We start from the raw sequence: 54745 nt of genomic DNA on the forward strand, positions 1-54745 counted from the left end.
CCTCCGACCCCAACCCGCCCTCGGCCAGAAACGGGTACGCGCCGGCCAATGTCGCCGACGTGTCCTGATGTCGCGGCAGCCGGAGCCGCCCCGGCGTCCGGAGCGCTGCTGACCCTGGCTCACCGGAGCGCGGTAGCACCGGCGTCGCCCGCTCCGCGCGCAGCGCATCAAGCCGAGCCTGCTCGGCGTCGCGGCGTGCCCGTGCTTCCTGGGCTGTCCGCGCCACGACGGCCTTACGCCGCGCCACTCGGACCCGCCGCGGCTGCCCGTCCGGATCGACGAGCACCGCCGCATGCACCCGACCGTCCTCGTCACGGCCGCTCGGCTGCCGGCTCACAGGTCGAGCCCGCCGTTGTCCGCCGGGCCAGGCCGAGACCGGGGGCCACGGGCCGGCCGCGCCGACGGCTGTTCCGATGGGGGAGGAGGAGGCGGCGGCGCCGGCAATTGCCACGCCGTCCTCCCCGCCGGCGGCGCAGCGGTGTAGTCGGTGTGGCCATCCAGGTCCCACGCCTCGGTCACCTCCGCCGCGACGTGCCGAGCGTGCCGCGCAGCCTTACGAAGCCGGTTGGCGATCTTGCGCGACTCGGCCGCTCCGGCGACCGCATCCCCGCCCACGAGCGTCGTTGTACCGACATAGCCCCGGTAGGCGTCGGAGAGCTGCTCGAGCGAGGTTTGCAGAGCCGAGGTCGCCCATTGCAGCGACTCAAGGACCTGGTAGGCAGCGATCCTGTCCGGTGCGTTCCGGGTCGCGTACGCCAGGCCCCGCAGCGCCTCGCGAGCCTCGAACGCGTCCGCAACCGGATCCTCGAAAGTCGGCATCTCCCAGCGCTCCTCGACGTCGCCCGCTATCTGTCGAGGACCAGGTGTGCCTATCTCTCCGGACGCCGCGCCTTTTAGATGGGCGGCTGTACTGCCGCAGACGAGCCCGAACGGGCAGAATGTCCGCGTGAAGCAGCCAATGCAACCAGAGCTCTGGGCCGTGACGCTACCGGCAGTACGTGCAGCGCGTGCTCGGGGACTCTTACACATTGAATCCGACAAGTACACGCCGCGGAGAAACGTCACCAAGTTCGAGTCGAACGCTGTGGGCTGGTCGACGACCACGAGGGCCGATTCCTTCTTCGCTGCGAGTGACGCGCCCGTGCAGTGGGACAATATGTTCAGCTCCAGTCTCGGCGGCGGGTCGGCTCCCATACCGATCTGCGAGGTTCCCGAGCTGGAATCTGCCGCGAAACGTGTGGTTGAGATCGCTATGGGGGATCAACGATTCGAGCAGAGCATCAGCCTGCTGTCACGCGGCGAGCCAGGATCGCAGCGCAGGCGCGATCAGATCGAGTTCGAGTACGTCCGTTTTATCGGCGACATCATCGCTCGGTCAGAGGCCGTCGGCGCAAGCAGTGATGACGACCTGCTGGCGATCTATCTGCTGCTGGAGAAGGCACGATTTGCAGAAGAGCTCAAAGGCGATCTCCTGGTTCCGATCGCTTTGACGGCACTCGACCTTGACCAGTCCCTCAAACTAGCCGACGGCTTGTGGATTGAGCCGTTAGACGAGGACATGCAGCGAGCTCGCGCTGCTTCGACTCTGTACAGCGAGCGGATCTCGGCGTTTGTGATCGCGGCAGCCACCCATGCCATCGTCCAAGAGGATTTCAAGATCCATAACAGGAATCTATTCAATCGCAGGTTTCGTACACCTGAGATTGATCTGACCCAGGTCGACAGGGTCATCCAATGCCTCCACATCGCCAGCCAGCGCGATACGGGATACGCGCAGGCAATCATGCGGCCGTTCGATTGGGCGGATGATTGGATGCATGATCTGCCGGCGGTCTGGGAAATTGGCCAGTATCACAGGTATCCGGATGACTTCGACAACGGTGGTTGGAATCGCGAGAAAGTTCTCGTGCCCAAGGCTGAGATCGAACTTGTGCCACGCCTGTTTGCAGGCTTGTCCGACGCTCCTCCAAACGTTGGACTTGCCGCGCGACGAATGATCCGTGCGGTCCTCAGAACCGACGATGAGGACAAGACCCTCGATGCAACGATCGGCATTGAAGCATTGATGCTTGGCAATAGGGATCGGGATGAGCTGACTCATCGAATGGCGCAACGCGCCGCGGCAGTCCTTTCTTCGGACGGCTACAAGCCCGCTGAGATCTACCGCCTAATCAAGAAGGTGTACGAGCATCGGTCTGCGATCGTGCACGGTCGAGCCAGCAAGCGATCGGAGATCCAGGTGGGTGAATACAGTCATCCGGCGCAAGACGTTGGAGCTATGCTCCTTCGCCTGCTGTTGGTAAACAGGCTGCTCACCGGCACGCCTTGGACTCCGGAATCCTTGGATGCGCAGATTCTGAATGCCCTCACGAGAGCTGACTGAATTCGGCGACCTGGCTTCGCCTACGAACAAGACCGTTCAACGGTTGTGGCCGTGGCGGCCGAGCGTTGGGCGCCGCGCTACAACTGCCGACACAGTGGAAGTGCCGCTGCGGCGAAGGCTTGGGCCTGCTGTCCGGACAGAAGCCGGGTTTCGCAGTTGGCTTGGACGGCGGCTTGCTCGATGTCGGCGATGGCGGTGTCGAGTTGGTCGGCGGTGGTGTTCGTGACGGCGATGAGCCCTGTGTAGCGAAGGATGCCGTGGCCGGCAGTGAGGTCGGCTTCTTGCTGGAGGATGTCCTGGTACTCAGCCGTGTGCACGGGGTCGTCGATCTGCCCGAGGCGGGCACGTTGAGCGGCGTCGGAGAGGTGTTCGGTGCGACGACGGCGCAGGTCGCGGGCAGCCTGGTCGATGCGCACGGGAGTGTAGAGCACGGACAGGGTGCGGCGCGTGCCGCTCGTGAGCAGGAGAGGTGCTAGGAAGCCGGGGTAGACCGCTGATCGTGGCCACTCACTGATCCAGAGCACCGCGTGGTGCCCGGTGTCGCTGCGGAGGCGATCCCAGGTCTCGGTGACCGCGACGGGTCCGGCGGTGGCCAGGTCTCGACCGAGCTCGCCGTGGCGGTCGAGCGCGGCGGCGACGGCGGGATCGTAGGCCGAGCGGAGGACGACGGCGATCTGGCCTGGGTCGAGCCATCCGGTGGGGGTGAGGTCGGCCGTACGCAGCGCCGCCGTGAGGGTGGTCATCTCCTGGCGCAGGACGGCGGCCGCGCCGCGCAGGCCGCCGCCGGCGGCGCGAACCTGACGAGCGGCGGCGGTGAGGTCCAGCGCGATGGAGATCGTGGTGGCATGGCGCTCGCCTGCAGGACCGGCGCGGGCGATGAGATCGCGGTACGTGGCTGCGGCCCAGGAGTCGTCGTCGGTGCCTCGCTGCCGCCACCAATCGGCCAGCCCGCTTCCGCTATCGGGCAGGGCCCGTTCGGAGACCTGCAGCACGGCCAGTCGCCCGGATCGGCAGCAGGTCGCAAGCACCCGTCCCCAGGCGTTCACCCGTCGTTGCTGCTCGGCAGAGTCGAGCAGCATGAACGAAGAGTGCTCGATCTGGCAAACGGCGGTCAGGGTGCGCGCATGCGGGTCGTGGATCATCGCCGTTCCCGTGGTGGGGTCGACGTACTCGCGCAGACTTGCCGCGTCGCCGGGCAAGGCGAGCGTCCCGGCCGGGCGGAGCGCGACGATGCGCCGCCGGTAGACCAGCTGCCCCGCACTGGCGCGCCAACACCAGCGCGCAGCGATGGGGATCCACTCGACGAGTGGACGCCCGCTCACCGGCACCCACGCCAGCACGACACCGCCCACCCAGCCGGGTGCCGCGAGGGCAAGCAGTGTGCCACCGCCCAGATAGAGCGCGGTCACCATCGTCGCCACACTCACCGCGACGGCGAGCAGCCGCGGCAGCGACAGGCCCAAAAGGACACCGCGGCGCGATAGCCGGGAGAACGCCACGGCCGCCGGTGCGTCGCCACTCTCAGGTGGCTGAACGGTCACCGCGAGTCCTCGCTCTCGACCGCTGAGTCGGGTAGCACTGGAGGCGCGGGGTCACGCCCTGCCGGTGGTCCCGGCGTGGGCACCTTCGGCCTCCTCGAGGCCCCCTCACGGCTCCCCGAAGTCGTTGTGGCCGCGCTGGGCGCTGCTGGCTCGGCCCCGGCTTTCGCCGCCGGGTGCCAGCCGGCCGGCCCCGGCGCCTTCCCAGGATCCCGGCCCGCGGGGTACCAGCCCGCAGGTCCCGGCGCCCGGCCAGGATCGTCCGTGGCATCTCCTGCGCCCGCACCATGCGGCTCGCCTGAGACGCCTGTGGTGCCTGCCGGCGAAGCGGCCGGACCGGGCCGTCGCCCGCCGCCGGCCTCCGATCCGGTGGCACGGTCGCTGCCCGCCTGCCCGACCTCATCCTTCGCTGGCGAGGCCTGGTCAGCACTCGCCGGCTCAGGTCCAGCGGCGATGATCCCCGGACGTGCGGCCGTAGAGGCTGGACCGCTTGCCGACGCCTGACCGCTCGGTTGCGCACCCGCCGCGGCAGCACGACCCGGCGTGCCGCCGGAGCCCAGGCGGCCTCCCAGGATGGCTGCAGTCGTACGGCCACCCAGCCCAGCCATCATCGCCGGGCGCGGGAGGATGGCCCCCTTCGCTTCCTGTTCGCTGGCGGTGGCCTGATGCGCGTCGACCCCGGCGAACGAGATCATCTTGTAGCTCAGGTAGGGCGCGAACGCTGCCAGCATCAGTAGCGCGACCCCGGTGATCGGGTCGGAGATCGACGCCAGGTCGCCGTCGATGGGTGAGTTCACCTGGGTCACGGCGACCAGGAAGATCACGACCAAGACGAGCTTGGACACGATCAGCGCGACCACGAACGTGGCCCAGCGGGCCAGCCATCCGCGGGTGGCGTCCCATGACGATCCGGCCAGCGCGACCGGCGCGAACACGATGGCGACCAGCAGCAGAGCCTTGCGGATGAGCAGGGAGAACCACACGGCGACGGCGGCGACGATGGCCAGCCCGGACAGCACGATCACGATGACCACGCTCATCCCAGCTGCGGTCGCATCGACGGTGGCCAGCGCGGCGGTCAGCAGCACGACCCGCTCGCCCAACTCGGCCATCGAGGTGCCTGCGGCCTGCACGATCCCGACGGCCAACTGATCGGTGATCTCGAGCAGCAGCCCGGTCAGCGTCACCGCGAGGAACCCGCCGAGCACGGCCTTCGCCACCCCGAGCGCGGCGCGGGACAACGCGGTCGGATCGCGCCGCATCAGGCCGGTGATGACCTGGAAGCAGAAGAACACCAGTGTCAGCAGCACCGCCAGTCCGAACAGCAGGTTGTAGACGGCCAGGTACCCCGGCGAGCGCACGTCGACGAGCGTGGTCGTGTCGATCACCGACCACACGGCTTCGACCAAGGTCCCGGCGGCCTGTCCCATCGCGGTGGCCAGCCACTCGAACGGCGCGGTCACCAGCGATGCCGCGCCCTCGCCGACGGTGTCGCACACCGTCGAGATCACCGGGACGTCGCACACCCCGGCCCGCGCATCGGGTCCGGTCTCGACCGGGGCTGGTGTTGGGGGCGAGGTCATACGGCCTGGCCTACGTCCCAGAAGAAGTTGATGAGGGTGACGCTGGCGCCGCAGATGATCGCCGCGCCGCACGCCACCACCACGCCGACCTTCCCGCGCCCGGCCAGATGGGGGTTCGCCGAGTTCGACCCGAACCCCCACACCACGGCCGACACGATCAGCGCCAGCACGGAAAGGATCAGCCCGATCGTCATTCCCGCGCCCACGATCGTGCGCAGCTGCTCGATCCCAGGCAGCCCCGTCGTGTTCGGATCGATGCTGATGTCCATCGGCATCCACACCGGCGCCGTCGTCAGGGTGATTCGTCCGTCGAGTGGGCGCAGTACGGGTGCCGCGAAGTCCAGAAGCAGTGGTTGGCTCACACCGATCTGGTGCGCCGCCGCTCCCGACACCGGGACCCGCGGGTCGGCGCGCTGAGCCTCTACGTGTTGCTGGTCAGGACGTGTTGACGTTGGTTGACTTGCGGGATGCTCGATGTTGGTCGGGAGTGTGTGGCTCGGTATCGGTCGCTGGTTCGTGGTCGCGTGGGCGGCAGCGGGGTGCCGGATGTGGCCACATCAGCCGAGGGCAAGGGCGCTTGCACCCGCGGCAGCCGGCGCTTCTCCGTGGCCGTCAGTCGCCGTTGGTCAGCGGAGTCACATTCGCACGAACAGGGACGAACGCGGTTCGGAGGACGTTCGAGTCGCCCCGGAACTCGCCCGCGGCGAGGGCCTGCTCGATGCTGATCGCTCCAGCGGCGAGAGCGACGACCACGTCGGGAGTGGCAGTGAACACTGAGGCCGGATCGCGTTCGGGCACGAATGCGCTCGGACCGTCTTCGTCGACCCTCAGGGCCATGAGGAAGCCGTCCGTCGCGATGCCGAGCTCGACGGGAGGAGAAGCGGTCGCGCCCCGGAGCAGAGCGGGCAGCGCCAGGGCCAGCCAGCGCGGCTGGAACGCGTCGTCGCCCTGGCCGGTCGCCAGCAGCGGCGCGCCCCACCGGCCGAGCGCCTCCATCGGCTCTCGCAGCCCCGCTCCCCACGGCGTGAGGGCGTAGACGACGCCCGCGTCCTCGAGACGACGCTCGACGATCCCGTTCGCCTCCATGGTCTTCAGCCGCTCGGACAGGAGGTTCGTCGCGATGCCCTGGAGCGAGGTCTTCAGCTCGGTGTAGCGCATCGGACCCGGCAGCAGCTCGCGCACGATGAGCAGCGTCCACCGGTCACCGACGACGTCCAGAGAGCGCGCGAGGGCGCAGAACTGCCCGTAGGAGCGCGGACCCTTGGCCTTCCGGTTGATATTCTCCATCACGCTTGATTATATCAAGTGTGATGGAGAGTGTCTCGAGCAGAGGAGGTTTCGTGGAGCTGAGCATCAGCTTGCTGGCCGTCGCGGCCGCGATCGTGATCGGAATGGCGATCGCCTGGGTCTGGTACAGCGACTGGGGCTGGTCGGCGGCGTCTGGCGGAGGCTGACCGGGGTGACCAAGGAGGACTCTGCGAGAGGCGGCAAGGGTCCGTTCGTGGTCCTGGTGGCGTCGATCGTCGTCACCGCACTGGCTCTCGCAGCCGCCAGCTCCATCGCGTCCGGCTTCTTCGGCACCGACTCCTTCTGGGTCGCCCTGGCGGTCGGACTCGTGGCGTGGCTCGGCTTCTCGCTGTCGACCCTGGCGCAGCACAACGGCTTCGAGCAGAAGCCCGGTCGGCTCACTGTGATCAACAGCGCCTATCAGCTCATGCTGTTCCTGGGCATGGCGGTCCCGATCGGGTTGCTGCAATAGCAGCGCGCACAGTCAAAACACTGGAGTCATGGGACATCGCAATGCTCCCCTGAGCCCCGAGGGACGACGCGCCTCATCGAGCGCTGCAGGACCCGCCCGACCGCGCACCTCGCTGCGGAAATGGTGAACCGAGCTGGCGCGCCTAGGCAGCGACGGTCAGCGGACTTCGCGTGGATCTGATTCAGAGACCGGAGCCGAGGTCAATCAACCACATGGTCCATGCCGCGGCGGCTCCGGCGAGCGCGGACGCGGCGAGGGCGACGAGGGCGCCGGTGCGAGCGCGAGCAGCAGCGTGGTGGTTGCCGTGCGCGATGGCGATGGCCCAGATGGTGGCGCTGATGACGAGCGTGAGCACCGAGGTGATGAGGGTGATGGTCAACAGGGCGCCGACGATCTGTTCGATGTCTTCGGTGGCGGCGACGCCGCCGAAATCGGGGACCACGTCGATTGAGCGGTGGCTCATCGCCCGGCCTTGCCCCCGGTCGAGGGCCGGTCGACGGTGAGCCGGCCCGTCGTGCTGCGCGGGTGGAGCGTCAGCGGGAGCCCCCCGCCAGGCGTGCAAGTGCCTCCGGCTATCTCGTCGGGGCTGTCGAGGTCGTCGGGGCGGTGCCCGGTGAGCCAGGGCACCGGGTCGACCGGCGGCTGATCCGGGCCATCGGGCCGCACCTCGAGATGAAGGTGCGGCCCGGTGGACTGGCCGGCCGAACCGACGTCGGCGATGTGCTGTCCAGCGGTCACGAGCTGGCCGGGGGAGACGTGGATGTCGTCGGGCCAGACGTGAGCGTAAGCGGTGGCCACGGGCCGGCCGTCGATGGTGTGCTCGATGACGATGAGCCCGCCGTAGACGGGCGTCGTGCCGGTCGACACAACGCGGCCGTCGGCGACGGCGAGGATCGGGGTGGCGGCGGGAGCGGCGTAGTCGGTGCCGGTGTGGAAGGAGACCTCGCCGGTGATGGGGTGGACACGTGGCCCGAAATCGCTGGTCTTGATCCAGGTCCCGGCGGGGAGGGGAAACACCACCCGCCCGCTCTCCGGCGCTGGGGGCTCGCTGGCGGCGAGCGTGGCGACGATGGTTTCGGCGACCGGCTGGTAGGCCCGGTATCGGTCGGGGTAGGCGGATACCTCGACGGCCTGGGCGGCCTCGCCGGGGTCCATTTCCTGCCAAGCAGGGATGTCCAGCAGACCGGGCGGGGAGGGGTAGTTGGGGCCGGTAGGCCCGCCGAAGAACGCTGCAGCCTGGTACTCGGAGCTCATGAGATCGGCGACAGTGCCCCACCCAGCGGTAGGCCGCATCTGGAACAGGCCCAGGCTGTCGTTGTCCGAGCCGTCGCCGTCATTGGGATAGTCGCCGGATTCGGGATAGGCGGTGGTGTTGGCGAGCATCCGTAGCCGAGACTCGGTCAGCGCTGCCATCAACGCGATCACGACACCGCCACGCCCGACGCCGTCGACGCGGGCGCCGACGGTCATGATGGTCGCCGCATGCGTGAGCTGGGTCCGGTCCAGGGTGACCTGGTGCCCGTCGCTGGTGGTGGCGGTCAGCGTGTCCGGGATAGCCCCGACTGTGAGCCCGCCGCTGGGCAGGCAGGCGCCGGTCGCCGTTGGATTCAGTACCGCGCTGCCCAGCAGCGCCATTGCTGGCCCGAATGCCAGCCCGGCCATCAGCATTCCGAGAGCGACCTTCCGCACCACGACGACCCGCCCTAATGCAGCGGGTTGTTCAGCTCGGACAGCCGCAACAGTCGGCAGTACTCGAAGGACGGCCGGCACGTGACGAACAGCGTGAACGAGACCGCCTGCTCGGCCTCGACTCGCTCACCGTCCCAGGTTCCGGCGCGATGGCGCGTCCCGGTCGCTGTGTAGGCCGTGGTGCCGGCGAGCAGCTGTCCCGGTGCTGCCTGTTCCTGCGCATCGGCCCACGCATCCGGTACCTCGAGCGTGTCGATGACCAACCACTGACGCGTCCGGTACCGGCTCAACTGGGCCCAGACGTCTGGCGCGGGCAGATAGGAACGAACATCCGATGCCAGCCCGGCGGTCTCCGTCCCGGTGGGGTCGCCTGCCTCGACCAGCACCTGCGCATAGTCGATAGGCGCCGCGCCGCTGGTGGTGTCCCACGTGAACAGCGCTCGCGCAACCTGCCGGGCGAACACTTCCGAGTCGGCGGTGTCCGCCAGTTGCTCGGGCTGCGGCCGCGGCGCCGTCGACCATGACGGCGATCCGGTCTCGGATGGGCTCGACTCGGTGCCGCCTCCCGGGCCACGCGCCAGCCCGAAGATGGCGACGCCGACCACCAGCACGACCACGACCGCCGCCGCCACGACAACACCGGCCAGCCGACGCCGGCCCCCTGATTCGGTGCCCATGCTTCGCCTCCCGTCTCCGTCAGCAACGGGAGACAGGTGCGCATGTTCAGCCAGCAACCTGGCAAGCCGGGATCAGTTGAGGGCTACCCGTTGGCGACGAGGTCGCCGTGGTCAAGGTGGGCGGGCGGATGTTCGCGCTGGTGGCGCTGGGCGCTTCGCCCGGAAGCGTGACCCTCAAGTGTGATCCCTACCTGGCCGCCGATCTGAGAACTCGCTATCCCGCGATCAGTGCGGGCTACCAACTCAACAGCAACACCCACCAGCGCCCGCCGGAGGGCTGGCGGATCATGGGCGGAGCGCCTCGCGTTTCAGGCCCAATCGGGCCGGGCCGCTGGGAATTCCTCGTGCAGCAGGGTGGTTGTCGACACTAACTCGTACTACGGAGTCCGAGTTAGGTGATGGGAGAGATCGCTCATGCGCACACCCTCCAGCGCCATGGAAGCGGAGCGTGCGAGCCGGGGGTTCGGTTCCCGCGTTGATGGCAGCGAGCACGACGGGAAGGTCACCGCAGGGATGCAGAACCAATCTGCGGAGGGCGACGCTGATCCGACACGCCATGTTGGGGCCGCACGCGCCACCGCGACCGGAGACGCTTCGCCGAATAAGGAAGTGCCCTCGAGGCGCCCCAAGCTGAGCACCTGGACGAGCACGCCGTGGCCCGAGCGGTATCGGCCTTGGCGGGGACGGGCCACGCGCACCGACGTTGTTTTGATGGCCGCGTTCGTCGCAGTACTGGTGTTCGGGCTTGCGGTGAGACCCATCAAGCCGTTCCTGCTGGCTTCCCATCCGGTGATGCTGGAGGTGCTCACAGGTGACCTACTCGCCATCGGCGCCGGCGCTGCCTTCGCCCGCATCGGCGAAGCCCCGCTCTGGCTCGTGGTCATCGCTGGCGCGGTCGGGATGGCGAAGTTCGACTGGCTGACCTGGTGGGCCGGTCGGCAGTGGGGAGAGGGCATCATCCAGATGTTCACCACCCGCGAGCGAGCGCGACGGTATGTGGAACGCAGCACCAAGCTGAACCCTTGGATCGTTCGTATCGCCGTGGTCGTCGCCGTCCTGCCCGGCGTTCCCACGCCGATCGTCTACGCCATCGCAGGGATGGCTGGGATGCGGCTGATCACGTTCTTGGCCCTCGACCTCGTCAGCGTCTTGGTAGTGACGGGCCTCGTTGCCGGGCTCGGCTACCAGCTTGGTCAGAACGCCATCGACGTGGTCCTGCTCGTCGATCGGTATGCATCCTTGGTGAGCCTCACTCTCATCGGGGCAACGTTCCTTCTCCCGCTGCTGCGGGCGCGCCTTCGACGCCGTCATCGGGTGATCTCATGACGTCTGGCCGCGACATTCAGCCGACTCCTCGGCATCCCTTTCCTGCTGGTGGGGCCACCGGTCGCGCCGTCGCCACGCAGGACCAGCTAGCCGAGCTCGTGCGCGGCAGTCAACCCATGCCGATAAACGTCGCCGCGGTCGGGAGTCAGGACGACGATGGGTCGCGGTGTTTGCGAGGGGGGAGAACGCGCCCACAGTTGCGGCCTCGGAGCCTGCGAGAATGCGTCGCGAGGGTCACCTGAGTCGCCGGCGGCAGGTCTTGCAGTCGGGCTGCAGGGTGCCCGGCTCGCGCTTCGCGGTCGCTCGCACCGGGCCGCCGAACACCGGCACGGCCACGATGCGGACGGTGTTGGAGTCCGAACACAGGGCGGGCCCTCTGCCGTCGAGCGACACGGGGCCCGGACGCATCGCGTGCCGTTCCCCGCCCTTGGCTTCAGCGATCAGCGGTCGGTCGATCGCGCGCACCAGCTCGTTGCCGGTGTGGTCACGACCGATGCGCAGAGTCACCAAGCGGTCGACCAGGGCGTTGCCGGTGAGGTAGTGGCCTTCCAAATGGTCGCAGATACGCGCGGCAGTCTCGACGGGGTCGAGGCGGCTGACGAGTCTGATGCCGGAGCAGCGATCCATTCCGCATTGGACGAGGAGCACATCATTCAGAGTAGAACAGATGTTCGAGCCTCGTCGAGGGGTGCGGCACCCAGCGGTCAGAGCGGATCGTTGAGCTCAGAGAAGCGCAGCAGGCGGCACCATTCCTCGACGCGCGGCGGACATGCGAGGAAGACCGTGAAGGTCACCTTCTCGCGAACGGTGGCCTGCTCGTCGTTGTGCACGCTGTCGCGGTAGCGGAACGCACGGATGGTGACGGCCGTGGTGCCGTCGGGGACCTGGCCGTGCGACTCCTCGACGACGCTGGACCAGCCTGACGCGACCCGCGCGCTGTAGACCTCGATACGCTGCTTGGTCTGGTACTGCCTCAGCTGCTCCCAAACGTCGTCGGCCGGCAGGTATCCGGCAACATCGGTCGCCAGATCCCGGGCCTCCTCGGCGTCCGGTGCAGCCTCGGCCAGCACGACCGCGGCGTAGTCGCGAGGATAGAGACCGGAGGTCGTGTCCCAGTTGAACAGTGCCTCGCTGATGGCGCGGGCGTAGGGGATGGCGTCGTTGGTCGCGCGAATCGACGGTAGACCGCCATCGGGCGGATCTTGCGCGTACGGATTGAGCGACGACGGGAGCTCGTCGGCTCGACTGGTGTCGGGCTCGTCGCCCAGGCGATAAAGCACGATGAGAACCGCGGTCACGAAGGCGACCACAGCGATCACGGCCATGAAGCGACGGCTACCCGCCGTTCGGGCGACGATCGGCACGGTGTGTCTCCTCGACGAGGGTGAGGGTTGGTTTCACCCCGAAGGTGCGCACAGCGTCCCAGGAACAGTTGGCCGTTGCCGGCCGCAATGCGGTCGGCCCGTCGGCCTTGAGCCCTGCGGGTGCAGGGTTACCGCAACGCGCACCGCGGGCCACCGCGCGAGCGCGTCGGGAGGACGCTCGATGGCCGACATGGGCACGTCGACCAGGGAGACGTCGCCCACGCATGGAGGAAGGTCGCTCTTCCCGTGGGCGTACTGTGGAGCATCGGACGGTGGTAACGGGTTTGTCGGGAGCCGGGACGCGCCGGCAGCCGGAAGGAGCCGCACGCGTGACGGCCTGGAACATGAACCTGATTTACGATGGCGACCATGTCGAGGAGGGGTTCCTCGACGCGCTCTGCGAGCAGTTGGCTCCGTACCAAGCCGTCGTGGGCACCCACGCTGGCGGTCTCCTGGTCTCCTTGAGTTTCGACGATGACGCCGCGCCGCAGCGCAGGCATCGTGTCGGTCAGCGACTGACCGCGATCGACGCGATGGCCGACGCCGATCACCTCGTCCGCATGCACGCGCGGCGACAGGAAACCGTCCTGGGCCGGCTCGTCGATGCCCGCGCAGTCACCCAGGATCGCGCCGAAACCGAGTTGGCCGAGGCGACCGGTCGCCAGCCTCGCTCCTAGCGCGGAGCGAAGCTGTGGCGCGCGGTGTCGGTCCGAAGAAGGCGCGTCAGCTCGTGGAGATGTGGGATTACGCCGGGTTGACCGAGGCTGCGTTCCTTGCCCCACCGAGAAGGCATTTCATTCCGCCCACCTGCTCACCTGGGATCAGTTCGATACATCCGAGCGCATGATCCGGGAGACGTGGCGTCGCCGCGGCCGCATGTCATCAGAGCTTGGCCAGTCCTGACACGTCGACCGCTCAGGTGTGCCCTCACTTGCGCTGGGGCGACGACTCAGCTGGCCGAGCTCGACGGGGTGTCATAGCCCTACCCTCGATCACTGTTGACTCGGGCGGCGCGTGCGGTGTCCGCGAAGTCGACGGTGGCGGTGACGGTGTGCTCGAACCGTTCCCATTGCTCGTCGGTGAGATCGAGGCCGATCTCGGTGGGGTCGTAATGGGTCCACCAGCCGTCGAGGTCGTTCCAGGTCAGGAGGAAGGCTCGAAGTCCATAGCGGGCCGGCGCCGGCTGGGCTCCCCGTTCGGCCGCGGGCCGTCGGGGCCGGCGCCTACTCGACTGCTGGTTGCGGACCCGGTCGAGAGCGTCCTCCGCCAGGCGACGTAGTTCGTCGGCGCGGTGGTCATCGGCGTGGTCCCGGATTCGGACGGCTTCGCGGGCGGCGTCCTGACGCACCGCGGCCGGCTGCTCGGGATCGCCAGCGAGGCCGTCGAGCCCGGACAGCGCGGCCAGGGACCGAACCCGTTCGTAAGCGGGGTTGACCGGAGCGCCGTCCTCGATCTGTTTGAGTTCGGCACGGGCAGCGTCACGGATGGCCGGCTCGGCGTCGAGGTCTTCGGCGAGCTCGCGCAGGGTGTTGATCTGTTCGAGCTTCGTGTACGAGCGGTGTCCGGTGACCATGCGAGCGGCTTGGGCCCGGCTGTCACCAGCCCCGGTGAGCGGTGCCGCCGATTCGGCGGCACCGTCTGAGCTGGCCTGTTGTCCACCGATGGTGAACCGCGTCGCGTGCTGGCGGCGCACGGCGTCTTCGGCGACAAGCTGTTTGAGCTCGCGGTAGAGCGACGCCGCCTCCATCGGTGAGAGTGGCTTGTGTTGGGTGTTCTCGTCTTGCTCAGCCATTAGCCGCGTCAGCTGATCGGAGATGCCACTGCGCACCCACACCGGGGTCGTGTGCCAGCCGAGCCGTTTCATCGCCGCTAGGCGGCGCCGCCCACACACCAGCACGCTGTCCGGCGTGACGGTAGGCGGCTGCACCAGCCCGATCCGCTCGATGGAGGCAGCGAGGGCGTCGATGTCACCGAGATCGGTCCGGTGCCGGTGCCCGATCACGATGGAGTCGATGGCCCGATCCAGCTCGATGTGCCCGCGGCTACCCACCGGCACCTCCTCGATGCTGACGCCCGGGCGCGCTCAAGCTCACCGCCAGCACCAGATCGTCGTCGGCCAGCAGCTCGGTCAGGGAGTGGCCGATCAGCAGCCGAACGAGGATCCCACGGCCGGCGGCTGTGAGGGCATGGTGCGGTTGCGGGGTGCCGAGGACGACCCGCAGCATCGCCGTCCACGAATCTTGCTCGATGTCCAGCAACGCGCGCGCCTGACTGTCGCGGCGCAGCGCCTCGTAGGCGGCAACGCGGGAGCCGGCGTCGGCCAGACGGGAGCAGATGTAGTCCACGCCGGTGCGGGCGACCGGCTCGGGCCAGCCGAGCAAGGTGAACAGCCGGACCGCGGCGTCGACGGCGGCCTTCACCTGCGACGCCGTGCTTGGCTCCGTGTCCTTCGCGACGATGTCCTCGGGCTGGACCTGGAAGGCGGGGTGCCAATCGAGGAGCGAGGTCTCCCGGTCGGACAGGCGCGTCGCCCGGTGGAACCCGGCATAGCGGCGACGCCGCGCCTGGTGCGGCGAGCACAGCATGCCCGCAGCCTTCTCCTCCGCGCCAAGCGTGATCTGCACGGCACGGGTGATGACCGCCCACGGGTCGTCGGCGTGGCGGGCTGCTCGAGTGCGCATCGCCTCGAATGCCGCGGCGGCAGCATCCCAGGGACCGAGGTCGTGCTTGCGCGCCAAGGCGGCGTAGCGCTGCGCAACGTGCTCCATCAAGGCGTCGGCCTCGCGGTCGCGCCGCCACGCGCCGGGTCCAGCGTCGTGCAGTCGCTGCAGCAGCGACCGCAGATGCTCGGAATCGTCGAAACGACTCCTGGGGTCGTGCGGCTCGCTGGCGTGGTTACGGGTCATTGGGATCGCACCTCCTGACATCGAGGTGCGCACGCGCCCCCAGCTCGTCCCCGTCATCGCTGCGCCTGTCCGTCGACGAGGCCGGTGATCGCCGGCCGTCCGTTGCTTGGTGCGTGGGATGGTTCCAGCTCGTTCACCGTGCCGGCCTGGGACAACCACCGGCCCACGGTGGACGGATGCACACCCAGCCGACCGGCGATGGACTTGTTCGACCATCCCTGCCGATGCAGGCGTGTCGCAGCGTCTCGGCCAGCGTGTGCCGCAGGTACGGGGGCGGCTCCGAGGTTCGGACGGTGTGTGCCGTCCGGGACCGGGCGGGCTAGCACCACGGTCAGGTGGGTGACCGCTACGAGCACCAGGGGTGGCACCGCGGCGACGGGTGCAGCCAGCGCGACCGGGACGTCGATGTCCGTCAGCCCGGCGTGCAGCGCGTTGGCGATCACCGACACCGCGGCGCCCCCGAGCAACAGCATCCACGGATACCAGGCGGGCTGGCCACGGCGGGACATCGCGACCACAGCCACGGTCGTCACCACGATGATCCCGTCCACGATCAGCGGCCAGGCCCACGCCTGGCCCGCATCGATGCCAGAGCGCTGCGCCAGGTCGGTGAGCGCCGTGAACGAGAGCCAGAACGCTCCTGCCCCGATCACGACCGTCCCGGTGACGGCGGTGCGCAACGCCACCCGCGCGCCACCGTCGAGCCCGCCTTGCCGCGACCCGCTCACAGGACCGGACCCGTCGCCGGGATCCGCTGCTGAGCATCGTGTCGCTCCGGGAGGGCAGCTGGCGCTGAGACGGTCACGCCAGCCGTTGGCTCTAGGGCAAGGCCAGGCGGGTCGCCGTTGCCCACCTGCTCGGTCGGCAGAGCGTCGAGGATCGCCACCGCTGTGCGGCGGACTCGCTCGCCCGTCGCCTTGACGACGTCGACGGCCGGTGTGTCCGGAACTCGTGTCGCCCAGGTCGCTACGTACGGCACGGTGTAGTCGCTGGTGTCCAGGCCGTGTGCGGCGCCGACCATCAGCGCCACCGACTCTGCCTCCACCTCTTTGATACCCCGGTGCTGCGCGACGTCGGGGTCGTCGCGGCTGTGCATCATGACGTGTCCCAGCTCGTGAGCCAGCGTCTTCACGCGTGCGGCGGCGTCCATGTCCTCGCGCACCGACACGGTGCGGGTCAGGTGATCGGTCAGGCCGTTGGCGCCGTCGAGTTGACCGACGCTCGACAGCTGCACCGTGAATCCACGCTCCTCGACGAGCCCGGTCAAGCCCTCCCACAACCCGTGGGGAGCCGCACCGTCGAGCAGCCGCGGCGCAGGCCGAGAAGGAAGCTCGGCCCCCGACGTCAATGACACGTCCCACACGTAGGCCGGCTTCATCCGCGCCGCTCTGCGTCGCACCACCTCACCGGGCCGCTGCTTTTCTCCGGGGGCCAGGCGCCGCCAGGAGGCCGCATCGTCCGGAGTGCTGCTCGCCATACGCACCGTGATCGGGGCGTAGATCCTGTAACCGGGTTCGCCTGAGCGCACTGCCCGACCCAGAGTCCTCCACTGCTTGAACCCTGCGACGTAGCTGGGGACCGGTTCCGGTACCCGGCCCTGCTCGAACGCGGCGAGATGCTGCGCCCAGATCAGGAGCGTGTTGTTGAACGACCTGCTTCGAAACCGCGCCGCAAAGGCCATCGCGCGTCGCCAGTCAGCACTGGACACCAACGCCTCGACGGCGCCGGTCAACTGCTCCTGCATCTGTTCCAGCTTCTCGGCCCGATCCTCATCTCTCCGACTCACCTGTCCTGCCCTCCAGTCCACCCGCACCATCGGCACGTCCACGCGCACGGGTACGCGATAGGTGCGCCGCCGGCATCAGAGCAGGCTCCGCCCTGGAAGTGTCCGAAGTGTTTTCGTGGGCGTCCATCCCACGCAATTCGCGAAACGAACGTTCGCCGTGTGACTCTTGAGTCCGGTGCGCGATCGACAGCGATCGCGCCGCCAGTTCCCGTGACAAGAGAAATGTTCTTGCCGCGCAAGACATACATCATTGCATTGCCCTTCCGTCAACGAACAAAGCCTTTCAGGCTATGTCGATCACGGCGGATGGTCAAGATCGTCCTATTGCCCGCAACAGTCGAGTGCAGGCGCGGCGCCCAAGCTGCCACTGTTGGGAATCCCACGGGCCCAACGAGCTGTTGCCAGCCCTCGCCAACGGCGGGGCGACGGCATCCTGGAGGCCGTCGAAGCGTGTTTGACCAGTGCGAACCTTTGGCGGGCGTCCAGCGATCCGGCCGGACGCAAGCAGGTTCCTCCTCGCGCGCAACAGATCATCTCAGGGTCGCTGGTCCGGTGACTCTGAATGCGCGCAGCCAAATTTCCGGTGCGGGATGTCCTCGACATGTCTCTGAGGTGTCCTGCTCATCGCCGGCGACCCCGGCGATGATGTCCGAAATGTTCCACCGGCGATTCGGATTCCACCTGAATCCACGGGTGATTTGCCTTTCGGCAGCTCGATTGTACGGGCGCGGAGGGAGCGCGCAAGGCACGCAAAACTTCCCGCCTGAGCCTTCTTCGATGCCCGCGATCCATGTCAGGAAGTTTTGACTCTTCGGCCTTGCGCGCTCCCTCCGCGCCCGATCAATCGGCAATTGCCGAAAGGCAAATGGGGATCTGAACAGGACTCACACCCGGTGAGGCCCGGACCCCTGGAATCCCGAGAGGGGACAGCCGATGACCACCCAGACGATGCCCGCCGAGGGCGCCGCGAGTCCGGGGACGATCCACACCGTGATCGGGCAGGTCGTGCACCTCGACCCGCATGACCTGGTGATCGAAGACAACATCCGGACCACCGTCAAGATCCCGCGCTCGTTCATCGCCTCCGTCCGCGAGCACGGGGTGCTCGTTCCGCTGATCGCGCACCCCGGGCTTGACGGCAGGATCGAGGTGCGCGACGGCCAGGTCCGCACCCTCACCGCCCGCGAGGTCGGCTGCTCTACAGTCCCGGTTTGGGTGATCGACCGGGACGACGAACGACGCCTGCGGATCATCGAGCAGTACATCGCCGGGGTGCACCGCATGGGCCTCTCCGAGGCCGACAAGACCAAGGCGTGGCGTCAGCTCTCCCTGGACGGGATGAGCGTCACCGCGATCTCCCGCCAGCTCGGAGCCAAGCGGGAAGACATCAAGACCGGCATCGCCGTCGCCGAGCACGACCTCGCCGCTGCGGCCATCGCCGAATACGACCTGACCCTCGACCAGGCTGCTGTCCTCATCGAGCTGGACGACGACCCTGACGCTGTCGCGAAGCTGCGCAAGGTCGCGAAGGCCACCCCGGCCCGGTTCGACCACGAAGCCCAGATGGCCCGCGACGCCAAGGTCCGTCGTGAAGAACTGGCCCGTGTGCACGCCGAGTGCGAAGCCAAGGGCTACGCCGTCGTCGACCGGCCCGCCTGGAACGACTCCACCACGGTCAGGCTCGCCGACCTGCAGACCGAGGACGGTGAACGGCTCACTGAGCAGAACTACGCCGGGAAGCCTGGTCACGCCGTCGTCATCGATGCCCGCTACGGCCGCGTTGAGGTGGACCACTTCGTGGTCGACTGGCGCAAGCACGGCCTGCGCAAGATCGGCTCGACCGGCACGGTTGTCGGCGGAAAGCTCACCGACGCCGAGAAGGCCGAACGCCGCCGCGTCGTCGCCAACAACCAAGCGTGGGACTCCTCGGAGACGGTGCGCCGTGAGTGGCTGACCAAGCTGCTGGCCCGCAAGCGGCTTCCCAGCGACGCCGCAGCCGTCGCCGCCACGATCCTCGCCACCCAGACGGGGCGAGTCGCACGGGCAGCCAACGGCGGCCACCAGATGGCAACAACGTTGCTCGGGCAGGAGAACCGTCTGGGCGCGCACCCGCTCGGCAAGCTGCTCAGCAGGACCCCGTCCAAGGCAGGGCACGTGGTCCTGGCTATCGCGCTCAGCGCGATGGAAGACGCCATGAGTCGCTACACCTGGCGCAACCCCGGCCCGGACGACCGGCACTACCTCAACCAGCTCGCCGCCTGGGGCTACACCCTCTCCGACGTCGAGCAGATCGTCACCGCCGACCCCGAGCAGGCGACCCAGGGCGCCCCTGCCGAAGCAGACGACGACCAGGAGCCGCAGTCCGAGGACCCGGGGTCCAACGTCGACACCGACGAAGGCGAGGGCACCGAGAGCGAGGACGACGCCTCCGAGGATGGTGCGCCCGCCGACGCCGAGCAAGCGCGCCGGGCTCCCGACGACGGCGAGGCGGACGACGACGGCGAGGCGGACGACGACGGCGAGGCGGACGACGACGGCGAGGCGGACGACGACGGCGAGGCGGACGACGACGGCGAGGCGGACGACGACGGCGAGGCGGACGAGGACGCCTGACCACAGGACACCAGCAGTCGGCGGGGTGCGGCCAGGACTCGTGGCGGCACCCCGCCCCTGAACGTCGCACTCACCGAGCGGAGAAGACCATCATGAACCCCCCGATCCATGACGCCGACCACATCCTGCGCACCGTGGTAGACGGCGACCGTGAACGTCTCGCCCGGATCGCCCTGGCCATGATCCCCGCGAACGCTGGCCAGGCCATTCCCAGCCCCGAGATCGGCGCGGCCGAGCCCCGGCTGCGCGAGCTGCTTTTCACCGAGCCGCACCGCCTGGACGCCGGACACTTCCACGCCGTCCTCACCGCCACCGCTGATCACGACTTGGACGTGATCATCCCTGGTGACGAGCTGTGGCCGACCGGCCTGTCCCAGCTCCACGACGCCCAGCCCGTCGCTCTGTGGGCACGAGGCAACACCGACCTGCTCACCCGGGCGATCGCCACCCGGATCGTCCTGACCGGCTCCCGAGCGGCCAGCCACTACGGGGAACGTGTCGCCAGCGACATCGCCCACGACCTCGCCAAGAGCGGTTACGTGGTCACCACCGGCGGCCAGTTCGGCATCGATGCCGCCGCGCTCCGCGCAGCGTCCGGCGTTGACGCACCGAGTATTGCGGTCCTGCCCTCAGGGTTGGACCAGCCCCATCCCGCCGCCCACGGCCCACTGTTCGACCGGGTCGCTGGCTCCGGCGGGTTGCTGCTCACCGAGGCTCCACCCGACGCGCGTGCGACGCGAGCGGCCCACGCGCGACGGGGCCGCATCATGGCCGCGCTGGCGGGCACCACCGTCATCGTCGAAGCTGCTCTACGCTCAGGCGTGCTTCCGATCGCGCAGCAGGCTATTGCCCTGTGGCGGATCGTCGGCGCTGTCCCGGGACCGGTCACCAGCGCAACCAGCGCCGGATGCCACCGCCTCATCCGCGACGGCGACACCCACCTGATCACCAGCGCCGACGACATCATCGACATCATCGACGACCCAAAGTCCTGACCCAGCACGACGGTGGGCCGGCTCTCCTCGAATGAGGGAGCCGGCCCACCGGCGTATGCGCGCCGGCCCCACTCACCGCGTCCGGCCGCCGGCGAACGCACACGGCCCGAAGTCCGAGGCTCGCGGTGCGGCGACCAGGGCTCGTAGACTCGCCGGAGCCGGTGCCTCCGGAACCGGCGGACGGGAGGTCGATCATGGCCGAAGTGCTGCTGTTCCACCACGCTCAGGGCCTCACCCCAGGGATCGCCGCCTTCGCCGCGGACCTGCGATCGGCTGGGCACACCGTCCACACCCCTGACCTCTTCGACGGCCGGACCTTCGGGACGATCGACGAGGGGATGGCTCATGCCGAGGCGATCGGGTTTCCCGACGGGGTTCTCGAGCGCGGCGTAGCGGCGGCCGAGGAACTGCCCACCGATCTGGTGTACGCGGGTTTCTCTCTCGGGGTACTGCCAGCGCAAATGCTGGCCCAGACCCGCGCCGGGGCACGGGGTGCGCTGCTGTTCTACTCCTGTGTGCCGGTGTCGGCGTTCGGTCCTCGGTGGCCCGACGACGTGCCGGTGCAGGTGCACGGCATGGACGCCGACCCGATCTTCGTCGGCGAGGGTGATGTCGACGCCGCCCGGGCGCTCGTCGAGGAAGCTAACGACGCCGAGTTGTTCTTGTATCCGGGTGACCAGCACTACTTCGCCGACAGCTCGCTCCCGTCCTACGACGCGGAGGCGACGGCCCTGCTGAATCGGCGGGTGCTGGACTTCCTCGACCACGAGTGAACCGCTTCCTTCGTCGCGCCGTTAGCGGCTAACACGGGAGCAGTTCGCCCGCTGCCGCCATCAGCGCGATTACGGTCGACTGCCCACGCCCCCTGCGACAGCACCCGCCGCGCACGACCACCTCGACAACGCCCATCCCTGACCGCCCGCCTGGCATACACCGCCGCCCCGGACAGGTGCCTCCTCACCAGATAGGTGAACGCCCCTCGACACACCCAGGCACCACCACCTGACCGCCGCTCTTCAACGGCCCCACGCCTCTTGCAGATCGAGGAGGCGTTCGGATCACGTCAGCGTTGGCCGGCCGCACATTGCGAGCGAGGTCGTCTAGTTGTTGGGGGTGTCGTCCACTCCGAAGAGGCGTCCGTCGAGGTCAGTATCTGAGTACCGCCATAACGGCAGGGGCTGGTCCGGGTCGGTGTGCGGGCCGCGTAGCATGCGGTAGCCGCCTTCCTCGCGTTCCCACAGGCCGACTTCGACGAGAAGCCTGACTTCGCCGGCTATCTCGTCAGAGGCGCCGAACAGCTCTCGAAGTTGCGCGTCGCCCACGAAGCCTGTGCGCCCATGACCTCCGGTCCAAGTGCCTGCGCGGATCCACAGCCCAAAGGCCGCGAGCCCATCCTCGTGCTCGAACAGGCCGGTGCTGTCAATGTCTGAATGCCAGTCAAACGTGCCCACGGTTGGATCTTGCCAGGTCAAAGACCCTCCATCGAGCAGCCAGCCCGCATCAAGGCGTCGACGGATGTTAATCTGCGTCGGGCCACGTTCCAGGGCCTGCTGCCCACCTCATTGCGTGACGGTGTCGATGCGGGTGATGTCCGCCGGCGATGGCTACAAGTACCTGGCGAAGACGATTGCGGCCGCGGACGGCGACAGATCGCTGTCGACACCGCTGACGCGCTACTACGCGGAGAAGGGCACGCCACCGGGGTGGTGGCTGGGCAGCGGACTGGTGTCGTTGGGTGGACCGCTGACGGTGGGTGATCGGGTCAGCGAGCCACAGCTGCAGTTGCTGATCGGCATGGGGCGACACCCGCTGACGGGCCAGCCGCTGGGCCGCGCGCACCCAGCGTTCCGCAGCATCGCCGATCGCATCCAGGAGCGGGTCGCAGACCTCGATACCGACCTCGGTCCGGCAGCGCGTGCTCACGCGGTCGAAGCGATCGAGGCGGAGGAGACCGAACGAGGCACCCGGCGGGTGGTAGCCGGATTCGACTTCACCTTCTCGATCCCGAAGTCAGCCAGCGTCGTGTGGGCGGTTGCCGACGCCGGCACGCAGACGCTGATCGCGCAGGCCCATCATGCGGCGATTGCGGACGTGGTCGCGTTCATGGAGCGTGAGGTTGCAGCCACACGCGTGGGTGCGACAGCCGGCGACGGTGCGGTTGCGCAGGTCGACGTCACCGGGGCGATCGCGACGGCCTTCGACCACTACGACTCCCGGGCCGGCGACCCGCACCTGCACACCCACGTGGTCATCTCGAACAAGGTGCAAGCAGTCCTCGACGAGAAGTGGCGTGCGCTGGATGGCCGGCCGATGCACGCAGCAACCGTCGCGCTCTCCGAGCTGCACGAGGCGCTGTTCGCCGACCACCTGACGCGCACGCTCGGCGTCGAGTGGGAGCAGCGGGAACGGGGCCGGGACCGCAACCCAGCATGGGCGATCACCACCGTGCCGCCCGAGCTGGTGGCCGAGTTCTCATCCCGCTCCCGCAACATCGACGCCGAGACCGACCGGCTCATCGACTCCTACGTCGCCGCGCATGGCCGACGACCGTCGCGAACGACGATCCTGCGGTTGCGTGCACAGGCAACGCTTGCGACACGGCCGAAGAAGGAAGTGCGATCGCTCGCGGAGCTCACGAGCGGGTGGCGTTCTCGCGCGAGTCGGGTCTTGCGGGGCGACGCGACCGGGTGGGCGCAGACCGTCACTCTCGTCGGTGCCGCGCCGCCGCTGTTGCGCGCCGACGACATCCCGCTCGAGGTGATGACCGAGCGCGGCCTGAGCGTGATGGAGACGGTGGGGGAGAAGCGGTCGACGTGGCGGAGGTGGAACCTCTACGCCGAGGCGGCCCGGCAAACGATGGGGTGGCGGTTCGCGACCACCGCGGATCGAGAGGCGGTCATCGGCCTCGTCGTCGACGCCGCCGAACGGGAATCGCTGCGGCTGACCCCGCCCGAGCTGGCGCCCAGCCCGGCCGCCTTCCAGCGCCCGGACGGCACCACAGTCTTCCGGCCGAAGCACTCCACGGTCTTCTCCTCGCACCAGCTGCTCGCCGCCGAGGACCGACTACTCGACCGAAGTCGCGATACCACCGGGCCGGCCCTCGCCTTGGGCACCATCGAAGCGGTGACTCGGCGGCGCGGCCGCAACCGGCAGCGGCTGGATGCGCACCAGGCCGCAGCCCTCACCGCAATCGCGATGTCGGGCCGCGTCATCGACGTCCTCGTCGGACCGGCCGGCACCGGCAAGACCACCGCCATGCACGCGCTGCGCCGCGCCTGGGAACGCGAGCACGGCCCCGGCTCCGTGGTGGGGCTTGCGCCGTCGGCAGCCGCCGCGGACGTCCTGGCCGGCGAGCTGGGCATCCAGACGGAGAACACAGCGAAGTGGTGGCACGACCACCAGGCACGCCGCACCACCTTCACCGCGGGCCAGCTTGTCATCGTGGACGAAGCCTCGCTGGCCGGCACACTGTCGCTGGACCGGATCACCGCGGTCGCCGAGCTCGCCGGCGCGAAGGTGCTGCTGGTGGGGGACTACGCACAACTCCAGTCCGTTGACGCCGGCGGTGCGTTCTCACTGCTCGTCCACGATCGCGACGACACACCGGACCTGCTCGAGGTGCACCGGTTCACCCATCCGTGGGAGCGCACCGCCTCGTTGCAACTGCGCCATGCAAACGCCGATGTCATCGACACCTACATCGAGCACGGCCGCATACTCGACGGCGACACCGACGAGATGGTCGACGCCGCCTATACCGCCTGGCGTGCCGACGCCCTCGCCGGGAAAACATCGGTCCTCATCACCGAGGCCCGTGAGAGCGTCACCGAGCTCAACCTGCGCGCTCGCATCGACCTCATCCTCGACGGAACCGTGAACCCCGACGCCGGCGAGGTCGCGCTGCACGACGGTGCGGCTGCAGCCGTCGGTGACACCATCATCACCCGCCGCAACGAGCGCCGCCTGCGCACCGGCAACAGCTGGGTCCGCAACGGCGACCGCTGGACCGTCACCGCTGTCCGGCCCGATGGATCCCTCACCGCTCGTCGCGCCGGCCGACGCCGCGGCGGCGCCGTCGTGCTCCCGGCCGGCTATGTCGCCGAACACGTCGACCTCGGCTACGCCATCACCGCCCACCGGGCCCAAGGCATTACCACCGACACCGCACACGTCCTCGTCCTGCCCACCACCACGAGAGAGAACCTGTACGTCGCCCTCACCCGCGGTCGCGAACTCAACATGGCCTACGTCGCCACCGACCTGCCAGACACCATCCACACCGGCCCGCACCCGACCGACAACCCCGAAGCGACTGCCCGCTCGGTCCTCTACGGCGTCCTCCAGCACGTCGGCGCCGAACTATCGGCGCACGAGACCGTCGCCGCTGAGCACGAACGCTGGGCATCGATCGCACAGCTCGCTGCCGAGTACGAGACGATCGCAGCTGCGGCTCAGCACGATCGCTGGTCTTCCCTGATCCGCGCCTGCGGCCTCGGCTCGGATGGGGCCGAGAGCGCGCTCACCTCCGATGCATTCGGCGCGCTCGCGGCAGAGCTACGACGAGCCGAAGCCAACCACCACGACATCGATGCGCTCCTGCCTCAGCTCGCCCAGGTCCATGGGTTCGACGATGCTGAAGACGTGGCTGCCGTTCTGCACGAACGCCTGGCCCGCGCCACAGAGCGCCCCGCTCCTATCCGTTCCCGCACCCGCGCAACCCAGAGCCACATCGTCGGACTCATCTCGGAGGCGACCGGCCCGATGGGGCCAGATATGCGCGCCGCCCTGACCCGACGTCGCGCTCTGATCGAGGCCCGCGCCGAAGCCGTCCTCGATGCCGCCCTGCACGATCGCCAGGCCTGGGCCGCCGCGCTTGGCTCGCCACCAGCTGACCGCGCCCACGTCGCCCGCTGGCGACTTCACGCCCGAACCGTCGCTGCCTACCGCGACCGCTACGGCATCACCACCTCGAACCCCCTTGGGGCGACTCCGCAGAACACTGCTCAGAAGATCGACGCCGCACGCGCCGCAGCCGCCCTCGATGCTGCCCAGAAGCTCAGCAGCCCAGCCCGTCGCACCGACGCCGGCACGATCGTGCGCGACCCCGGCCCGGTCCGGCTCTAGTGCCTACACATCGGCGCCACCAGGGCGATCGGGTAGTCGATGCTCGAGCTTGGCGCGGTCCAAGATCTCATCGAGGCCAACCCCGAGTGCCTTGGCGATCCGCGTCAGCTCGACCGCGTCGACGCGCCGGGTGCCGGCCTCGTTCTTGGCCACCCAGGCCCGGTCCTCGCCGACTAGTTCCGCCAGCGCCGATTGGGAGAGGCCCTTCTCCGTGCGGAAGTCGGCGAGCGCTCGGCCGAGATCTGCTCTACTCCCCATGGCGACGGACCTCAGGCCCGAACATCCCGCGTGCGTGGACGACCTCGACGACGCCTTCCGCCTGGAGCACCGCAACGGCGCGTCTGACGGTGTGCACTGAGACCTCGTACTCGAGAGCAAGCTTGGGTTGGCTGGGCAAGCGCCGGCGCTTACTCAGATCTCCGACGAGGACACGGTCTCGGAGGTGGTCAGCCACATGTTGGTAGGTGTATCCCGGGCGGTCGCGATCGATCATCGGTGTCGCTCCGTCAGGCGGTGGAAGGGTGGTCTAGTGCAGGACGGCGCTTCCCAGATCATCACGGCAGCAGAGCACTCGGAGCAACGTCTAGCGCGACGGCAAGGCCGCTGATCACCTGAAGCGACGCGGTTCGTCGGCCCGCCTCGATGTGCCCCAGAGCGGACCAGTGCATGCCGGCCAGCGGTGCGAGCTCCTCTTGCGAAAAGTCGCGCTCGACGCGGAGCGCGCGAACCCGATAACCGAACTCGCTCTGGATGTCTTGTTCGGAGCGGCGGCGGGCAATGGCGCGATGGTGCGCCCGAAGCACATCAGCACGCATCCGCCGTCGACTCACGTGACCATCGGGCCCTTGACGGACCACCCGCACGTAGCGGACTTCAGCCTTGTACAGACGGTCGATGTACCAAGCTGCATCCAGCTCGCTCAGAAACACCTCCTGGCCAATCTCCAAGTCTGAGTGGTCGCTGGGCTTCACCATCGGTTGATCTCCTCTTCCCCGGAACCCTGGTTCGCATCGTCACTTCCGTTGGTCGGCCCAGTGGCGCGGGAGTTCGGGGCCATCCCGCGCCACCGGTACCGGTAGCCGCAGCCTTGAGCAGCCACGGAGGGACCGTAGGAGGCGCTGGGGGAGAGCAGAAGCGCTGTGCTCGGTCTTTCCGACCTGGTGAAGCCCAGTGCGCCCGTGAGCAAACTGGAGCAAACTTCTTCCTCAGCTCGCAACGTTCGTTCTATGGTCTGTCGCAAGCCCATCGGACGGGGCGATACTCGGCTGATCCCGGAGGCGCACGCATGCGACTGACCTACCTCGGAAAGACATCGGACTCGGGCAAGAACGGCTGTCCGGCGCTGTACGCAACGGACCGTGGCACCTTCGTGGTGCAAGGCAAGATCGTGACGGATCCAGACGCCCTCGCGGATCTGCGCGATCTCGCACCGGATGAGACCATCGTGGAGATCCCCGCCGATGTGCTGCGCTTGGCAGACTCGGCCCGATGACAGAACTCCTCGCCGGCGCCGCATTCCGCGGACTCTTCGACCGCTACGAGCACACCGCCTTCCGACTGGAGACGCGGGAGCGCTACGTCGACGACGAGGAGCAGGAGCCACTGCGCAAGTTCCTGTCGGGTGAGCCTGCCGACGACGCATGGTTTGCCGACTGGGTTGAAGACATCGAGGCAGCCGCTGCTGCCGGCAAACGGGTCGAGCGGGTCCGGGTGGTCAACGAGCCGTTCAGCGACTACACCCGCTTCGGCTTGGACCTGGCGAGACTCAACGTCGGTGCCGGCGAGGACATCAGGTACCTCCCTCGCCGCCTCGCCAGCGAACTGTCCCTTCCCAGTGAGGACTTCTGGATCTTCGACTCCAGGTTCCTGGCCGTCCTACGGTTCGCTGACGATGATCGCTTGCTCGGCGTGGAGGTCGTCGACGATCCAGCACAGGTCCTGCTGCGCTGCCAGTGGCGTGACGTCGCCTGGCACTACGCGACTCCGTGGCAGGACTTTCGCGGAAGGTCCTCCAACAGCACCTGATGTCCAGCTTCCAGCGCGAGCGGGAGGCATTGGGCCAGCGTCTCCGGGAGCTTCGCATCGAGGCCCAGTTGACTGGTCGCGCTTTGGCACAGCGCGCGGGAGGCTGGCCTTCGAGCAAGATCTCCAAGATCGAGTTCGGGAAGCAGACGCCATCAGGGCGGGACATCGAACTCTGGACGATGCAATGCGGCGCGAGCGAACGCCTGCCTGAGCTTCTTGGCGCCCTGCACGCGCTCGAGACGCACTACCAGGAGCATCGTCGGCAGTTCCATGCCGGCATGGCGCGGCATCAACGCGACTACGCCGCGATGGAGGCCAACACCGAGCTCATCCGCAACTTCGAGAGTTCATGCGTATCCGGGCTGCTCCAAACACCGGACTACGCGAGGTTCAGGCTGGTCGAAGCCGTGACCTACAACGGCTCTCCGGACGACCTGGACGCCGCCGTCATGGCGCGGATGGAACGACAGCAAGTGCTCTATGCCTCAGGCAAGCGGTTCCACATCGTCATGACCGAGGCTGCCCTCCGCTACCGGCTCTGTCCTCCCGCCGTCATGGAGGGCCAGCTCGACCGCCTGGTGTCGGCGTCGACGATGCGCAGCGTCCGGTTGGGCGTCATCCCGTTCGACGTCACCTGCCCGGTGATGCCCGTTCACGGATTCTGGCTGTTCGACGAGCAACTGGTGCGTGCCGAGACCTTTACGGCCGAGCTGCACATCACGGAGTCCTCCGAGCTGCGGGCGTACGCCAGGGTCTTCAACGACCTCGCCGGCGCCGCCGTCTACGACACTGAGGTCCGAAACCTGATCATCGGTTTGATGGCAGAACTGCCACGAGTGGCTCCATAGACCTCGCGGCAGCAGCCCTCGCGCGCCGTTCAGCAAGCTCTCGTGTCAAGGTCGAATGATCGAGTACAGCAGAGAGTCGCGCCAGGCGCCGTTGGTGAAGACGTGATCGCGGAGTCGCCCTTCGTACTCCATACCCACACGTTTGACCACAGCGATCGATGCCGTGTTCTGCGGGCCTATGGCGGCCGTGATCCGGTGCAGGTCGAGGACGTCCCACGCATAGCGGACCATGGTCTGAACCGCGTCGGTCGCGTAACCGCGGCCCCAATGGTCGGCTGCGACGGCGTAGCCGACTTTCGCCGCGTGAACGCCGCCGAGGGCGAGGCGGATGAAGCCGACAGCCGGCGGGCCATCCAGCGGTTCGATCGCAAGGTAGAACTCGGTGCGCGGCTCGGACCTGGCGCTGCTGAGCATGCCGGTGAGGGTTGCGCGCGCCTGGTCGCGGGTGCGGCTGTCGAAGGACAAGAACGTCGTCACCCTGTCGTCGCCAACGATGCCGGCGATAACGTCGAGGTCTTCCGGCGTGAACTCGCGAAGGTTGACCCGCTCGCCGGACAGGGTCAGCGGAAATGTGTGGGTCACTGCTCGGTCGTGGGTAGGGCGCTGCGGCGGAAGACCTCAATCTCGTCTTGCAGTTCGACGGCCTCGGCAGACCGGATGCCCGTGCTGGTCAGTGCGCCGTGCACGCGTTCGACGGAGGACGCTATGCCGTGGATTCTTTGATCGGGCGGAAGGTCGAGCACGGGCCGGACGGCCTCGATGGCGCCGTCGAGTTCCTGGCGTTGGATCCGCGCAACCGCCAGGTCGCTCATCGCGCCGGCCTCGTCGCCGAATGCCCAGTCGTCCTCGCGCGAGGCGTAGGCGGCCACGGCGGCTTCGCTGTATCGCTCGGCGTCGGCCCCGGCGGACGGGAGCCAGGTGAGCGCGTCGGCGGCGTAGTACAGCTGTCGGCTGGGGGAGAAGGTGCACAGGCCGCCGAGATCGTCGAGGTCGTCCGACTGTGCACGGTCGAGCGCCGATTCGGCTCGGCAGATGGCGGCCTTCGTTTCGTCGGTGCGGCCAAGAGCGGCCCACGCACGTGCCTCACTGGCTGGGAGCCACACGGCGGCTGTGGAGCCGGCGCGGCCGGCGAACTCGGCGCCGCGCTGGGCGTACCGCACGGCGTCACGTGGGCGCCCGGACCAGTAGCTGAACATGCTCTCCAACCCGTTGATCCATGCGCGCAGGCCGTTGTGTCCTGCTTGCTCGGCGCACAGGAGCGCGGTGCGCGCCTGGGTCATGGCCGCGCGGGTCCGGCCCAGGTCGTGCGAGGACTTGGCGACCAGGCCGGAGGTGACGGCGGTCAGGAAGTAGAGCTGGCGTAGATGCGCCGGGTGCTGCTGAGGGGTCTCGATCAGGTCCATCAAGTCGCCCTGGACTTTGATCAAGCTGGGGAGCAGCTGGAGGACCGGTCGTTGCGGATAGTCGGTTGCGAGCGAGCGAACCTCATCGTGAATCTGTTCCAGTGCTTCGTCGCTCAGTCGCGAGCGCGACCGTTCGCCGAAGGCTCGTGCGCGTTCTGCCGCCATGTCGACCTCGTCTCCCAGACCGGCGTGTCTGCCGGTTGCATTGGTTAGTCCCGAGGGAGGAGGCGACAGCAGCTCGTCGACGGAGCGGTCGAAGAGGAGCCGCAGCACTCGACGAGTAGGTGCGCTCGGCGAGCGCCCGGCCGTCTCGGCGCGTGCCATCCGGCCGAGGTGGCGTGGACTCATCGTGGCACTGATCCCAGCCTTCTTGGCGGCGACCTCGAACTCGTGAGCAGCGTCTTCGATGGTCCAGTCCCTCTGGACGATGAGCCAATGAAGAAGAGTCGCAGGCTGCGGCTCCGTCACGTCGTCACCTCCCATCCCGTTTGGACCTAGCGTCGCGCTCCTGCCCCGGCAACGGAACCGATGTCACCGAGATGTCCCGCCAGGACCCGCACATGTCCTCTGTCGGCGGTCGAGATGTCCGGACCACTGACAGGACCATTTCGACATGGTCAACGGTACCGGTGACCGACTCGACCGTCAGGTTCCACGAGAGCTAGACCCCACCCAGCGACTTGTCAAACCTGCTCAGCCCGTCGACGAGCGGCCCAGCCCTCGAAGGGGCTTGCCGCCGTCAGGATCCCCGGAGTGGAGAGAATCGCAATGACCGGCTTCACCGCCCGTGTGCAGGGCCACGGCCTCGTCGACTGGTCACCAGAGCGCATCGATGCTTACGCCGCAGAGTTGCGGGACGCGCACGTGCCGGCCAGCCGTTGGCTGCCGGGGCGTCGATCAACCTGTGCGAACTGCCAGGCTCCCTGGCCATGCGCGTGGGCCGGCTGGGCCGAGCACTGGCGACGCAGCCTCACGCGCAGCGAGGCAACACGCTCATGACCTCGTCTGCCTTCATCCTGCCGTCGACGCGTTCCCAAAGCCTGCTGCACCACGTCTTCGTCACCGAAGGCGGCGAGCCGATCACGGACCGACCGCTGCCCTACGGCACGCGGCTGCCAGGGGGCGCAGATGCCGAGCTGCACGGACTCGGCTACACCCGACTCGACGAGTGGACCGAAGCCGCTGACGGCTGGCGCTGCACGGTCGAGCCCAACGCCTGAATTCGCAGGGAGGACGATCCACATGGGCACCACACCAAGGCCGATACGGGCAGTCGCGGACAGGCTCCACAACATCGCCACCGTCGCGCAGAGGAGCCGTTGGGCGCCTGGCCAGGCTCGGGTTGTCGTGGCCGCAGCGCTCGCACAGCTTCGTGATCCCGGGGCCAAGTCCGTCGACAACACTGCTCAGCGCTCCTACCCACCCTTGCCCATCTGTTACGAGGCCGAGTTCACGCGATGACCCGCACAGCGCGCATCACTGAGGAAGACAAGTGTCCGCGGAAGTGGTGCCAGGAGGCTGGCGAGCACGAGGTGCACCGCCACTACCTGACCTCATTCATGACCGCGGACGGCAGGGCCATCGGCGTCAACGTCGTCCAGTCAGGTGAACGGCCACGAGCCGTAGAGCTGACCATGCTCTCGCGACAAGACCCGGGGGAGACCGTCGTGTTCCAGGCCGCCGACGCCGAGCTCATATCCAAAGGAATGCGGGCCGCGGTCCGAATCGCTCGCCGCTGACCTGCTGTTTTGATCAAGATATCTAGATATAGTCAATTTATGGGTGGGTGCCGATGACGACGCCAGACGAACGCCGGTGGTTGATGATCACGCCCGACGTCCAAGCCGCCCTCCTCATCGCACTTCTGCGCCGAGCTGGCGGCTCGGTCACCATGCCCCTTGCCGAGCTGCAAGCCACCGCGGACATCACTTGGGAACTCGAGGCCACCCAGAGCCCCGTCGCGGCCGACCACTTGGTGATCCGGCTGCGTGAGCGTGGCATCTAGGCTCTGGCGGCCCAGGTCTGTTTCGACAACCGAAACTGGCCTACGATCTCGACCGGACGCCCGCTCTCTGTCCTTGGCTTGACGAGAGAGCGGGCGTCTATGCTGCGTATCCACCTGTCCTCGACCGCGCACACGCAGCGCCATATGCTCCGCCCATGGGCCGGGAGACCAGCGACGAGCACTACGTGCTGGACCTGTGCGACGAGGTGCTCGGCGAACGCGGTTCGCGCGGTCACCGTTTCGACTGGTTGCTCGGTGATGCTGGCAAGACAGGCCGCCAGGTCGGATTGCCAGTGGACGCCTACTGGCCAAGTAACCGCCTCGTCGTCGAGTACCGCGAACGCCAACACGACGAGCCAACCGCCTTCTTCGACAAGCCGGATCGCCTCACGATCAGTGGCGTGTACCGAGGCGAGCAGCGAGCGCTCTACGACGCCCGTCGCGACGAGCTGATCCCAGCCCACGGTCTGCGTCTCGTTCTCATCCGACTGACGCAGCTTGACTCGACCCCACGTGGACGGCTCCATCTCCATCGTGGCGTAGATCTACCAGTCGTTCGCCGGCTGCTCAGCCTGACATAGACCATGAGCTTGACCTGGGGCGCATACCTGAGGCAGCTGCGCATCGTCAGTCTTCAGATGACGGCGGCTTACAGCCCAGGTGCCGGCGGCTCCGTGCGACCCGGGCCTTGCTGCGGTGTAGAGGAGTCGAACGGCCATGGTGTGCCCGAGGCCTGGTGCGCGCCCGCCGACGGGGCTCGACCGTTGGTCCTCGCCATGCGGGTTCGGTGGATGGCTCGGTTGGCGTCGAACGCCGCTGCTGTACGAGTGCCCAACAGCTCAGAGTCCGCGACAACCACGACCAGTTCCTGGGTCGGATCGTGTCGAGCGTGCGCATCGTATTGGCCGGACACCAGACGGGCGTGAGCCTCGCCGGCAGGTCCTTCATACAGCGGCGGGCCGAGCGGGTCGTCCGGGTCGGGGATCGAGACCTCCCGGTCCGCAGCCGCCGTGATCCGGCGCAACTCGGCGAAGGCCTCAGGCCCAAGCATGCCGGCATCGGTCAGTGCCGATTCGGCGTCCAGCACATGCCGGGCGACCTCAACCGCAAGCAGCTGACGATCGAGCGGAATCCCGTCAGCTCGTACCTCGGCAGGGCTCATGCCTGTCCAAGCGAACAGTGCCAGCTCGCCGAGGTTGCGGTGGGCCATGGCCGAGAGCCAGAGCGGGAAGCTCATGCGTTCCAGCTCGCCCGCGCGGTAGTCCTCGCCGGCCTCGATCAGGACGTGTGCTGCCAGGCGTAGCCCATCCTGCGCGGACAGTTCGATCTCGGAAGCCGCATGCAAGTGGCTGTTCGTGAAGGTGCCCGGCAGATCCGGATTCGTCGACTCCACCCGCCAGGCGAAGCGCGAGAGCACCTCGTCCGAACCCAGTGCGTTGACGCCCAGATGCAGCACAGACACATGTAGTTCGCCCACCATGCAGTCCGCGTACCGCGCCTCGTCTGCAGTCATCGTGTCTCCGATCGCCGCTGGGCTGCTCTATCAACGCCCAGAGGTACGCCGCCACCCCCCGACGCACGCGATGCATCGCCCCACATCTGAAGGGCGGTGCACTTTGGTCGTGCCGGAGGCCGACCATCCATTGGGGAGAGCACAGCACTACCTACGGCAAGGGACGCCGACCGCCGCGCCCCTTCCCGGAGGAGGACTCACGCCCATGACCTACGACGGCGCGCCGATGAATGACCTGGACCCCAGCGTCACCACCACCCTTGCGTTGACTGCGGTTGCTCGAGAGCGACGTCTGACCTCCGCCGGCGAGCGCCCCTTCGACTTCGCCGACGAGCTCGCGGAGATCCTTGCCGCGGTCAATGCCCGCATCGGCGGAACCGACGAGCTCTTCGTCGGCCGGCCAACCAGCGACCGGACAGAACTGATCACCACGCTGATCGCCGCTGGGACCGCGCGGCGCCCCGGGCCCGACCGAGGCACGCATGAGGCCACCGTGTACCGAGCGATCGTGGCGGCAACCGACCTCGCCCGGCAGTCGGGCGCCTACATCGACGACGACGGCCGCTCGCCCTTTCCGTTCGCCGACGAGCTCACCGATGCCCTCAGTCGTGTGACGGCCAGCCTCGGCGGACCGGCAGAGCTGTTCGCCGGCCAATCGGCCACGTCCAACGCGAAGACCGTCGCTGAGCTGCTCGGTACGACGCTGCCCGAGGACCTGCCCGCGTACCGATCCGAGCCTGTCCGAGTGCTGCTCGACGTCAACGACCAGTTCGAAGAGTCCGGGCTGCAGGACCACTATCACTGGGTTCTCCAAGGACTCTGGTCCGCAGTCCTGGACGAGAGGCTTCCGGATCAGTACCGGCTCCGTGCGACCGCCACCTACGAGGCGATCCGCGCCGGGTACTCCGCCCAGAAGAGCGCATATGCTGAGACCTACATCCGCACAGCGCCGCAGGTAGCCGAGCAGCTCGGTCTGCATGCGCCGATCGAAGTGTTCGTCGGACACCACGACGACCCGGCCGCGCCAGCTGAGGATCCGCTCACGCGCGAGGTGACGCAGGCACTCACCCAGGCAACCATCGTTCCTGGCACCGGCCGGCCGCCGCGGGAACGCCGCCCTGGCCGTCGGCCAGCAGACCTCCCCGGCGTCGCGTTTCGAGCGCGCACCAGTGTGGAGCCGCGGAGCACGCCCTCGCAACCGGCGCCCACTCTGCCGCCACCCAAGCCCGGACTCAACGTCCGCCCGGCCACCGTGCACCCGTCACGCGATCACCGATCCGACGGACTCCAGCTATAGCGGCAATTGAGTGACTCACGCTCGGAGCCGCGGACAGTCGCTGTCGCCACAACGTGTGCTGGAACGGCCGCCGCAGTCATAAGTGGCTCTTGCGGTTCGATCGTCGAAGGCGCTTGGATTGAGCGTCGGCAGCGATTCGATGCCGATGGGTGGGCAGGCGGTGCGCTTCCCCCGTCGTGCCGCCTGCTCCCTCGCCTCGGACTCACTCTGCTCGCCGTGCTGACGGCGTGGTCGCTGTTCGGGCTCGAGGTTCGGTGCGCTGTTGCCGTCGCTCCAGGCGTCGTCGCTCACCGTAGGGAGTGACTCCTCGCGGTTTGTAGACCGCGAGCACTGCGGCCACCAGCAAAAGCAGCAGGGCCAGGACAGCGTGGAGTGCGGGCGAGATGTTGCGCACGGAGTCCAGGTCGGCGCTGTCGTCGGCTGCTGTCGCGGCGAACTGCTCGAACGAAGGCAGGTACAGCAGCAGGTAGATGCTGGCAATCACGTTGATCAGCAGCTTGAAGATCACCCAGTAGTGCCTGAGCAGCCCCCATGAGGTGCCGAGCGACTGGATGACGCCGGTGAGCAGCGCCAGAAGTGACAGGGGGACGAGGGTAAGACGCGCGGCGGGCTCCATCGCCAGGTAGGCGCCGCGAACGGTCGACGCGTTGTCGCTGGTGAGGGCAACGATCGCGAGAGCCAGGAAGACGGCGACTGCGCCGAGCCAGCCGAGGGAGGACGTGACGTGCGCCGTGAGGACGAGTTTGCGCACGCCAGGGGACAAGGTCATCCGTGGATGCCTTCAGACGATTCGTGATCGCCCCCGTGGCGACCGGGCCCGTGATCGCCGCCGCCGGCGACCGCGAGCACGATGAACAGCGCGATGATGAGCGCGGCGACGGCGCCGAAGATCTTCACCCAGCGCGGGGTGCCCCTGGTCGAGCCGTGGTTCGGTACAGCGTCGATGTCGTCGTGAGTCTCGTGCTGTGGGTCGGACATCTCTGGGCTCCTTGAGGCCTGCGAGCGAGGAAGCGCTCACGACATTATCAATACAGAATGTCTCTTTCAATACAGAGTGTATCGAGCAAGGACGCGTTGTATCCTGGTGTGGTGCCGAAGCTGTGGAGCGAGACGATCGAGTCGCATCGCCGGGAGGTTCACGACGCGATTCTCGACACGGCCGCGGCGTTGGCGGCCGAGTACGGGTTGTTGTCGGTGACGATGTCGCAGATCGCGGAGAAGACCGGCATCGGCCGCGCCACGCTGTACAAGTACTTCCCCGACGTTGAGACGATCGTGCGTGCATGGCACCAGCGTCAGGTCGCCGACCACCTGGCGCGACTCGTGGTCGCGCGGGACCGCGCGGTCGGTGATGAGAATCGTCTCGTCGCCGTTCTCGAGACGTATGGCTCCATTCAGAGGCACCGGGTGAAGGCACATCGCCACCAGCCACACGGAACCGAGCTGGCCGCCTTCGTCCACCGCGACCCGCAGATCGCCCAAGCGGAGCGCAAGGTACAGCAGCTGATCCGTGAGCTGATCGACGAAGCGGCCGCGGCCGGAGCGGTGCGCAACGACGTCGACGCCGGCGAGCTGGCCGACTACTGCGTCGGTGCCTTGTCCGCGGCGAGCCGGCTGACGTCGCAGCAGGCAGTACAGCGGTTGGTGGCCGTGATCATGAGCGGATTGCGACCACTCGAGGGGTCGGATGAGCGCATGAGTTCATGAGGCTCGCCACGACGTGTGCCGATCTGCGTCACGGGTATGCGGACACTCGGGCCGCTGCGGGCCCTTGCTGCGAGCGATGAGCCCCGTGATGTGCTGCCCGATCGCCACGCGAGTGGAAGGAGACCACCATGCAGGTGGCCGAGATGCTGCAGACGTACCCCAAGGATCTTGGCGGCGTGGACCGGCAGGCGCTCACGACATGCATCGAGCAGTGCTTCGCGTGTGCCCAAACCTGTACGGCGTGCGCTGACGCCTGTTTGAGCGAAGACATGGTCGCTGAGCTGGTGAAGTGCATCCGCACGAACCTGGATTGCGCCGATATTTGTGAGACGACCGGCCGCGTGTTGTCACGGCACACCGGTTACGACGCCAACCTCACGCGCGCGTTCTTGGAGGCGTGCGCGACGGCGTGCGCGTCATGCGCCGACGAGTGCGACCGCCACGCGGAGATGCACGAGCACTGCCGGGTCTGCGCGGAGGCGTGCCGCGCCTGTGAGCGCGCCTGCCGCGACCTGGTCGGGTCGCTGGGCTAGCGGCTCGCCGAGCGCCGAGCTGTGCCCCCGCACGGCACCGACACGGTGCCGTGCGGGGGAGCGATGGACTGGGCTGTGACCAGTGACGGCCTCATCGACTTGCGACGTCGTCCAGCTGCTCTGACGGCCGCGCCTCGGCGTCCGGCCGGGACCGCAGGGTGGCTGCGGCGAGCACGGCTCCTGCTGCGGCGATGGCCGCGGCGCCGACGAATGCGGCGGAGAAGCCATCGGTGAGGGCCGCTAGGTCGCCCAGCTGATCGGCGCCGTAGCCCGCGGCCACGGCGGTCATTGCCGCCAAGCCGAGCGCGGAGCCCACCTGGTAGCTGGTGTTGACGATGCCGGCGGCCAAGCCCCCTTCCTCAGCCCGGGCGGAGGAGATGGCCGTGCCCAGCGACGGGATGAACGCCAGCGACATGCCCAGGGCTGCGACGAGTGACGCTGGGAGCACGTCGACCCACAGGCTGCCGTCGGGGCGGATGAAGGACAGCCAGCCCATGCCGATCGCCAAGATCGCCAGCCCGGTGACCGTCATCGCCTTGGGGCCGAACCGGCCGATCATGCGCGGAGCCAGGGCGATCATCCCGATCATGATGAGCACGGTCATCGGCAGCAGCGCGGCGCCGCTGGGGAAGGCACTGTAGCCGAGCACCTGCTGCAGGTAGAGGTTCAGGAAGAACCACATCGGGATCCACGCGCCACCGAGCAACAGCTGGGCCAGGTTGGCGGCGCCGAGGTTCGGCGCGCGGAAGATCGACAGCCGCATCAGCGGTTCCCGGCGGGCCGCCTGGACCGTGAGGAAGACTCCCAGCAGGACGACAGCGCCGGCCAGCACGAGCCAGGTCTCACCGGCCGCCCACCCGACCTCCGGAGCGCGCACGATCGCGTAGACAGCGGCGCCGAGGCCGGCGGTCACGGTGAGGGCACCGACGATGTCGACGGAGCCGCGCGTGCCGACGCTTCCGGCGGGCATCAGCGCAGGCGCCGCGATCAGCGCGATCAAGGCGATCGGAACGTTGATGTAGAAGACCCACGGCCAGGAGACGTACTCAGTGATGACGCCGCCGAGAAACACGCCGGCGGTGCCGCCGGCCGGCGCAGCCGCGCCGTAGATGGCCAAGGCCTTGGTCAGCTGCCGCGGCTCGGCGCCGAACAGCATCATCAGCAGCGTCAGGGCAGACGGCGCGATCAGCGCGGCGCCGACGCCCTGGACGGCGCGGCCGGTCAGTTCAGCCGCCACGGTCCCGGCGGCTCCCGCGAGCACGGAGCCGGCCAGCAGGATGAACCAGCCGAGGCTGAACATCCGGCGCGCCCCGAACAAGTCCGACAACCGTCCGCCGAGAAGCAGCAGACCCCCGAACGCGACGACGTAGGCGTTGAAGACCCAGGACAGCTCGCCCTGAGAGAAGCCGAGATCGGCCTGGATCTCCGGCAGTGCCACGCCGATGATCGACGTGTCCATGATCACCATGAACTGTGCCATGGCGATCAAAGCCAACGCGGCCCAACGCCGCGAGGCCGCCGACGACGATGTCGTGGACATCTCATACTCCTTACCGGTAGGGGGTATCTGAATGATGCATTGAACCCAGGGCTGGGTTCGCGTGTTCCTGCGTGCGCCGTGAGGTGGACAACTGTGGCCGCGGCGGCGCTGATGCTCCGTTGTGATCGTCGGATGCCGGGCGGTGGGCGCAGCCGAGCACTGGCGCGGCGAGGCTTGTTGTGTACCCTAGGGGGGTACGGTTACGGACGCAAGACGCCCTGAGATCAGAGGGGCGCCGAGTGGTGATCGTGGAGGCGAAGCGAAGGGAAGACCCGATGGTCAACGCGCAGCTCGACCGGGCGGCCGATGAGCAGGCCGGCTCGCATGGCTATATCCACCACAAGGACGACTACCTAAAGCGGCTGAGTCGCATCGAGGGTCAGGCTCGTGGCCTGCAACGGATGGTCGACGAGGAGAAGTACTGCATCGACATCCTGACCCAGGTATCGGCCATGACGAAGGCCCTGGAATCCGTGGCACTCGGACTGCTCGAGGAGCACCTGGCCCACTGCGTCGTCGAAGCGGCGCGTGCCGGAGGTCCGGAGGCTGACGCGAAGGTCAAGGAGGCCTCCGAGGCCATCGCCCGCCTCGTGCGGTCCTGAACGACACCGCGACATCGACACGACTCTGAAAGAAGGATTGACATGACCACGTCCACCTACACCGTCACCGGCATGACCTGCGGACACTGCGTCAGCTCCGTCCGCGAGGAGGTCAGCGAAATCCCCGGCGTCACCGGCGTAGACGTCGACCTGGCCAGTGGCAGGCTGGACATCACTGCGGAGAGCTCCATCAGCGACGACGCCGTTCGGGCTGCCGTCGAGGAGGCCGGTTACCAGTTGGCGTGACCACGCCCGCGCGTCGCCTCAGCGTCATAGCGGCCCCGTGCCAGGCGCGGTACCCCCGCCCTGGCACGGGGCCGATCCTGCGCAGTCGTTCGAATCAACCGGCGAGTCGAGCGGTCTTCGCTACCGTGAGTTGGCTGTCGTCGGAGAGGAGGTGAGCCATGAGCGGGATCCTGTCTCTGCTCGGTGTCTCCTTGGCCCTGGTCGTTGGCGCGTACGCCGCCTCGAACGCGATACGTCTGGCCCGTCGTCCGGCTGCCGTCCTGCCGTTCGAGTCCGGGATGCCGCCGCAGCAGCATGCCGTCTCGCGTTACCACGTCCGGTGGTACGCCGTGACGCTGCTCTTTCTGGCCTTCGACATGGAGATGATCTTCATGTATCCGTGGGCGATCGTCGTCGCCGACATGGGCACATCGGCGGTCGTCGAGATGTTCGGGTTCCTCGCCATCCTGCTCGTCGGCGTCGCGTACCTCTGGCGCGAGGGTGCGCTGCGATGGACCTGAGGCAGCGGCTCACGGCCTGGGCGTTGAGCAGGCCCCACGTCCTCGTGGTGGATGATCCGGGCAGTCGCGAGCTCCGGTGGCAGGTCGAAGCTGAGCTGGATCGGCGCGGCTGGCCGGTGGCCGGCTCGCCGGCCGACGCGGACCTGCTGCTCGTGCTAGGCGAGCTCGGCCCGCGACTGGCCGCGGCCGCCGAGGTGCTGTGGTCTCAGGTCCCAGCACCTCGGCATCGGCAGGACCTGCACGATGGTCACGAACTCGGAGCGCAGCTCGACGCAGCCTTGACGTCCCTGCTCGAGAGGTCAGACGACGCGCCTCGGAGTGATCCGCAGACCCTGCTGATCGGCGAAACGCCGACCGCCCCGCACGATCCCGGCCACCAGGGTGGACACCTGGACCACGGTCACGACGGCGGCCACGACCACCACGCTGCCGATGAACCAGCAGAACCCGTGAGCGACCCGGCCATGAGCCACGACGATCATGACGCGCATGGTGGTCACGCGGAACAGATGAGTCCGGAGGCCCACGCCGGCCATGAGGACAGCGAGCATGCAGCTCACCCCATTCATGACGCCGAGCTCTCCGCGGATGCGCACGAAAGCCACGGTGCTCACGGTGACCACGAGCACGCCGACCATCAGGCACCCGCCGGGAACGCTCATGGCGAGAACGGCGGACATCAGGAGCACGCGGGACACGACGCCCACGACGACCAGGCCGGCCATGACCAGCACGCGGCCCACGGCGGACACGGTGACCATCACATGCACCATGGCGGTGAGATCGCCGGCTTGGCGATGGCGAGCACCGCACCGGACCGCGACGGGTTGGAGCTGGACGCGCTTCGCGTGTCACTCGGACCGGTGTTGCCGGGGTGGCCGACCGGCCTCGTGCTGACCGGGTCGTTGCAGGGCGACGTCCTCACCGGTGTCGAGGTGTCCTGGCTGGATCAGCCGGCCGCAGGCCCGAGCCAGGTGCCGGCGAGCGTGGCAGCCCTGGATTCGCTGGCGCGCTTCTTGGTCGTGGCGGGCTGGCCGGTTGCGGCACGCCGGGCCCGCGCCGCCCGCGACGCCTTGATGGCGGCCGACGAGGCGACCGTGCAGCGGGGACGCGACGCTGCAACGCCCCTGGCACGGATGGTTCGTCGTTCGCGGACGCTGCGGTGGTCCGTCCGGGGCATCGGCGCCACCGGCGACGGCGACGTGCTCGACCGTGCCTATCGCTGGTGCGACGCGGCCGCCGGCGCGCACACCCACACCAGCCCCAACGCGGTGGGGCTGCACGACCTCGCCGCGCTCGTGGACGGGCAGGAACTGGCGGCGGTCCGGCTGATCGTCGCCAGCTTCGACATCGAGGCGGCGCCGGCGCCCGCGCACCACGGGATGTCCCATGCCTGACATGACCACGCCCGAGACGGTCGCGACGTCGGTGGCGGCGTGGGGGTTGCTCCCCGCCGTGGCCCTCGTCGTCGCGGTCGCTTTGGCGCTGGGCCTGGTGTTCGCCGCGCTGGACCGGGTCGTCGTCGCCGGTGGTGACGCCAATGCGATGGCCGGCCCGTCCCGGACGGTGGTGCGCTGGCTGGTGAAGCAGCGCCGCACGACGTTGGCTCCAGACCGTTTGCTGTGGCGGGTGGCTACCGGGGCGGTGCCGGTGCTGGCGGTGCTGTCGATGGCGGTGGTGCCGATCGCGGGCCGGACGCTGTGGTCGACGAGCGCGGACCTGGTCTGGTTCAACGCGATGGAGGCGCTGCTGTGGGCGGCGGTGTGGCTGGTCGGCTGGGGTCCGAACGCGGTGCACGCGCTGGTGGGCGGGTACCGGTTCCTGGCCCAGGGCCTGGCGTACGAGCTGCCGTTGATGTTTGCGCTGATCACTGCCGGGCTGGCTGCGGGGTCGCTGCGGACCACTGACGTGGTGGCCGCGCAGGCTGATTTGTGGTTCGTCGTGACGATGCCGGTCGCGTTCGTGGTGTTCCTGGCCAGTGCGGCGGCGTTCGCGTTCTGGGGTCCGTTCGCCGCACCGGCCGGCGCCGACATCGCCGGCGGTGTGGTGTCGGAGCTGTCGGGTGTGGAGCGGCTGCTGGTGGAGGCCGGGCGGGCGATCTTCCTCGGCGCGTCCGCGGCGATGGGCGCGACGCTGTTCCTGGGTGGCGGGTCCGGGCCGTGGCTGCCCGACGCGCTGTGGCACCTGCTGAAGACCGTGCTGCTCATGGGCCTGATGGTGGTGGCGGGGCGCCGGGTCCCGGTGCTGCGGCCGGACCGCTACGTCGAGGCCGCGTGGGTCGTTCTCGTACCCGTGACGCTGCTGCAGGCCCTGGTGGTAGCGGTGCTGGTGCTGAGCGGGATGTACGCGTGAACGCCGAGGAGGTGCAGCCATGGCGGGCGATATCGCGGTGGTGACATTGGGAATGTTGGCGGTCGCGGCCGGGATCGCGGTGTTCGTCGTCGATTCGATGGCCCGGGCGACGTTCGCCTTGCTGGCGTCCTTCCTCGCCGTCGCCGGGATCCTGCTGGCGCTCGACCTGGTCTACTTGGCCGTCGTCACCGCGCTGATGATGACGATGGAAATGGCCGTGATGGCCATTTTCATGATCATGTTCATGATGAACCCGGCCGGCCTGATGCCGATGACCATGGTCCACAACGCCCGCGGCTCCGCCGTCGCCGGCGCGAGCGTGTTCACGGTTCTGACCGTCGGGATCTGGACCATCGACTGGCCGGCCCGACAAGGCACTCAGCCCGACGACGCCACCCGCCAGCTCGGCGAGTCGATCATGGGCGGGCACATGCTCGTGATGCTGGTCATCGGCATCGGACTGTTCGCCACCATCATCGCCGGCACCGTGCTGGCCACCCAGCGCGGCCGCTACGACCGCTTCGGCCCAGAGCTGGACGCCCGCCGGCCACACGATCCCGTCGCCGGAGGGCTGCCGCGATGACCCTGCAGATCGTGCTCACCGTGGCCGCCGCTCTGATCGGCGTGGGCCTGTTCGGTACGCTGTCTCAGCAGTCGATCGTGATGGTGATGATGGGCCTGGAGCTCGTCGTCAACGGCGTGCTGCTGGCGGGTGGGGCGGCGTGGTACTTCCTGACCCCGTCGGCGCCGGACGCGCAGATGCTCATCGTCGTCGCGCTGGTGGTCATGGCCGTGGAGATGGTGATGGGCTTCGCAGCGACGATCGCGATCTACCGCGCCCGGCAGGTCGACATGGTGGACATGGCCAAGGACCTGCGCGGATGACCCCCGCGGCCGCGCTGGCGGGGCTCGTGCTGGTCCCTGCCGTAGTCGGCGTGTTGCTTCTGCTGGCCGGACGGCGGGCCGACCGCCTGGCCGGGCCGGTCGCCGTCGTCGCCGGTGTGGTCGGCGTCGCGCTGGCGGCGATCACGGCCGTGGAGCGGCCCGACGTGTCGGCGCCGTTCCTCGGCATCGTCGACGGCGGCGACCTCGCCCTGGCCGTCGACGGGCTGTCCGCGGTCCTCGTGGTGACGGTGACGGCGGTATCGATCGCGGTGATCGTGTTCGCCGTCGTCGACCTGCCGCGCGACGCCGCCCGGGCGCGGTTCTTCGGCTACCTGCTGCTGTTCGTCGCCGCGATGCTGCTCACCGTCACCGCAACGACACTGCCGACGCTGCTGCTGGCATGGGAGGTGATGGGCGCGACCTCGTACGCGCTCATCGGCTACCGCTGGGACGTGCCCGGCAAGCTGTCGGCCGGGACGACGGCGTTCGTGACGACTCGCGCCGGCGACCTGGGCCTGTACGTCGCTGCCGGTGCGGCGCTGGCGGGGACGGACTCGCTCGAGCTGGCCGACCTAGCTACGGCGGACGGCGGCTGGCAGCACGTGGCGGCCGCCGGGATCCTGGCCGCGGCTCTGGGCAAGTCCGCGCAGCTGCCGTTCTCGGCGTGGCTGTCTGCGGCGATGCAGGGCCCGAGCCCGGTGAGCGCGCTGCTGCATTCGGCCACGATGGTGGCCGCCGGCGGGTATCTGCTGGTGCGCACCATGCCGCTGCTGGAGGCGTCCGGGTGGGCGGCCACGACGGCGGCGTGGGTCGGTGCGCTGACGGCGCTGGTGCTCGGTGCGATCGCCTGTGCTCAAACGGACCTCAAGCAGCTGCTCGCGGCCAGCACCGCCGCTCAGATCGGTTTCGTGGTGCTCGCGGCCGGTGTCGGGGCGAGCGCCGGGGGAGCGGCCCACCTCATCACGCACGCCGCGGTCAAGGCCGGGTTGTTCGTCGCGGCCGGGGCATGGCTGACGTCGCTGGGCACGAAACAGCTCGCTGATCTGCGTGGCGTGGCGCGGCGGCACCGGGGCATGGGCGTGGCGGCGACGGTGGCGTTCATGGCGCTGGCCGGGGTCCCGCCGCTGGCGCTGTGGGTGTCGAAGGACGAGGTGCTTGCCGGCGCGGACGGGGCGGTCTGGGTTGTTGGGCTGGCCGCCGCGGCGGTGTCCGCCGTCTACGCCGGCCGGGTCCTCGTCGTCGTGCTCGCCAGGCCGGATGGCACCGAGGCCCGTGATGTCGAGGAACCGGGCACCCGGCACGTACCGGCGTCGGCCAGCGTGGTCGCCGGCGTCCTCGCCGTCGCGGCAGTCGGCCTGGGCGTGCTGGCGGTGCCGGAGGTCGCTCACGCGTTCGAGGACGTCCTGGATGTCGGTTCGCAACCCACGCCGTCCGCGGCCGAGCTCGCACTGTCCGGTGGGCTGGCCGTCGCCGTGCTGGCGCTGACCGTGCTGCGGCCCGGCCTCGTCAACCGGCTGAGCGGCAGCGTCCTCCTTCCGTGGGCGGGGCTGTCCCGGCTGCTGTCGCCGCAGCCGGTGCTGGCGGTCGCCCGCGCCGCCGCGGCGATCGACGACCGCGTCATCGACCGGGCCGTGCTGGCCATCGCGGCCGGAGTACGCCGCGCCGCGACGGCGATCGGGCGGGCCGATGACGATGGCGTCGACGGAGCGGTCCGTTCCGTGGCGGCAGCGACCCGACGCGCGGGAGCCGCCGCGCGGCGCCCGCAGACCGGGCTGCTGCACCAGTACTACGCCCAAGCCGTCGCCGGACTCGGTGTCCTGCTCGTCCTGCTCCTCGTCGTGAGGTAATCCGTGCTGCTGACCGTCGTCGTCCTCCTGCCGCTCGCCGTGGCGGTCGTGCTGATGGCGTTGCCGCGAATCCCGGACCGGGTGGCGTCGTGGGCGTGGGTAGCCGCGTCCGCCGTCGACCTCGCCCTGGTGGCGTGGATGTGGTGGCGCTTCGACCCTGGCGCGGGGATCGCGTTCGACGTCAAGGTCCGCTGGATCCCCACCGTGGACGCGAGCTACCACGTCGGCGTCGACGGCCTGTCGTTGCCGCTGATCGCGATGACCACCGTGCTGTTCCTCGCCTGCGCCGTGTGGTCGCTGCGTGAGCAACATCGGCCCCGCGCCCACGCCGCGCTGTTCCTGTTCCTGCAGACGGCGTGTCTGGGCACGTTCGCAGCGCTCGACCTCATTCTGTTCTTCGTCTTCTTCGACCTCACGATTGTCGGGATGTACTTCGTCATCGCCGGATGGGGGCACGGCAACCGTCGCCGCAGCGCGCTGAAGTTCTTCCTCTACACCTTCGTCGGGTCGCTGGCGCTGCTGGTCGGCTTCATCGGGCTGTTCCTCGGGTCCGACGAGCGCACCTTCGACATGGTGCGGCTCGCGGACAACCCGCCACTGCAGGGCGCACCGGTCGCGGGCGGGCTGGTGCTGCTGGCCATCGGGATCGGGCTGGGCGTCAAGACACCGGTCTTCCCGTTCCATACCTGGCTGCCCGACGCGCACACCGATGCCCCGGCCGCCGGGTCGGCCATCCTGGCCGGGGTGCTACTCAAGCTCGGCACCTACGGGTTCGTCCGCATCGCGATGCCGATGCTGCCCGAGGCGTGGCGGGACTGGGCGATGGTGATCGTGGTGGTCGGCGTCGTGAGCGTCGTGTGGGGCGCGTTCGTCGCGCTGGCGCAGCAGGACTTCAAACGCATGGTCGCCTACACGTCGGTCAACCACATGGGCTACATCCTGCTCGGCCTCGGCGCTGCGGGGCTGGTGGGACCGGCCGACGACGACGCCCGCACCATTGCCACCGTCGGTGCCGTGGTCCAGATGGTCAGCCACGGTCTCCTCACCGGTGCGCTGTTCCTGCTGTCGGGCGTGCTGTGGTCGCGCGGCGGCACCTACGCGTTCGACCGCTGGGGCGGGCTGGCCCGGCCGGCGCCGGTCTTCGCCGCGTGCCTGGCGGTCGCCGCGTTCGGGTCGCTTGGACTGCCGGGACTGTCGGCGTTCATCGCCGAGTTCCAGATCTTCACCGGCGCGCTGCAGGCCACCCCGGTCGCCACGGTCATCGCCGTCACCGGCATCCTCGTCACCGCCGGGCTGTTCCTGCTCGCCCTGCAGCGGCTGCTCGCCGGGCCGACGACGGCGCCGGCCTCCGCCGCGAATCCGGGCGGGCTCGTTGACGTGAACCGGCGTGAGGTCATTGCGATCGTGCCGCTGCTCGCGCTGTCTCTGGTGATCGGCCTGTTGCCCCGGGTGCTGCTCGACGTGGTGGAGCCGGCCGCCGAGCTCGTCACGGACCTGGTCGCCCGATGAACGAGATGGGCGGGGGAGGCGAGGAGGTCGTCGCGCTGCTACCGGAGCTGCTGCTCCTGGCCGGCGCCGTCCTTGGGCTCCTCGTCGGTTTGTGGACGCCGCAGCGACGGCAGGTCCGCGTCGGCGTGTTGGCCGTGCTGTTCTGCCTGGCCAGCGCGGTCGCGGCGGCCGTCGCGCTGACCGAGCCGGACGAGACAGTGTTCGACGGCACCTGGGTCATCGACACCACCACCGGCGTGGTCCGCATCGCGGTGGCGATTTCCACCGCCGTCGCGGTCGTGCTGTGCTCGTCGGCGTTCGCCGGGCACGCGCGCGAGACCGAGGTCTACGTGCTGATGATGCTCGGCTCCATCGGCGCCATCGCGCTCGCCGCCAGCGGTGACCTGCTCATGCTGGTGGCCGGGTATCTGCTGGCCAGTGTGCCGTTGTATGCGCTCGTCGGGTTCGTGAAGGACGCCCGCGGGGTCGAGGCCACCCTGAAGTACTACCTCATGGGCGCGTTCGTGGGCGTACTGATGCTGGTCGGTGTCGCCGCGCTCATCCTCGCCGGCGGCGCCAGTGGCTACGAGGAGCTGGCTTCAGCACTGCCGAACGCGTCGGTGGCGCTGGTAGCCGTCGGCGTGCTCGGTGTCCTCGCCGGCGTGGGGTTCAAGGCGGGCGCCGTCCCCGTCCACTTCTGGATCCCCGACGTCGCCGCCGGCACCGCGCCGGCCGTCGCCGCCTTCATCACCACCGTGCCGAAGATCGGCGCCGTCGCGGCCGCGTTCCGGCTGCTCGCCGAACCGTTCGCCGACGCCCCGGTCGACGCGCCGCTGCTGGTCGCCATCATCGCCGCCGCCAGCATGACGCTGGGCAACCTGGCCGCGTTCGCCCAGACCGAGCTGCTGCGCCTGCTGGCCTACTCCACCATCAGCCAGGTCGGCTACCTGTTCATGGTCGTGGCGGTGGCGGCGCGCACAGACCTCGCCGAGCCCGCGCTGGTCATCTACCTCACTGGCTACGCGATCACGAACTTGGGTGCGTTCGCCGCCGTCGCCGCCCTCCCCGGGGTGAGCACCATCGCGGACTGGGCGGCCGCGGCCCGAGAGCGCCGCTGGCTGGTGGTCAGCCTTGTCGTGTGCCTGCTCGGACTCGTGGGCACGCCGCCCACCGCTGTCTTCGTGGGCAAGCTCGCCGTCTTCATCGCTACCGCCGACGGCGCCATGGCCTGGCTCGTCGTGGTCGCCGCGGTCAACACCGTCGCCAGCCTCTTCTACTACCTGCGCTGGGTCGCCCCCGCGGCTGAGACCACGTCGTCGACTGGACCGGTCACGACCGTGATGCGCGTGCCACTGGTGACTGTGCACGCCGCCGCCGTCGGATCCTTGTTGCTGGGCCTCGGCGCCGGCGCATGGCTGACCTTCACGGCTGGCTGAGCACATGACGGATCGGCGCACCAAATGGCCGCATCGGCGACTAGTCTGGATAGACGTGAGGATCGGGCGGTTCGCAGCGCGCGTGGCGGCTGTGGCTGTGCTTGTCTTCGGCATCGTCGTGATGCATCACATCGCGCAGTCCGGCCATGACGGGTCAGCTGCTCCCGAGGCGCCAACCCTGGCTTCCGGCGTTGGCGAAGCCGCCGGACACGCCATGAGTGCGAGCGGCCCGCAGCTCTCCGACGACGCTGCAGCGGGTACCGCAGCAGGCGATGGCGCGATGTCTGCCGGCCACGTGATGCTGCACCTCTGCCTGGCTGTGCTGACGGCAGCCGCGGTCGTGCTCGTCGGCTGGCTTCTCCTTACTCTCCGGCCCTGGGCAGTTGCGTCACCCCTCGTGCTCTTCCGCGTTCGGCCGCTGCCCGCCCGACCACCGCCCAGACCCCACGGATCAGCGCTCCTGATGTCCCTGTGCGTGATGCGGACGTGACAGGTCAGTTCACCTGACCTGCACGTTCGTATGCCCACGCACTCCTTGAAAGGGACAGTTTGATGTACCGAAAGCGCTTCACCCTGCCCGCCCTCGTGGCGACGGTCGGACTGCTGCTCGCCGGCTGTGGCGACGACGGCTCGAACGATGCCGGCGCCGGGACGGCTACCGAGACGAGCGCCACCGAGGCGGAGTCCAACGACGCCGACGTCGAGTTCTCCCAAGGGATGATCCCGCACCACGAACAGGCCGTCGAGATGGCCCAGATGGTGCCCGACGAGGGCGTCAGCCCTGAGCTCATCGAGCTCGCAGACGCTATCGAGGGTGCACAACAGCCTGAGATCGACCAGATGACGGCAATGCTCGAGCGATGGGGCGAGGACGCCCCGTCCGACGACCCGCACGGCGGCCACGGCTCGGGCGACATGGAGATGGGCGGCACGATGTCCGCCGAGGATATGGATGCCCTCGCTGCCTCCTCCGGGGCTGAGTTCGAGGAGATGTTCCTGACCATGATGATCGAGCACCACGAGGGTGCCATCACCATGGCCGAGACCGAGCTGGCCGAGGGCCAGGACTCGGAAGCACTCGAGCTCGCTCAGACGATCATCGATGCCCAGCAGGCCGAGATCACGCAGATGGAGCAGATGCTCCAGGCCACGGGTTCCTGACCCGTCCCGGTGGTGCCGGGCCTCGGCCCGGCACCACCGCCCTCGCATTCAACATGGACCCACTTGAGGATCTCGATGACGAAACGACCTGTATTGCTCTCCGGCGCCTTCGCTCTTGCCGGATTGATCCTGGCCGGCTGCGGTGACGACGGCGAACCAGTCGACGGCGCGCAGACCGGTGACCCGACTGGCGCGGCTGTCGGCGAGGCGTTCGCCCATATCCATGGTCTCGGCATGGTGGAGGACGTCTTGTACGTCGCCACCCACAACGGGCTGTTCGCCATCTGGCCCGATGGCAAGGCGTCCGCCGCCAGCAGCGACGACCACGACTTCATGGGCTTCACTGTCGCGGACACCGGTGAGCTCCTGGCCAGCGGCCACCCCAACAGCCGAACCGACCTGCCCCCGGACCTCGGCCTGCTCGCAAGCTCCGACAGCGGTGCGACCTGGGACGAGCTGTCCCTCTCCGGCGAAGTCGATTTCCACACCCTCGACGCCAAGGGCGGCGCCGTCTACGGCTACGACAGCGGCAGCGGCGAGCTGCTCACCAGCACCGACCGGGAGAACTGGACGTCGCTCGGCCAGATCCCGCTCGCCGACGTAGCAATCAAGCCCGATGAAGCGGCTACCCTGCTCCTCACCACCGAACAGGGGCCTCAACTCAGCTCCGACGGTGGCCGCACGTTCGCACCGATCGACAGTGCGCCGGTCATCATGCTCGCCGAATGGCCACACGCCGACGAGATCTACGGCATCGCTCCCGACGGCGCGGTACATGTCAGCGGCGACGGCGGTGCGACCTGGGACGAACGCGCCGCCATCGGCGGACGGCCTCAGGCGATGACGGTCACCCATGACGGATCCGTCTACGCCGCGCTGGCGGACTCCATCGTCGCCTCCACGGACGGTGGGGAGACGTTCGAGCCCTTCTACTCCTGGTGAGCCTGCGGGTAGGGGCGGCAGCCGGTCGCCCCTACCCGCAGATCTCGGTCGGGCACGGACACTCTGCCCGTCCGCAACGTCAGGACCACGCGTCATCAGCGTCGGGCGGGATCGCGTCGTCACTGTGCACGAGCCGGCTTTCACCAGGTTGCGCCGCTTCCTCCAGCCGCCAGATCAGCTGCCCCGCCCGATGCAGCAAGCGATCCAGCTCCGCGGGGTCGTGGGCACCCGTCGGGTCGTCGGCAGCGTGTTGCCGCATCGATCGGACGTAGGCGCGGAGGCTCGCGCATAGCTCGAGGACCTCACGCCGCGTGAGGTCGATGCGCACCCGTCCGTCGAGTCCACTCATACGCTCATGGTGGCACCAAGGGCTCCGGTCGGCGCAGAAGGCGAGTCAGCCTACGCAAGGACCGCGTCAAACGTCTCGGTGGCCAGGACGGCCGGCTTGAGTGCGTTCGCGGTCCGGGCGCCGCCGACGCCGACCACTCGTACGAGCTGGTCCTCTTCATCAGTGAGGGCAACGGTGAATCGGCCGGCTGCCGGGTCGCCGTCGACGAGCTTTGAGAAAGCCGACCGAAACCGACGCCCAATCTTTGCACCGGGGTTCATCCCAGCACGTGGACCTCGTCATGGTCAGAACGGTCCCATCGGATCGCTTCGCTTGCGTGAGCGGTGGGGGACTCCGCGGTCCTGGCCCTGGGCGGGCGAAGAGGTGTGTGGGCAGCCCGATACGGCCGCCAGGATGCCGTTGCAAGCCCGCTGGCCAGCCCGGCCAAGCCCGCCTGAGCTAGAGCTGGTACTGCTCGACGATCACGAGCTGACCGCTCCCGGCGGTTGCCCATGTTTTGGGTGCCCCCGGCAGGAGATGACTCTGCACCAGCGGAACCTCCTGTCTGCAGTGTGACCTGCGGCGTTATCGATTTACGGGGTTCGTTCGAGCATCGTGGCTGGCGCTCTGGCTCGATGCGTGCCGAGTCGCTCTCCGGGACTTCCTGAGTCCGCGGTTGCGGCTGGTCACACGGCGCTGTGGTGGGGATCACCGGCTAGAGGTTCGCCTCGACCGGTTACTCTGGTGGTAGGCGATGAGGCCCGCCTGAACTGCCATGGTGGCTGATGGCTTCTACCCGTTTGAACGAACGGTTGGAGGCGCCATGGCGATGGTGTGCAGTGTGCTGTTCCGACGGCCGCGTGCTAGTGCCCGCCGGGATGAGCCGGTGATCTTCGGCGACCTGAACCTTGATCAGGTAGTGGCGGCGGTCGCGGCTGGACGTGACGAGTACGACCTGCGGCCATTCTTCCATGAGCCGCTTCGGGATGTCGACGCCGTGGAGTATCGACATCGGGTTGTCCAGGACCTCGAGCGTGATGATGTGCGGTCGGTGGTGGATGAGTTCGCTGCATTGATGCAGCGCGTGCGCAGACATCTGCGGGCAGTGCAGGAGCGCAGTAGTGGGTACGAGCGGCAGCGCTACTTCCTCGACGCCGCGGACCTCTATTGCCAGGCCGTCACCGCCCTGTGGAGTGCACTCGCCCGGGTGGAGCTCGCGTCGGAGGGTTTGGCTGGCCTCCGGGAACATCTGGCCGGATATCTCGGCTCTGGCGCCATCCAGGCGTTGGCCCGCGATGCCGGTGACATGCTGGACGAGTTGGCGGCGGTTCGGTACTGCGTGCATGTCCGCGGTGCGAAGGTGACGGTCAGCCGCTACGAGGGTCAGGCCGACTACACGCCGGAGATCGTGAAGACGTTCGCGAGGTTCAGGCAGGGCGAGGTGGCGGACTATCGGGTGAGGCTCCGCTACTACCAGGACATCAACCACGTCGAGGAGTGGATCCTGGAGCGGGTGGCGCGGCTGTTCCCGGAGACGTTCACCGCGCTGGCGGACTTCTGCCGGCTCCATGTGGGGTTCGTCGACGAGACCGTGACCACCTTCGACCGCGAGGTGCAGTTCTACCTGGCGTATCTGACGTATATGCGTCGGTTCACCGATGCGGGGTTGTCGTTCTGCTGTCCGGAGGTCTCGGCGACGTCGAAGCGGCTGCGGGTGAGCGGCGCGTTCGATCTGGCGTTGGCGACCAAGCTGGCCGGGTCCGGATCGGAGGTGGTGTGCAACGACATCGACCTGTCCGATGCGGAGCGGGTTGTCGTAGTCACCGGCCCGAATCAGGGCGGCAAGACGACGTTCGCCCGGATGTTCGGGCAGCTCCACTATCTGGCCGCGCTCGGCCTGCCCGTTCCGGCCCGTTCGGCTCGGTTGTTCCTCCCGGATCGGGTGTTCACGCATTTCGAGCGGGAGGAGAGCCTGGACACGCTGCACGGCAAGCTGGAGGACGAGCTGGTGCGCATCCACGACGTCCTGGACCACGCGACCGGCGACAGCGTCATCGTGATGAACGAGACCTTCACCTCGACCACGCTGCAGGACGCGCTCGTCCTCGGCACTCAGATCCTGAGCCGGATCGTCGATCGGGACTGCCTGGCGGTGTATGTGACGTTCGTCGACGAGCTGTCATTGCTGAGCGAAGCCACGGTGAGCATGGTCGGCATGGTCGTGCCCGATGATCCGGCGCGGCGGACGTTCGAGGTGGTGCGCCGTGCCGCGGACGGCCGCGCGTACGCGATGGCGCTGGCGGAGAAGTACGGCCTGACCTACGAGGCGTTGCGGAGGCGAGTGGGATGAAGGTGTTCCTGCTGCACCCTGATCGAGAGGTCGAAGCGCAGGAGCCGCCGCCGCAGGCGGATGCCCTCGTCGCCGATCTGGATGTGGACACGCTGATCGGGGCGATGGCCGGCGGCGATCGCTACCTGTGGGACGTCGCGAAGCAGACGCTGCTGGCCAGCCTCACCGGCCCCGACACGATCACCTACCGGCAGCGGGTCCTGGCCGACTGCCTTGACCACCCGGGCGTGGTGCGGAAGCTGTATGACGTCGCGGTCGAGGCGATCGAGGCCCGGCGCAAGGTCTTCTACGTCACCCGGCACGACACACCCGAACGCGTCGTCAGCCGCTCGGTGCAGATGCTCACCGCGCTGATGGGCAGCGTCCGCCGGCTCAGGGCGCTCGCCGACGATCATGCCACGGCGTTCAGGTCCGAGGGGTTCACCGGGCTGTTCGCCAGGATCGCCGATGAGCTCGACGACGACTACCTCGCCGCAGCCGGCGAGCACCTGGCCGAGCTGGATTTCCGCCGGGGAACCCTGTTCAGCGGGGAACTCGGGCGAGGCAACCGCGGTGTTTCCTACGTGTTGCACCGGCTGCCGCGGCGGCGCTGGTTCGACGTCGTGTCCGGCCGAGGCGGTCCGCGGTACTCGTTCCAGATCCCCGACCGCGACGAGGCCGGGTTCCAGGCTTTGGGTGAGATCCGCAGCAAGGGTCTCAACGAGGCCGCCAACGCGATCGGGCAGGACGCGGACCACGTGGTGAGCTTCTTCACGGTGTTGCGCTTCGAGCTCGCGTTCTACCTGGGTTGCGTCAACCTGCGCGACCAGCTCGCCGCCCATGGGGAACCCGTGTGTTTCCCCACCCCCGTGCGCCAAGGCGAGGACGCTTTCACCACCCGCGGCCTCTACGACGTCTGCCTCGCCCTGCGCACCGATGGCGTGGTGGGCAACGACGTGGACGCCGACGGCTCGACCCTGGTCATGGTCACCGGCGCCAACCAGGGCGGGAAGTCCACCTTCCTGCGCAGCGTCGGCCTAGCGCAGCTGATGATGCAGTGCGGCCTGTTCGTCGCCGCGACCCAACTGCGAGCCACGGTCGCACAGGGCGTGTTCACGCACTTCAAACGGGAGGAAGACGCCACCATGACGCACGGGAAGTTCGACGAGGAGCTCGCCCGGATGAGCGACATCGCCGACCAGATCACCCCCGGCGCGCTGCTGCTGTGCAACGAGTCGTTCGGCTCCACGAACGAGCGGGAGGGCTCGCAGATCGCCCGCGACGTCATCGACGCCATGACCGGCAACGACATCAGGGTCGTGTTCGTCACCCACCTGTTCGACCTCGCCCACGGCCTGCACGAGCACCGGGCGCCGACGACGGTGTTCCTGCGCGCAGAACGCCGCCCGGACGAGACGCGCACGTTCCGTGTCGTCCCGGGCGAGCCGCTGCCGACCAGCTACGGCGAGGACTCCTATCGGCGCATCTTCGGGACCGATGCGGCGACGGCTGTGAGCGCATGACCGACGACGCTCCGGCCGCGGACTGGCCCGCCGCTGCCGGCGACCGGGAGGCCGACAACCGGTCGTGGCTGACCCCGGGTGTCGGCGGGGTGGGGGCGGCGAGTTTCTTCTCTGACGCCGGGCACGAGGTGACCACGTCGGTGCTGCCCAGCTTCCTGACCTCGACCCTGGGCGGCTCTGCGGCCACGCTCGGCGTGATCGAGGGGGTCAGCGACGCGCTGTCGGGGGTGATGAAGCTGATCGGCGGGCCGCTGGCCAACGACCCGGCGACCCGGGGCCGGATCGCCTCCGGCGGGTACCTGGGCACCGCGATCGCGACCGGCGCGATCGGCGCGGCCACGACGGTGTGGCAGGCAGGGGCGTTGCGGGCGTTCGCGTGGGTGTCGCGGGGGCTGCGCTCGCCGGCCCGGGACAGCCTGCTGGCCACGCTCGCACCCCGGTCGGCCTTCGGGCGGGCGTTCGGGCTGGAGCGGGCCGGGGACAATCTCGGCG

Annotated in this window: 58 protein-coding genes, 2 pseudogenes and 1 riboswitch (1 of these 61 cut by a window edge); of the genes and pseudogenes, 34 read left to right on the forward strand and 26 right to left on the reverse strand. The window is 68.5% G+C overall.

Translation table 11 applies throughout. The annotated features are described in order from the left end of the window. Positions 1-298, reverse strand: a pseudogene (locus C1I92_RS34715) (ATP-binding protein); the annotation flags it as partial. 35 nt (positions 299-333) lie between these two features. Next, complete coding sequence (locus tag C1I92_RS02220; protein WP_111253036.1) at positions 334-819, reverse strand: hypothetical protein; 486 nt, start codon at positions 817-819, stop codon at positions 334-336. A gap of 127 nt (positions 820-946) precedes the next feature. Between C1I92_RS02220 and C1I92_RS02225 the strand changes: the two genes are divergently transcribed. After that, positions 947-2383, forward strand: coding sequence for a HEPN domain-containing protein (locus tag C1I92_RS02225; RefSeq protein ID WP_146604985.1), 1437 nt, complete (start codon positions 947-949; stop codon positions 2381-2383). A 77-nt stretch (positions 2384-2460) separates the two neighbouring features. Here the strand turns inward: C1I92_RS02225 and C1I92_RS02230 are convergent, their stop codons facing one another. From C1I92_RS02230 to C1I92_RS02245, 4 genes are all read right to left on the reverse strand, one after another. After that, positions 2461-3924, reverse strand: coding sequence for an SCO6880 family protein (locus C1I92_RS02230; RefSeq protein ID WP_111253038.1), 1464 nt, complete (start codon positions 3922-3924; stop codon positions 2461-2463). Further along, the gene (locus C1I92_RS02235) at positions 3921-5504 is read right to left on the reverse strand and encodes a conjugal transfer protein TrbL (protein ID WP_111253039.1); all 1584 of its coding nucleotides are present in this window, start codon (positions 5502-5504) and stop codon (positions 3921-3923) included. Before C1I92_RS02235 ends, C1I92_RS02230 begins: the two co-directional genes overlap by 4 nt. Further along, the gene (locus tag C1I92_RS02240; protein ID WP_111253156.1) at positions 5501-5779 is read right to left on the reverse strand and encodes a DUF6112 family protein; all 279 of its coding nucleotides are present in this window, start codon (positions 5777-5779) and stop codon (positions 5501-5503) included. Before C1I92_RS02240 ends, C1I92_RS02235 begins: the two co-directional genes overlap by 4 nt. Before the next feature lie 337 nt (positions 5780-6116). Next, the gene (locus tag C1I92_RS02245; protein WP_111253040.1) at positions 6117-6791 is read right to left on the reverse strand and encodes a winged helix-turn-helix transcriptional regulator; all 675 of its coding nucleotides are present in this window, start codon (positions 6789-6791) and stop codon (positions 6117-6119) included. A gap of 172 nt (positions 6792-6963) precedes the next feature. Between C1I92_RS02245 and C1I92_RS02250 the strand changes: the two genes are divergently transcribed. After that, positions 6964-7263: a DUF1761 domain-containing protein gene (locus tag C1I92_RS02250; protein WP_199520873.1), complete on the forward strand. Its 300-nt coding sequence runs from the start codon at positions 6964-6966 to the stop codon at positions 7261-7263. Between the two features lie 181 nt (positions 7264-7444). On the opposite strand, the gene C1I92_RS02255 is transcribed toward C1I92_RS02250, so the two are convergent. The 3 genes from C1I92_RS02255 to C1I92_RS02265 are packed head-to-tail and all read right to left on the reverse strand — an operon-like array spanning position 7445 to position 9584. Continuing rightward, positions 7445-7726, reverse strand: coding sequence for a DUF6112 family protein (locus C1I92_RS02255; protein WP_233506827.1), 282 nt, complete (start codon positions 7724-7726; stop codon positions 7445-7447). Continuing rightward, a complete protein-coding gene (locus C1I92_RS02260) occupies positions 7723-8931 on the reverse strand; it encodes a M23 family metallopeptidase (RefSeq protein WP_199520874.1) in 1209 nt (402 codons plus the stop codon). Before C1I92_RS02260 ends, C1I92_RS02255 begins: the two co-directional genes overlap by 4 nt. A 35-nt stretch (positions 8932-8966) precedes the next feature. After that, complete coding sequence (locus C1I92_RS02265; RefSeq protein ID WP_199520875.1) at positions 8967-9584, reverse strand: hypothetical protein; 618 nt, start codon at positions 9582-9584, stop codon at positions 8967-8969. A gap of 146 nt (positions 9585-9730) precedes the next feature. Between C1I92_RS02265 and C1I92_RS02270 the strand changes: the two are divergent. Both C1I92_RS02270 and C1I92_RS02275 read left to right on the forward strand, forming a co-directional pair. Further along, positions 9731-10000 (forward strand): annotated as a pseudogene (locus C1I92_RS02270) (MmcQ/YjbR family DNA-binding protein); the annotation flags it as partial. 340 nt (positions 10001-10340) lie between these two features. Further along, positions 10341-10955 carry a DedA family protein gene (locus C1I92_RS02275; RefSeq protein ID WP_158563923.1) on the forward strand — a complete coding sequence of 205 codons (615 nt, stop codon included), beginning with the start codon at positions 10341-10343 and terminating at the stop codon, positions 10953-10955. Positions 10956-11189: 234 nt separating this feature from the next. Here the strand turns inward: C1I92_RS02275 and C1I92_RS02280 are convergent, their stop codons facing one another. Next, complete coding sequence (locus C1I92_RS02280) at positions 11190-11603, reverse strand: hypothetical protein (RefSeq protein ID WP_146604986.1); 414 nt, start codon at positions 11601-11603, stop codon at positions 11190-11192. A gap of 56 nt (positions 11604-11659) precedes the next feature. Further along, positions 11660-12319: a hypothetical protein gene (locus C1I92_RS02285; protein WP_146604987.1), complete on the reverse strand. Its 660-nt coding sequence runs from the start codon at positions 12317-12319 to the stop codon at positions 11660-11662. 329 nt (positions 12320-12648) lie between these two features. Between C1I92_RS02285 and C1I92_RS02290 the strand changes: the two genes are divergently transcribed. After that, on the forward strand, positions 12649-12996 hold the full coding sequence (locus C1I92_RS02290; RefSeq protein ID WP_111253046.1) for a hypothetical protein: 348 nt from the start codon (positions 12649-12651) through the stop codon (positions 12994-12996). Between the two features lie 305 nt (positions 12997-13301). On the opposite strand, the gene C1I92_RS02295 is transcribed toward C1I92_RS02290, so the two are convergent. The 4 genes from C1I92_RS02295 to C1I92_RS02310 are packed head-to-tail and all read right to left on the reverse strand — an operon-like array spanning position 13302 to position 17041. Continuing rightward, positions 13302-14369: a ParB N-terminal domain-containing protein gene (locus tag C1I92_RS02295; protein ID WP_111253047.1), complete on the reverse strand. Its 1068-nt coding sequence runs from the start codon at positions 14367-14369 to the stop codon at positions 13302-13304. After that, a complete protein-coding gene (locus C1I92_RS02300) occupies positions 14362-15225 on the reverse strand; it encodes a hypothetical protein (RefSeq protein ID WP_111253048.1) in 864 nt (287 codons plus the stop codon). The genes C1I92_RS02295 and C1I92_RS02300 overlap by 8 nt, the downstream gene beginning before the upstream one ends. A gap of 53 nt (positions 15226-15278) precedes the next feature. Further along, positions 15279-15905 (reverse strand): DUF2637 domain-containing protein, encoded by a 627-nt coding sequence (locus C1I92_RS02305; protein ID WP_111253159.1) that lies wholly within the window; start codon positions 15903-15905, stop codon positions 15279-15281. A gap of 44 nt (positions 15906-15949) precedes the next feature. Then, entirely contained in the window at positions 15950-17041 is a 1092-nt protein-coding gene (locus C1I92_RS02310) for an ArdC-like ssDNA-binding domain-containing protein (RefSeq protein WP_111253049.1), read from the reverse strand. A 903-nt stretch (positions 17042-17944) separates the two neighbouring features. Here C1I92_RS02310 and C1I92_RS02315 point away from each other — a divergent pair. The 3 genes from C1I92_RS02315 to C1I92_RS02325 all read left to right on the forward strand — a co-directional run bounded on the left by C1I92_RS02315 (position 17945) and on the right by C1I92_RS02325 (position 21392). Continuing rightward, a complete protein-coding gene (locus tag C1I92_RS02315) occupies positions 17945-19624 on the forward strand; it encodes a ParB/RepB/Spo0J family partition protein (RefSeq protein WP_111253050.1) in 1680 nt (559 codons plus the stop codon). Positions 19625-19716: 92 nt separating this feature from the next. Then, entirely contained in the window at positions 19717-20619 is a 903-nt protein-coding gene (locus C1I92_RS02320; protein ID WP_111253051.1) for a DNA-processing protein DprA, read from the forward strand. Positions 20620-20813: 194 nt separating this feature from the next. After that, positions 20814-21392: a dienelactone hydrolase family protein gene (locus C1I92_RS02325; protein ID WP_111253052.1), complete on the forward strand. Its 579-nt coding sequence runs from the start codon at positions 20814-20816 to the stop codon at positions 21390-21392. A gap of 327 nt (positions 21393-21719) precedes the next feature. Here C1I92_RS02325 and C1I92_RS02330 read toward each other — a convergent pair whose 3' ends face one another. Then, positions 21720-22070: a hypothetical protein gene (locus C1I92_RS02330; protein ID WP_111253053.1), complete on the reverse strand. Its 351-nt coding sequence runs from the start codon at positions 22068-22070 to the stop codon at positions 21720-21722. Positions 22071-22197: 127 nt separating this feature from the next. On the opposite strand from C1I92_RS02330, the gene mobF reads away from it, so the two are divergent. Beyond that, positions 22198-25743, forward strand: a complete 3546-nt coding sequence (gene mobF / locus C1I92_RS02335) for a MobF family relaxase (RefSeq protein ID WP_438940516.1) — start codon at positions 22198-22200, stop codon at positions 25741-25743. Between the two features lie 3 nt (positions 25744-25746). Here mobF and C1I92_RS02340 read toward each other — a convergent pair whose 3' ends face one another. The 3 genes from C1I92_RS02340 to C1I92_RS34270 form a co-directional block, all read right to left on the reverse strand. Continuing rightward, a complete protein-coding gene (locus tag C1I92_RS02340; RefSeq protein ID WP_111253054.1) occupies positions 25747-26001 on the reverse strand; it encodes a helix-turn-helix domain-containing protein in 255 nt (84 codons plus the stop codon). Beyond that, entirely contained in the window at positions 25991-26236 is a 246-nt protein-coding gene (locus C1I92_RS35530; protein WP_111253055.1) for a winged helix-turn-helix domain-containing protein, read from the reverse strand. The genes C1I92_RS02340 and C1I92_RS35530 overlap by 11 nt, the downstream gene beginning before the upstream one ends. Before the next feature lie 61 nt (positions 26237-26297). Continuing rightward, positions 26298-26717, reverse strand: coding sequence for a helix-turn-helix domain-containing protein (locus C1I92_RS34270; protein ID WP_199520878.1), 420 nt, complete (start codon positions 26715-26717; stop codon positions 26298-26300). Between the two features lie 311 nt (positions 26718-27028). On the opposite strand from C1I92_RS34270, the gene C1I92_RS02355 reads away from it, so the two are divergent. From C1I92_RS02355 to C1I92_RS02365, 3 genes are read left to right on the forward strand one after another with little or no spacing between them, the layout of a single operon-like run. Then, the gene (locus tag C1I92_RS02355) at positions 27029-27235 is read left to right on the forward strand and encodes a hypothetical protein (protein WP_111253056.1); all 207 of its coding nucleotides are present in this window, start codon (positions 27029-27031) and stop codon (positions 27233-27235) included. Next, on the forward strand, positions 27232-27768 hold the full coding sequence (locus C1I92_RS02360; RefSeq protein WP_111253057.1) for a DUF6879 family protein: 537 nt from the start codon (positions 27232-27234) through the stop codon (positions 27766-27768). The genes C1I92_RS02355 and C1I92_RS02360 overlap by 4 nt, the downstream gene beginning before the upstream one ends. Then, a complete protein-coding gene (locus C1I92_RS02365) occupies positions 27768-28616 on the forward strand; it encodes a helix-turn-helix domain-containing protein (RefSeq protein ID WP_111253058.1) in 849 nt (282 codons plus the stop codon). Before C1I92_RS02360 ends, C1I92_RS02365 begins: the two co-directional genes overlap by 1 nt. A 45-nt stretch (positions 28617-28661) precedes the next feature. Here C1I92_RS02365 and C1I92_RS02370 read toward each other — a convergent pair whose 3' ends face one another. Both C1I92_RS02370 and C1I92_RS02375 read right to left on the reverse strand, forming a co-directional pair. Continuing rightward, positions 28662-29198, reverse strand: coding sequence for a GNAT family N-acetyltransferase (locus C1I92_RS02370; RefSeq protein WP_111253059.1), 537 nt, complete (start codon positions 29196-29198; stop codon positions 28662-28664). Then, complete coding sequence (locus tag C1I92_RS02375; protein ID WP_199520879.1) at positions 29195-30487, reverse strand: NsdA family TPR-like regulatory protein; 1293 nt, start codon at positions 30485-30487, stop codon at positions 29195-29197. The genes C1I92_RS02370 and C1I92_RS02375 overlap by 4 nt, the downstream gene beginning before the upstream one ends. Before the next feature lie 461 nt (positions 30488-30948). Here C1I92_RS02375 and C1I92_RS02380 point away from each other — a divergent pair, with 461 nt between their 5' ends. The 4 genes from C1I92_RS02380 to C1I92_RS33280 all read left to right on the forward strand — a co-directional run bounded on the left by C1I92_RS02380 (position 30949) and on the right by C1I92_RS33280 (position 32605). Continuing rightward, on the forward strand, positions 30949-31239 hold the full coding sequence (locus C1I92_RS02380; protein WP_111253060.1) for a hypothetical protein: 291 nt from the start codon (positions 30949-30951) through the stop codon (positions 31237-31239). 237 nt (positions 31240-31476) lie between these two features. Then, the gene (locus tag C1I92_RS02385) at positions 31477-31758 is read left to right on the forward strand and encodes a hypothetical protein (RefSeq protein ID WP_111253061.1); all 282 of its coding nucleotides are present in this window, start codon (positions 31477-31479) and stop codon (positions 31756-31758) included. 53 nt (positions 31759-31811) lie between these two features. Further along, positions 31812-32024 (forward strand): hypothetical protein, encoded by a 213-nt coding sequence (locus tag C1I92_RS02390; protein WP_146604988.1) that lies wholly within the window; start codon positions 31812-31814, stop codon positions 32022-32024. A 155-nt stretch (positions 32025-32179) separates the two neighbouring features. Beyond that, positions 32180-32605: a hypothetical protein gene (locus C1I92_RS33280; protein ID WP_146604989.1), complete on the forward strand. Its 426-nt coding sequence runs from the start codon at positions 32180-32182 to the stop codon at positions 32603-32605. A 68-nt stretch (positions 32606-32673) separates the two neighbouring features. Here C1I92_RS33280 and C1I92_RS02400 read toward each other — a convergent pair whose 3' ends face one another. Next, entirely contained in the window at positions 32674-33537 is an 864-nt protein-coding gene (locus C1I92_RS02400) for a hypothetical protein (protein WP_111253064.1), read from the reverse strand. Positions 33538-33742: 205 nt separating this feature from the next. Here C1I92_RS02400 and C1I92_RS02405 point away from each other — a divergent pair, with 205 nt between their 5' ends. Beyond that, the gene (locus tag C1I92_RS02405; protein WP_111253065.1) at positions 33743-34834 is read left to right on the forward strand and encodes a hypothetical protein; all 1092 of its coding nucleotides are present in this window, start codon (positions 33743-33745) and stop codon (positions 34832-34834) included. 202 nt (positions 34835-35036) lie between these two features. Here C1I92_RS02405 and C1I92_RS02410 read toward each other — a convergent pair whose 3' ends face one another. Both C1I92_RS02410 and C1I92_RS35215 read right to left on the reverse strand, forming a co-directional pair. Beyond that, entirely contained in the window at positions 35037-35585 is a 549-nt protein-coding gene (locus C1I92_RS02410) for a hypothetical protein (RefSeq protein ID WP_199520880.1), read from the reverse strand. Between the two features lie 14 nt (positions 35586-35599). Then, positions 35600-35731 carry a hypothetical protein gene (locus C1I92_RS35215; protein WP_267896700.1) on the reverse strand — a complete coding sequence of 44 codons (132 nt, stop codon included), beginning with the start codon at positions 35729-35731 and terminating at the stop codon, positions 35600-35602. A gap of 192 nt (positions 35732-35923) precedes the next feature. Between C1I92_RS35215 and C1I92_RS02420 the strand changes: the two genes are divergently transcribed. Both C1I92_RS02420 and C1I92_RS02425 read left to right on the forward strand, forming a co-directional pair. Further along, positions 35924-36541 carry a TetR/AcrR family transcriptional regulator gene (locus C1I92_RS02420; protein WP_111253165.1) on the forward strand — a complete coding sequence of 206 codons (618 nt, stop codon included), beginning with the start codon at positions 35924-35926 and terminating at the stop codon, positions 36539-36541. A gap of 128 nt (positions 36542-36669) precedes the next feature. Next, positions 36670-37074 carry a four-helix bundle copper-binding protein gene (locus C1I92_RS02425; protein WP_111253066.1) on the forward strand — a complete coding sequence of 135 codons (405 nt, stop codon included), beginning with the start codon at positions 36670-36672 and terminating at the stop codon, positions 37072-37074. Positions 37075-37165: 91 nt separating this feature from the next. Here C1I92_RS02425 and C1I92_RS02430 read toward each other — a convergent pair whose 3' ends face one another. Continuing rightward, on the reverse strand, positions 37166-38614 hold the full coding sequence (locus C1I92_RS02430) for an MFS transporter (protein ID WP_111253067.1): 1449 nt from the start codon (positions 38612-38614) through the stop codon (positions 37166-37168). Positions 38615-38889: 275 nt separating this feature from the next. Here C1I92_RS02430 and C1I92_RS35220 point away from each other — a divergent pair, with 275 nt between their 5' ends. The 12 genes from C1I92_RS35220 to C1I92_RS02500 all read left to right on the forward strand — a co-directional run bounded on the left by C1I92_RS35220 (position 38890) and on the right by C1I92_RS02500 (position 50073). Beyond that, positions 38890-39216, forward strand: a complete 327-nt coding sequence (locus C1I92_RS35220; protein ID WP_111253166.1) for a metal-sensitive transcriptional regulator — start codon at positions 38890-38892, stop codon at positions 39214-39216. A 42-nt stretch (positions 39217-39258) separates the two neighbouring features. Beyond that, on the forward strand, positions 39259-39462 hold the full coding sequence (locus tag C1I92_RS02440; protein ID WP_111253068.1) for a heavy-metal-associated domain-containing protein: 204 nt from the start codon (positions 39259-39261) through the stop codon (positions 39460-39462). A 158-nt stretch (positions 39463-39620) separates the two neighbouring features. Next, positions 39621-39962: an NADH-quinone oxidoreductase subunit A gene (locus tag C1I92_RS02445; protein WP_199520881.1), complete on the forward strand. Its 342-nt coding sequence runs from the start codon at positions 39621-39623 to the stop codon at positions 39960-39962. Beyond that, entirely contained in the window at positions 39953-41359 is a 1407-nt protein-coding gene (locus tag C1I92_RS33285) for a hypothetical protein (protein WP_146604990.1), read from the forward strand. The genes C1I92_RS02445 and C1I92_RS33285 overlap by 10 nt, the downstream gene beginning before the upstream one ends. A 1-nt stretch (position 41360) precedes the next feature. Then, positions 41361-42314, forward strand: a complete 954-nt coding sequence (locus C1I92_RS02460) for a complex I subunit 1 family protein (RefSeq protein WP_111253071.1) — start codon at positions 41361-41363, stop codon at positions 42312-42314. A gap of 19 nt (positions 42315-42333) precedes the next feature. Further along, entirely contained in the window at positions 42334-42897 is a 564-nt protein-coding gene (locus C1I92_RS02465; RefSeq protein WP_111253072.1) for an NADH-quinone oxidoreductase subunit J, read from the forward strand. After that, positions 42894-43199 (forward strand): NADH-quinone oxidoreductase subunit NuoK, encoded by a 306-nt coding sequence (locus C1I92_RS02470; RefSeq protein WP_111253073.1) that lies wholly within the window; start codon positions 42894-42896, stop codon positions 43197-43199. The genes C1I92_RS02465 and C1I92_RS02470 overlap by 4 nt, the downstream gene beginning before the upstream one ends. Then, positions 43196-45046 carry a proton-conducting transporter transmembrane domain-containing protein gene (locus C1I92_RS02475; RefSeq protein WP_111253074.1) on the forward strand — a complete coding sequence of 617 codons (1851 nt, stop codon included), beginning with the start codon at positions 43196-43198 and terminating at the stop codon, positions 45044-45046. Before C1I92_RS02470 ends, C1I92_RS02475 begins: the two co-directional genes overlap by 4 nt. A 3-nt stretch (positions 45047-45049) precedes the next feature. Next, positions 45050-46555 carry a complex I subunit 4 family protein gene (locus C1I92_RS02480; RefSeq protein WP_111253075.1) on the forward strand — a complete coding sequence of 502 codons (1506 nt, stop codon included), beginning with the start codon at positions 45050-45052 and terminating at the stop codon, positions 46553-46555. Then, positions 46552-47970 (forward strand): NADH-quinone oxidoreductase subunit N, encoded by a 1419-nt coding sequence (locus C1I92_RS02485; RefSeq protein WP_111253076.1) that lies wholly within the window; start codon positions 46552-46554, stop codon positions 47968-47970. The genes C1I92_RS02480 and C1I92_RS02485 overlap by 4 nt, the downstream gene beginning before the upstream one ends. Positions 47971-48522: 552 nt before the next feature. After that, positions 48523-49131, forward strand: coding sequence for a DUF305 domain-containing protein (locus C1I92_RS02495; RefSeq protein WP_111253078.1), 609 nt, complete (start codon positions 48523-48525; stop codon positions 49129-49131). 75 nt (positions 49132-49206) lie between these two features. After that, the gene (locus tag C1I92_RS02500; protein ID WP_146604991.1) at positions 49207-50073 is read left to right on the forward strand and encodes a F510_1955 family glycosylhydrolase; all 867 of its coding nucleotides are present in this window, start codon (positions 49207-49209) and stop codon (positions 50071-50073) included. A gap of 79 nt (positions 50074-50152) precedes the next feature. On the opposite strand, the gene C1I92_RS02505 is transcribed toward C1I92_RS02500, so the two are convergent. Further along, a complete protein-coding gene (locus C1I92_RS02505) occupies positions 50153-50422 on the reverse strand; it encodes a hypothetical protein (protein ID WP_146604992.1) in 270 nt (89 codons plus the stop codon). Between the two features lie 720 nt (positions 50423-51142). Then, a riboswitch (Fluoride riboswitch) is annotated at positions 51143-51203 on the forward strand. Positions 51204-51287: 84 nt separating this feature from the next. Here C1I92_RS02505 and C1I92_RS02510 point away from each other — a divergent pair. The 3 genes in view from C1I92_RS02510 to C1I92_RS02520 are tightly spaced (each overlapping or abutting the next) and all read left to right on the forward strand, a layout consistent with a single transcriptional unit that may run on beyond the window. Then, a complete protein-coding gene (locus C1I92_RS02510; protein WP_199520882.1) occupies positions 51288-52751 on the forward strand; it encodes a MutS-related protein in 1464 nt (487 codons plus the stop codon). After that, positions 52748-54253, forward strand: coding sequence for a MutS-related protein (locus C1I92_RS02515; protein ID WP_111253081.1), 1506 nt, complete (start codon positions 52748-52750; stop codon positions 54251-54253). The genes C1I92_RS02510 and C1I92_RS02515 overlap by 4 nt, the downstream gene beginning before the upstream one ends. Continuing rightward, a protein-coding gene (locus C1I92_RS02520) for an MFS transporter (RefSeq protein WP_111253082.1) crosses the window boundary here: on the forward strand, positions 54250-54745 show its 5' portion. Its footprint extends 782 nt past the window's final position; 496 of the gene's 1278 nt are visible here — the first part of the coding sequence; its start codon is at positions 54250-54252; its stop codon lies off the right edge, out of view. The genes C1I92_RS02515 and C1I92_RS02520 overlap by 4 nt, the downstream gene beginning before the upstream one ends.

The sequence above is a fragment of the Jiangella anatolica genome (assembly GCF_003236295.1).
GTDB classification, from domain to species: Bacteria; Actinomycetota; Actinomycetes; order Jiangellales; family Jiangellaceae; genus Jiangella; species Jiangella anatolica.

Excerpts from the sequence above, each read along its gene's own strand:
- C1I92_RS02465 (WP_111253072.1), top strand. The coding sequence starts at position 42,334 with ATGGCGGGCGATATCGCGGTGGTGACATTGGGAATGTTGGCGGTCGCG.
- C1I92_RS02355 (WP_111253056.1), top strand. The coding sequence starts at position 27,029 with ATGCGACTGACCTACCTCGGAAAGACATCGGACTCGGGCAAGAACGGC.
- C1I92_RS02390 (WP_146604988.1), top strand. The coding sequence starts at position 31,812 with ATGACGACGCCAGACGAACGCCGGTGGTTGATGATCACGCCCGACGTC.
- C1I92_RS02340 (WP_111253054.1), bottom strand. The coding sequence starts at position 26,001 with ATGGGGAGTAGAGCAGATCTCGGCCGAGCGCTCGCCGACTTCCGCACG.
- C1I92_RS33280 (WP_146604989.1), top strand. The coding sequence starts at position 32,180 with ATGGGCCGGGAGACCAGCGACGAGCACTACGTGCTGGACCTGTGCGAC.
- C1I92_RS02235 (WP_111253039.1), bottom strand. The coding sequence starts at position 5,504 with ATGACCTCGCCCCCAACACCAGCCCCGGTCGAGACCGGACCCGATGCG.
- C1I92_RS02245 (WP_111253040.1), bottom strand. The coding sequence starts at position 6,791 with ATGGAGAATATCAACCGGAAGGCCAAGGGTCCGCGCTCCTACGGGCAG.
- C1I92_RS02360 (WP_111253057.1), top strand. The coding sequence starts at position 27,232 with ATGACAGAACTCCTCGCCGGCGCCGCATTCCGCGGACTCTTCGACCGC.
- C1I92_RS02505 (WP_146604992.1), bottom strand. The coding sequence starts at position 50,422 with ATGAGTGGACTCGACGGACGGGTGCGCATCGACCTCACGCGGCGTGAG.
- C1I92_RS02470 (WP_111253073.1), top strand. The coding sequence starts at position 42,894 with ATGACCCTGCAGATCGTGCTCACCGTGGCCGCCGCTCTGATCGGCGTG.
- C1I92_RS02255 (WP_233506827.1), bottom strand. The coding sequence starts at position 7,726 with ATGAGCCACCGCTCAATCGACGTGGTCCCCGATTTCGGCGGCGTCGCC.
- C1I92_RS02310 (WP_111253049.1), bottom strand. The coding sequence starts at position 17,041 with ATGGTGCGGGTGGACTGGAGGGCAGGACAGGTGAGTCGGAGAGATGAG.
- C1I92_RS02220 (WP_111253036.1), bottom strand. The coding sequence starts at position 819 with ATGCCGACTTTCGAGGATCCGGTTGCGGACGCGTTCGAGGCTCGCGAG.
- C1I92_RS35220 (WP_111253166.1), top strand. The coding sequence starts at position 38,890 with ATGGTCAACGCGCAGCTCGACCGGGCGGCCGATGAGCAGGCCGGCTCG.
- C1I92_RS02325 (WP_111253052.1), top strand. The coding sequence starts at position 20,814 with ATGGCCGAAGTGCTGCTGTTCCACCACGCTCAGGGCCTCACCCCAGGG.
- C1I92_RS02300 (WP_111253048.1), bottom strand. The coding sequence starts at position 15,225 with ATGACCCGTAACCACGCCAGCGAGCCGCACGACCCCAGGAGTCGTTTC.
- C1I92_RS02320 (WP_111253051.1), top strand. The coding sequence starts at position 19,717 with ATGAACCCCCCGATCCATGACGCCGACCACATCCTGCGCACCGTGGTA.
- C1I92_RS02440 (WP_111253068.1), top strand. The coding sequence starts at position 39,259 with ATGACCACGTCCACCTACACCGTCACCGGCATGACCTGCGGACACTGC.
- C1I92_RS02485 (WP_111253076.1), top strand. The coding sequence starts at position 46,552 with ATGAACGAGATGGGCGGGGGAGGCGAGGAGGTCGTCGCGCTGCTACCG.
- C1I92_RS35530 (WP_111253055.1), bottom strand. The coding sequence starts at position 26,236 with ATGATCGATCGCGACCGCCCGGGATACACCTACCAACATGTGGCTGAC.
- C1I92_RS02275 (WP_158563923.1), top strand. The coding sequence starts at position 10,341 with ATGGCCGCGTTCGTCGCAGTACTGGTGTTCGGGCTTGCGGTGAGACCC.
- C1I92_RS02475 (WP_111253074.1), top strand. The coding sequence starts at position 43,196 with ATGACCCCCGCGGCCGCGCTGGCGGGGCTCGTGCTGGTCCCTGCCGTA.
- C1I92_RS02515 (WP_111253081.1), top strand. The coding sequence starts at position 52,748 with ATGAAGGTGTTCCTGCTGCACCCTGATCGAGAGGTCGAAGCGCAGGAG.
- mobF (WP_438940516.1), top strand. The coding sequence starts at position 22,198 with ATGCGGGTGATGTCCGCCGGCGATGGCTACAAGTACCTGGCGAAGACG.
- C1I92_RS02380 (WP_111253060.1), top strand. The coding sequence starts at position 30,949 with ATGCGCGTGGGCCGGCTGGGCCGAGCACTGGCGACGCAGCCTCACGCG.
- C1I92_RS34270 (WP_199520878.1), bottom strand. The coding sequence starts at position 26,717 with ATGGTGAAGCCCAGCGACCACTCAGACTTGGAGATTGGCCAGGAGGTG.
- C1I92_RS02260 (WP_199520874.1), bottom strand. The coding sequence starts at position 8,931 with ATGCTGATGGCCGGGCTGGCATTCGGGCCAGCAATGGCGCTGCTGGGC.
- C1I92_RS02445 (WP_199520881.1), top strand. The coding sequence starts at position 39,621 with ATGAGCGGGATCCTGTCTCTGCTCGGTGTCTCCTTGGCCCTGGTCGTT.
- C1I92_RS33285 (WP_146604990.1), top strand. The coding sequence starts at position 39,953 with ATGGACCTGAGGCAGCGGCTCACGGCCTGGGCGTTGAGCAGGCCCCAC.
- C1I92_RS02430 (WP_111253067.1), bottom strand. The coding sequence starts at position 38,614 with ATGTCCACGACATCGTCGTCGGCGGCCTCGCGGCGTTGGGCCGCGTTG.
- C1I92_RS02240 (WP_111253156.1), bottom strand. The coding sequence starts at position 5,779 with ATGCCGATGGACATCAGCATCGATCCGAACACGACGGGGCTGCCTGGG.
- C1I92_RS02500 (WP_146604991.1), top strand. The coding sequence starts at position 49,207 with ATGACGAAACGACCTGTATTGCTCTCCGGCGCCTTCGCTCTTGCCGGA.
- C1I92_RS02365 (WP_111253058.1), top strand. The coding sequence starts at position 27,768 with ATGTCCAGCTTCCAGCGCGAGCGGGAGGCATTGGGCCAGCGTCTCCGG.
- C1I92_RS02495 (WP_111253078.1), top strand. The coding sequence starts at position 48,523 with ATGTACCGAAAGCGCTTCACCCTGCCCGCCCTCGTGGCGACGGTCGGA.
- C1I92_RS02315 (WP_111253050.1), top strand. The coding sequence starts at position 17,945 with ATGACCACCCAGACGATGCCCGCCGAGGGCGCCGCGAGTCCGGGGACG.
- C1I92_RS02400 (WP_111253064.1), bottom strand. The coding sequence starts at position 33,537 with ATGACTGCAGACGAGGCGCGGTACGCGGACTGCATGGTGGGCGAACTA.
- C1I92_RS02405 (WP_111253065.1), top strand. The coding sequence starts at position 33,743 with ATGACCTACGACGGCGCGCCGATGAATGACCTGGACCCCAGCGTCACC.
- C1I92_RS02460 (WP_111253071.1), top strand. The coding sequence starts at position 41,361 with ATGACCACGCCCGAGACGGTCGCGACGTCGGTGGCGGCGTGGGGGTTG.
- C1I92_RS02385 (WP_111253061.1), top strand. The coding sequence starts at position 31,477 with ATGACCCGCACAGCGCGCATCACTGAGGAAGACAAGTGTCCGCGGAAG.
- C1I92_RS02425 (WP_111253066.1), top strand. The coding sequence starts at position 36,670 with ATGCAGGTGGCCGAGATGCTGCAGACGTACCCCAAGGATCTTGGCGGC.